The sequence below is a fragment of the Deltaproteobacteria bacterium genome (assembly GCA_019308925.1).
Taxonomy (GTDB): domain Bacteria; phylum Desulfobacterota; class B13-G15; order B13-G15; family RBG-16-54-18; genus JAFDHG01.
In genome coordinates, this window is record JAFDHG010000005.1 from 1 (window position 1) to 52,237 (window position 52,237).

General features: G+C 51.0%; 47 protein-coding genes. 26 read left to right on the plus strand and 21 right to left on the minus strand.

The window, feature by feature from the left end; genetic code table 11:
• Positions 1–241: 241 nt before the first annotated feature.
• Both JRI46_01250 and JRI46_01255 read right to left on the minus strand, forming a co-directional pair.
• Entirely contained in the window at positions 242–406 is a 165-nt protein-coding gene (locus JRI46_01250; GenBank protein MBW2038217.1) for a hypothetical protein, read from the minus strand.
• A 55-nt stretch (positions 407–461) separates the two neighbouring features.
• Positions 462–1,691, minus strand: coding sequence for a hypothetical protein (locus tag JRI46_01255; protein MBW2038218.1), 1,230 nt, complete (start codon positions 1,689–1,691; stop codon positions 462–464).
• 268 nt (positions 1,692–1,959) lie between these two features.
• On the opposite strand from JRI46_01255, the gene JRI46_01260 reads away from it, so the two are divergent.
• The 3 genes from JRI46_01260 to JRI46_01270 are packed head-to-tail and all read left to right on the plus strand — an operon-like array spanning position 1,960 to position 4,998.
• Positions 1,960–2,826: an NAD(+)/NADH kinase gene (locus tag JRI46_01260; GenBank protein MBW2038219.1), complete on the plus strand. Its 867-nt coding sequence runs from the start codon at positions 1,960–1,962 to the stop codon at positions 2,824–2,826.
• A 13-nt stretch (positions 2,827–2,839) separates the two neighbouring features.
• Positions 2,840–4,549, plus strand: coding sequence for a DNA repair protein RecN (recN, locus tag JRI46_01265; GenBank protein ID MBW2038220.1), 1,710 nt, complete (start codon positions 2,840–2,842; stop codon positions 4,547–4,549).
• Positions 4,546–4,998: an N-acetyltransferase gene (locus tag JRI46_01270; GenBank protein MBW2038221.1), complete on the plus strand. Its 453-nt coding sequence runs from the start codon at positions 4,546–4,548 to the stop codon at positions 4,996–4,998. Before recN ends, JRI46_01270 begins: the two co-directional genes overlap by 4 nt.
• Here the strand turns inward: JRI46_01270 and acsA are convergent.
• The 5 genes from acsA to JRI46_01295 all read right to left on the minus strand — a co-directional run bounded on the left by acsA (position 4,995) and on the right by JRI46_01295 (position 11,775).
• Positions 4,995–6,692 carry an acetate--CoA ligase gene (gene acsA / locus JRI46_01275; GenBank protein MBW2038222.1) on the minus strand — a complete coding sequence of 566 codons (1,698 nt, stop codon included), beginning with the start codon at positions 6,690–6,692 and terminating at the stop codon, positions 4,995–4,997. The genes JRI46_01270 and acsA overlap by 4 nt on opposite strands.
• Before the next feature lie 14 nt (positions 6,693–6,706).
• A complete protein-coding gene (locus JRI46_01280; protein MBW2038223.1) occupies positions 6,707–7,006 on the minus strand; it encodes a hypothetical protein in 300 nt (99 codons plus the stop codon).
• Positions 7,007–7,023: 17 nt separating this feature from the next.
• A complete protein-coding gene (locus JRI46_01285; GenBank protein ID MBW2038224.1) occupies positions 7,024–8,073 on the minus strand; it encodes a histone deacetylase in 1,050 nt (349 codons plus the stop codon).
• Between the two features lie 346 nt (positions 8,074–8,419).
• Entirely contained in the window at positions 8,420–10,396 is a 1,977-nt protein-coding gene (acs, locus tag JRI46_01290) for an acetate--CoA ligase (GenBank protein MBW2038225.1), read from the minus strand.
• A 107-nt stretch (positions 10,397–10,503) separates the two neighbouring features.
• Complete coding sequence (locus tag JRI46_01295) at positions 10,504–11,775, minus strand: OFA family MFS transporter (protein MBW2038226.1); 1,272 nt, start codon at positions 11,773–11,775, stop codon at positions 10,504–10,506.
• Between the two features lie 313 nt (positions 11,776–12,088).
• On the opposite strand from JRI46_01295, the gene JRI46_01300 reads away from it, so the two are divergent.
• Both JRI46_01300 and JRI46_01305 read left to right on the plus strand, forming a co-directional pair.
• The gene (locus JRI46_01300) at positions 12,089–13,387 is read left to right on the plus strand and encodes an insulinase family protein (protein ID MBW2038227.1); all 1,299 of its coding nucleotides are present in this window, start codon (positions 12,089–12,091) and stop codon (positions 13,385–13,387) included.
• A gap of 231 nt (positions 13,388–13,618) precedes the next feature.
• Positions 13,619–15,016, plus strand: coding sequence for an insulinase family protein (locus JRI46_01305; protein MBW2038228.1), 1,398 nt, complete (start codon positions 13,619–13,621; stop codon positions 15,014–15,016).
• On the opposite strand, the gene JRI46_01310 is transcribed toward JRI46_01305, so the two are convergent.
• Positions 14,916–18,266 (minus strand): PAS domain S-box protein, encoded by a 3,351-nt coding sequence (locus JRI46_01310; protein MBW2038229.1) that lies wholly within the window; start codon positions 18,264–18,266, stop codon positions 14,916–14,918. The genes JRI46_01305 and JRI46_01310 overlap by 101 nt on opposite strands.
• Positions 18,267–18,312: 46 nt before the next feature.
• Complete coding sequence (locus JRI46_01315) at positions 18,313–19,518, minus strand: diguanylate cyclase (GenBank protein MBW2038230.1); 1,206 nt, start codon at positions 19,516–19,518, stop codon at positions 18,313–18,315.
• 331 nt (positions 19,519–19,849) lie between these two features.
• On the opposite strand from JRI46_01315, the gene JRI46_01320 reads away from it, so the two are divergent.
• On the plus strand, positions 19,850–21,112 hold the full coding sequence (locus JRI46_01320; protein ID MBW2038231.1) for a histidine--tRNA ligase: 1,263 nt from the start codon (positions 19,850–19,852) through the stop codon (positions 21,110–21,112).
• Here JRI46_01320 and rpoD read toward each other — a convergent pair.
• From rpoD to JRI46_01340, 4 genes are all read right to left on the minus strand, one after another.
• A complete protein-coding gene (gene rpoD, locus JRI46_01325) occupies positions 21,109–22,821 on the minus strand; it encodes an RNA polymerase sigma factor RpoD (protein MBW2038232.1) in 1,713 nt (570 codons plus the stop codon). The two genes, JRI46_01320 and rpoD, sit on opposite strands and share 4 nt — an antisense overlap.
• A 32-nt stretch (positions 22,822–22,853) precedes the next feature.
• Complete coding sequence (locus JRI46_01330; protein MBW2038233.1) at positions 22,854–24,617, minus strand: DNA primase; 1,764 nt, start codon at positions 24,615–24,617, stop codon at positions 22,854–22,856.
• 4 nt (positions 24,618–24,621) lie between these two features.
• Positions 24,622–26,973, minus strand: coding sequence for an endonuclease MutS2 (locus tag JRI46_01335; protein MBW2038234.1), 2,352 nt, complete (start codon positions 26,971–26,973; stop codon positions 24,622–24,624).
• Positions 26,974–27,101: 128 nt separating this feature from the next.
• The gene (locus JRI46_01340) at positions 27,102–27,548 is read right to left on the minus strand and encodes a GatB/YqeY domain-containing protein (protein ID MBW2038235.1); all 447 of its coding nucleotides are present in this window, start codon (positions 27,546–27,548) and stop codon (positions 27,102–27,104) included.
• Positions 27,549–27,827: 279 nt separating this feature from the next.
• On the opposite strand from JRI46_01340, the gene JRI46_01345 reads away from it, so the two are divergent.
• The 14 genes from JRI46_01345 to JRI46_01410 all read left to right on the plus strand — a co-directional run bounded on the left by JRI46_01345 (position 27,828) and on the right by JRI46_01410 (position 38,023).
• A complete protein-coding gene (locus JRI46_01345; GenBank protein MBW2038236.1) occupies positions 27,828–28,298 on the plus strand; it encodes an ATPase P in 471 nt (156 codons plus the stop codon).
• Between the two features lie 69 nt (positions 28,299–28,367).
• A complete protein-coding gene (gene lysA, locus JRI46_01350; GenBank protein MBW2038237.1) occupies positions 28,368–29,624 on the plus strand; it encodes a diaminopimelate decarboxylase in 1,257 nt (418 codons plus the stop codon).
• Positions 29,625–29,683: 59 nt separating this feature from the next.
• A complete protein-coding gene (gene cysK / locus JRI46_01355; protein MBW2038238.1) occupies positions 29,684–30,583 on the plus strand; it encodes a cysteine synthase A in 900 nt (299 codons plus the stop codon).
• A 75-nt stretch (positions 30,584–30,658) separates the two neighbouring features.
• The gene (gene dapB, locus JRI46_01360; protein MBW2038239.1) at positions 30,659–31,474 is read left to right on the plus strand and encodes a 4-hydroxy-tetrahydrodipicolinate reductase; all 816 of its coding nucleotides are present in this window, start codon (positions 30,659–30,661) and stop codon (positions 31,472–31,474) included.
• A gap of 191 nt (positions 31,475–31,665) precedes the next feature.
• Entirely contained in the window at positions 31,666–32,187 is a 522-nt protein-coding gene (locus JRI46_01365) for a hypothetical protein (protein MBW2038240.1), read from the plus strand.
• A gap of 297 nt (positions 32,188–32,484) precedes the next feature.
• Positions 32,485–33,540: a hypothetical protein gene (locus tag JRI46_01370; GenBank protein ID MBW2038241.1), complete on the plus strand. Its 1,056-nt coding sequence runs from the start codon at positions 32,485–32,487 to the stop codon at positions 33,538–33,540.
• 40 nt (positions 33,541–33,580) lie between these two features.
• Entirely contained in the window at positions 33,581–34,750 is a 1,170-nt protein-coding gene (locus tag JRI46_01375; GenBank protein ID MBW2038242.1) for a hypothetical protein, read from the plus strand.
• Between the two features lie 224 nt (positions 34,751–34,974).
• On the plus strand, positions 34,975–35,238 hold the full coding sequence (locus JRI46_01380) for an AbrB/MazE/SpoVT family DNA-binding domain-containing protein (protein ID MBW2038243.1): 264 nt from the start codon (positions 34,975–34,977) through the stop codon (positions 35,236–35,238).
• On the plus strand, positions 35,235–35,654 hold the full coding sequence (locus JRI46_01385; GenBank protein ID MBW2038244.1) for a putative toxin-antitoxin system toxin component, PIN family: 420 nt from the start codon (positions 35,235–35,237) through the stop codon (positions 35,652–35,654). Before JRI46_01380 ends, JRI46_01385 begins: the two co-directional genes overlap by 4 nt.
• 62 nt (positions 35,655–35,716) lie before the next feature.
• The gene (locus tag JRI46_01390; protein MBW2038245.1) at positions 35,717–36,094 is read left to right on the plus strand and encodes a hypothetical protein; all 378 of its coding nucleotides are present in this window, start codon (positions 35,717–35,719) and stop codon (positions 36,092–36,094) included.
• Positions 36,095–36,218: 124 nt separating this feature from the next.
• On the plus strand, positions 36,219–36,500 hold the full coding sequence (locus JRI46_01395; GenBank protein MBW2038246.1) for a type II toxin-antitoxin system RelE/ParE family toxin: 282 nt from the start codon (positions 36,219–36,221) through the stop codon (positions 36,498–36,500).
• Positions 36,501–36,511: 11 nt separating this feature from the next.
• A complete protein-coding gene (locus tag JRI46_01400; protein MBW2038247.1) occupies positions 36,512–36,835 on the plus strand; it encodes a HigA family addiction module antidote protein in 324 nt (107 codons plus the stop codon).
• A 438-nt stretch (positions 36,836–37,273) separates the two neighbouring features.
• On the plus strand, positions 37,274–37,723 hold the full coding sequence (locus tag JRI46_01405) for a hypothetical protein (protein ID MBW2038248.1): 450 nt from the start codon (positions 37,274–37,276) through the stop codon (positions 37,721–37,723).
• 99 nt (positions 37,724–37,822) lie between these two features.
• Positions 37,823–38,023 carry a type II toxin-antitoxin system HicB family antitoxin gene (locus JRI46_01410; GenBank protein MBW2038249.1) on the plus strand — a complete coding sequence of 67 codons (201 nt, stop codon included), beginning with the start codon at positions 37,823–37,825 and terminating at the stop codon, positions 38,021–38,023.
• Positions 38,024–38,060: 37 nt separating this feature from the next.
• On the opposite strand, the gene JRI46_01415 is transcribed toward JRI46_01410, so the two are convergent.
• Both JRI46_01415 and alaC read right to left on the minus strand, forming a co-directional pair.
• Positions 38,061–39,368, minus strand: a complete 1,308-nt coding sequence (locus tag JRI46_01415; GenBank protein ID MBW2038250.1) for a homoserine dehydrogenase — start codon at positions 39,366–39,368, stop codon at positions 38,061–38,063.
• Positions 39,365–40,537 (minus strand): alanine transaminase, encoded by a 1,173-nt coding sequence (gene alaC, locus JRI46_01420; GenBank protein ID MBW2038251.1) that lies wholly within the window; start codon positions 40,535–40,537, stop codon positions 39,365–39,367. The genes JRI46_01415 and alaC overlap by 4 nt, the downstream gene beginning before the upstream one ends.
• A 101-nt stretch (positions 40,538–40,638) precedes the next feature.
• Here alaC and JRI46_01425 point away from each other — a divergent pair, with 101 nt between their 5' ends.
• From JRI46_01425 to JRI46_01450, 6 genes are all read left to right on the plus strand, one after another.
• Positions 40,639–41,022, plus strand: coding sequence for a YbgC/FadM family acyl-CoA thioesterase (locus JRI46_01425; protein ID MBW2038252.1), 384 nt, complete (start codon positions 40,639–40,641; stop codon positions 41,020–41,022).
• A 127-nt stretch (positions 41,023–41,149) separates the two neighbouring features.
• The gene (locus tag JRI46_01430; protein MBW2038253.1) at positions 41,150–41,404 is read left to right on the plus strand and encodes a type II toxin-antitoxin system HicA family toxin; all 255 of its coding nucleotides are present in this window, start codon (positions 41,150–41,152) and stop codon (positions 41,402–41,404) included.
• 2 nt (positions 41,405–41,406) lie between these two features.
• A complete protein-coding gene (locus JRI46_01435; protein ID MBW2038254.1) occupies positions 41,407–41,619 on the plus strand; it encodes a type II toxin-antitoxin system HicB family antitoxin in 213 nt (70 codons plus the stop codon).
• Between the two features lie 337 nt (positions 41,620–41,956).
• Positions 41,957–42,277: a nucleotidyltransferase domain-containing protein gene (locus JRI46_01440; GenBank protein MBW2038255.1), complete on the plus strand. Its 321-nt coding sequence runs from the start codon at positions 41,957–41,959 to the stop codon at positions 42,275–42,277.
• Entirely contained in the window at positions 42,274–42,678 is a 405-nt protein-coding gene (locus tag JRI46_01445) for a HEPN domain-containing protein (protein ID MBW2038256.1), read from the plus strand. The genes JRI46_01440 and JRI46_01445 overlap by 4 nt, the downstream gene beginning before the upstream one ends.
• A gap of 403 nt (positions 42,679–43,081) precedes the next feature.
• Positions 43,082–44,353, plus strand: a complete 1,272-nt coding sequence (locus JRI46_01450) for a hypothetical protein (protein ID MBW2038257.1) — start codon at positions 43,082–43,084, stop codon at positions 44,351–44,353.
• A 293-nt stretch (positions 44,354–44,646) separates the two neighbouring features.
• Here JRI46_01450 and gatA read toward each other — a convergent pair whose 3' ends face one another.
• The 6 genes from gatA to JRI46_01480 form a co-directional block, all read right to left on the minus strand.
• Entirely contained in the window at positions 44,647–46,110 is a 1,464-nt protein-coding gene (gene gatA / locus JRI46_01455) for an Asp-tRNA(Asn)/Glu-tRNA(Gln) amidotransferase subunit GatA (protein MBW2038258.1), read from the minus strand.
• A gap of 245 nt (positions 46,111–46,355) precedes the next feature.
• Complete coding sequence (gatC, locus tag JRI46_01460; GenBank protein MBW2038259.1) at positions 46,356–46,640, minus strand: Asp-tRNA(Asn)/Glu-tRNA(Gln) amidotransferase subunit GatC; 285 nt, start codon at positions 46,638–46,640, stop codon at positions 46,356–46,358.
• A gap of 8 nt (positions 46,641–46,648) precedes the next feature.
• Positions 46,649–47,059: a CBS domain-containing protein gene (locus tag JRI46_01465; GenBank protein ID MBW2038260.1), complete on the minus strand. Its 411-nt coding sequence runs from the start codon at positions 47,057–47,059 to the stop codon at positions 46,649–46,651.
• Positions 47,056–48,348: a hypothetical protein gene (locus JRI46_01470; protein ID MBW2038261.1), complete on the minus strand. Its 1,293-nt coding sequence runs from the start codon at positions 48,346–48,348 to the stop codon at positions 47,056–47,058. Before JRI46_01470 ends, JRI46_01465 begins: the two co-directional genes overlap by 4 nt.
• Positions 48,349–48,358: 10 nt before the next feature.
• The gene (locus JRI46_01475; GenBank protein ID MBW2038262.1) at positions 48,359–51,022 is read right to left on the minus strand and encodes a valine--tRNA ligase; all 2,664 of its coding nucleotides are present in this window, start codon (positions 51,020–51,022) and stop codon (positions 48,359–48,361) included.
• Positions 51,023–51,046: 24 nt separating this feature from the next.
• The gene (locus JRI46_01480) at positions 51,047–52,099 is read right to left on the minus strand and encodes a response regulator (GenBank protein ID MBW2038263.1); all 1,053 of its coding nucleotides are present in this window, start codon (positions 52,097–52,099) and stop codon (positions 51,047–51,049) included.
• Between the last annotated feature and the right edge of the window lie 138 nt (positions 52,100–52,237).

A 52,237-nucleotide genomic window follows, 5' to 3' on the forward strand; every position in this document is an offset into this window, starting at 1 on the left:
TCGTAATACCCTCTTCATCAGCGGCCCCTCCTTTCAAAAGTTTTTAACAAAATAAAATTGTTACCATTTTAGGGGCCGCTACCCTAAATTTCAACTAACTTTGACACACCCTCTAGTATTTCGAAAGGGCTTAAACACTATAATTCAGTTATGCCTTGCTTTAATCAATCTTCGGATACACCACTCCCCTTTAATTATCAATCATCTTTTACCAAGCCTTTTAAGGGCGGAATAGCAACTGTTAAGCTGCCTTACTAAAAGGCAGACACCTGATCAATAGCCCCCTGAAGTTCCACATCAGGACGCCAATGATGCCCAAAGAGGCGAAGATTTGGGGCATCACTCGGCAAATGCCAGTACAGCCGCCAGTCGCTCCTCCTGTTGTTACGCTAATCGGTGCACACATCTTCCTCCACCTCCTTTCTTATTGAGGCCCTTCAACAGCCTCTTTTTTTACTGTCCTAAGGCCTTGGCATAATGCCAAGCTCGACCAGAGGATTTACTCCAGCAGCCTTGAGTTTTTCAATTTCAGCAGGGCTCTTAACCTCAAACTTTTTTATAGTTGAAACCAAAGCCTCTGGTCTATCCAGGTAGTCCATCATCCACACATCCATCTTTAGCCTCATCCACCACCATCTATAGGTGTCAAATGCCCTTAAGTCCGTCCTCTTTGTTCCGCTTCCTTTGAATGCCTTATCCCAGTCAAATGCCACGACCAATCCCTCCCCCTTTTTCGCTCCTCTCTTCCATCTAATGACAATATTGGCCACATTCTTTGCCTCTTTGGGAAGTCTCTTCTTTTGCTCCTTGGTTAGCCATTTTACAAACAGCCTCTTATGCCCAACATTGGTCTCAAAGATTTGTATCAGGGCATCGTCCTTGCACCAGGGAGGAATTGCAATGACGGTATATTCATGCCTGGGAGCTGAGGAGGGAAGGTTCTTTTTCAGGTATTCGGCTATTAGATAGCCGCTTGTCAGTCCGGGGCAGATATGGTCGTGAAGCTCAGCTACCTTGAGAAAGTCATTCGGCAAACCCATAACCCAGAGATTGGCTATGGTAAATAGGCTGAATTCGTTTCCACCAAATACCCTGGCAATCATCTTCTTCTGCCATGATTCTGGGCTGCTGAGCAGCCTATCGGCATCGATATTCTCTTTGGCAATTTTGGCGAAGATTTCCTTGTCCTTTAGTTTCATGAAATCCCTTAAAGCGGCAACTCTTCCCCTCTTCTCCCTGTCCAGATAAATTTTGAGGACATCGCTTTTGGCTTCAAGGTAGATACAATCTTTGCTTGTTTTGTGGAAAAAGGCGAACCATAACGGGACATTATATGGTTTATGCACATTTACTAGATTTCCTTTGCCCCGAGAAGTGCCAGTAGTCATCATCACTCCATCAAGGGCTTTTTCCGTGGTATATTTACCAATTTTGGCTATATACCCAGCATCTGTGAAGACCAGAACGTTAGGATCACCTTTACTAAAAGGTAATTTTTTCATCGCCACGGCTGAGGCTTTAAACCCCAGTAGATGCAGCACCGATAAATTCTTTTCCCCAACGAAGTCGACAACAGGCTTTAAGTCTGGATAATCATTAACTATCGATTTCTGTGCCAGGGCAACCATAGCGAAAACAGTGCTTAACAGCATTACCAAACCCAGCATAATTGCGATTCTTTTTCTTTTCATAGCTACCTCCTTATCAGAATCAGTTAAGACCCTTAAACAAAAAGACCACTTTGGCCCCCTGCTTCTGCAGGTTCTAAGGCCTTCGTGGCCTTTATTTTTATTGAAAAACTGCTCCTAAAATCTAGTTATAGATCCTTCATGGACCCTGGTTTTCATTTTCGCTTATACAACACCACCTCCTTTTTGTCAACCCCCTTCTTAGCATGCCAGGTTTATCAAATGGGCTCCGGACATTGACAAAGGACAGGGGGCGTGATATCTAAAGGTCATGGAGCGGATAGGAATTATAGCCAAAAGAAACAAACCTGAGGCCTTTAAGGTAGTCAAAGACCTGATCGAATGGTCAAAAGACAAGCGGGTAGAGTGCTTCATCGATCCTGAGATGGCGAAATTCATCCGCCACCCCTCGCTGGACAAAGAACAGATGCCCCTATCCGTGGACATGGTGGTGGTCTTGGGAGGGGATGGAACCCTGCTGGCTGCAGCCCGCACGATCCAGAAGAGGCGAGTTCCCATCCTCGGGGTAAACCTCGGGGGATTGGGGTTTTTAACCGCGATCACCTTGGACGAACTCTACCCCATGTTGGACAACATTCTGCGGGGTGATTATAAAAGCGATGAACGTATGCTCCTAAAGGCCCGCATCTGGCGCAAAGAGAAGGTGATTGATGAGTTCACCGTCCTTAACGATGTAGTCATCAATAAGGGGGCCTTGGCCCGAATCATAGAATTGGAGACCAGTGTAGATCACGAATATCTTACCACCTTCCGAGCCGATGGCCTGATCATCTCTACACCCACCGGTTCTACCGGGCATTCGCTGTCAGCCGGCGGCCCCATCGTCTACCCCTCCCTCCAATGCATCATCATCACCCCTATTTGCCCTCACACCCTGACCAACAGGCCCATCATCGTCCCGGAGGAGGCCACCATCAGGGTAACCCTCTGCTCCAAGGGAGAGGAGGTCTTCCTCACCCTGGATGGTCAGGTGGGGTTCAAGATGGAGGTAAATGACAGGGTGGAGGTAAAGAAGGAGGAGGAGTTCATCACCCTCATCAAGTCCCCTTCCAAGGGCTATTTCGAAGTCCTGCGGACCAAGTTGATGTGGGGAGGGGATATCGTATCCAATCGTTAAGGGAGGCGGTGAGATGTTGGTGGAGCTGCACATCGAAAATCTCGCCATCATCGATCAGCTGCGCATCGACTTCAAGGAAGGCCTGAACATCCTCACCGGGGAGACCGGAGCGGGCAAGTCCATCATCCTCAATGCCCTCAACCTCATCTTGGGGGATAGGGTCAAGGATGACGTCATCAGATCTCACGAACAAGAAGGCCTGGTGGAGGCCCTCTTTGACATCTCCGTCAACCCTAAGATCCGTCAATGGCTGCGGGAGAAAGGTATAGAGGCGGAGGACAACCTCGTGATAAAGAGGATGCTGTTCAAGAAGGACAAAAGCAAAATTTATATCAACGGCCAACTCGCCACCCTGCAGATGGCCTCTCTTATCGGTGAGGAGCTCCTGAACATCTACGGCCAGCATCAACACCAGGTCCTGAGAAGGGTGGAAAACCACCTGGATATCTTGGATGAGTTCGGGGGGCTCCTTGTGCTGCGGTCCGAATTCCAGAGGGCGTACAGGGAGATCAAAGGGCTGGATAAACGCCTTCGGGAGCTGAGGGCACAGCAAGAAAGGGGGGAAAGGGAGAGGGAATTGTGGGCCTTTCAAGCCAAGGAGATCGAGGGCGCCACCTTAAGGCCAGGGGAAGAGGAGGAATTGAAAAGGGAGCGGCACCTCCTGAAAAACGCCCAAAGGTTGATTCAGCTGGCAGAGGCGTGTGAGCGAATATTGTACTCCGATGAGGAGTCTGTTGTAGAAAGATTGGGCAAGGTCGAAAAAGATCTGGAGACCCTCACTGAGCTAGACCCCTCCCTCTCTCCCCTCAAAGGGATCATCTCCTCTGCCCTGCTACAACTGGAGGAGGCGTCAGGGGAGCTCAAAGGGTATATTAGTAAGATCGATCTGGACCCGAACCGCCTGGAGGAGACAGAATTGAGGTTCGAGCAGATTCAAAGCCTGAAGAGGAAGTATAAAGCCTCCTCGGTGGAGGAAATCCTCTCCTATAAGGATCAGATCGAACGAGGATTGCAGGGAACCGCCGATCTGGAAGCGGAGATAGCGCAACTGGAGAGAAAGAAGAAGGAAGGCGAGGGGGAGGCCCGGGAATTGGCCCAAAAGCTGTCTGTGGGGCGCAAGGAAGCGGCGCGCCAGTTAAAGAAGGAGATTGAGGCTGAGCTGGCCACCTTGGAGATGAAGAGGACGACCTTTGAGGTGGAGATGAAGGAGGTGTCCTCGGTGGGAGATTCTTTAGTGATGGAAGGGGCGGTCATCGGACCTAGGGGAGGGGAGGAAATAGAGTTTCTCATCTCCCCCAATATAGGGGAGGAACCCCGGCCCTTGTCTAAGATCGCCTCAGGTGGAGAACTGTCTCGTATCATGTTGGCCATAAAGAAGATATTGACCAAGGAGGGAGAGGACCAGACCTTGGTCTTCGATGAGGTGGATGCAGGGATAGGGGGGGAGACTGCGGAGGTGGTGGGTAGCAAGTTGCGGGAGCTGGCCCGCTATCATCAGATCCTCTGTGTGACCCATCTGCCCCAGATCGCCTCCTTCGGCCAGGTCCATTACCGGGTGATCAAAAGGGAGATAGAGGGGAGGACAATTACCTCTGTGGAGAGGCTCCAGGGTGAGATGGTGGTGGAGGAGGTCGCCAGGATGTTAGGCGGGAAGGGAATCACCTCTACTACACGGTCCCATGCACATGAGATGTTGCAAAAGGCGAGGAGGGAGGAAAGTTGATCCGCAAGGCCAAGATCTCTGATGCCGAAGAGGTCCAAAGGTTGATAAATCACTTCGCCAAGGAGGGAAAGCTTCTCCCTCGCTCTCTGAGTGAGATCTATGATAACCTGCGCGACTTCTACATCTTTGAGGGGGAAGACCATCACATAGGGGGTGTGTGCGCCTTGCATATCTGCTGGGAGGACCTGGCGGAGATTCGCTCTCTTGCCGTGGCGGAGGAGGCGAGGGAAAGGGGTATAGGGGGAAAATTGGTCAAGGCATGTCTCGAGGAGGCGAGGCAACTTGGTGTCTCACGGGTCTTTCTCCTCACCTATATCCCCCCTTATTTCGAACGGGCCGGCTTCCAGGTGGTGGACAAATCCACCCTGCCTCATAAGATCTGGGCTGATTGTATCAGGTGTGTCAAGTTCCCCAACTGCGACGAGATCGCAATGATCCTCAATCTTTAGGCAGGAAGCCCCAACTCCCATGCCTTCAGCACCCTCCTGATCACCGTCCCTTCCTCTGATCTGGGGATCTCGGGGCGAAACTCTATCTCCTTGGGAACTATACGAGGGGAGAAGTACTTCTTCATGAACTCTATTATCTCCTCCTTTAGTCCTTCGGAGGGAGAAAAACCTGGGTTCAGTGAGATAAAGGCCTTGATCACACTCCCCTTTAAAGGGTCGGGTTTGCCGATGACCCCGGCATCGGCCACCGCCGGGTGCCCCTGCAGGGCTTCCTCCACCTCGGGGGGGCCCACCATCACTCCGGCCACCTTGATCAGGTCATCGTCCCTCCCCTGAAAGTAGAAATAACCGTCCTCATCCACATAGGCAGTATCCCCAGAGATATACCAGAGTTCAAAGGGGAAATATTCCCGATACCTCTTCTCGTCCCGCCAGATCCCCCTCATCATGGCCGGCCACCCCTCCTTTATGGCCAGCTCCCCTAAAGTCAGGGGGGGGGCTTCCTTTCCCTGAGGATTGATCACGCTTGCCGCAATACCGGGCAAGGGCTTCCCGATGGAACCTGGCTTAACCGGCATACTGGGGTAGTTGGCGATCATGATCATTCCCGTCTCGGTCATCCACCAGGTGTCATGAATAGGGATTCCAAAGACCCTCCTGGCCCAATAGACGACATCCGGGGGCAAGGGTTCCCCCACACTGAGGATATGCCGCAGGCTGCGTAGATTACACCTATTTATTATTTCCTTTTCCTTCTTCATCAGCCTCCGGAAGACGGTGGGGGCGGTGTACAAGACCGTTACCCGATGGGACTCAATCGAACGGCACCAAGCTTCTAGCTCAAACCTCCCCCCCCGGACAAAGTTGTCCACACCACAGAGCCAGGGGGCAAAGGCCCCATATACCGTCCCTGTAATCCAACCTGGTTCCGCAGTGGTCCAAAGGACATCGTCATCCCTGAGATCCAGCACCCATCGGGCCGTGATCAGGTACCCGACCATGTCTTTATGGACGTGGAGGACCCCCTTGGGATTCCCGGTGGAGCCGGAGGTGTAGATCAGGTAGAGGGGGTCTTCCAGGTCCACCCATTCTATATCGAAGTCATAGGGGGCGCAGGACATCTCCTCCTCCCAACTCACCTCACCAGGCCTAAGCACGATGTTCCCTGCCCCCACCAGGATGATGTGTTGAAGGTCTGGTAGTTCGCTGAAGGGTACCCGGGCAGCCATTTTGGGGGTGGTCACCAGTACCTTGGCCCCGCTGTCCCTCAATCTCTCCCTGACTGCCACCTCCATTAAGGCCTCAAATAGGGGTCCGAAGATGGCACCGACCTTGGCACAACCGACCATGGCGATGTAATACTCGGGACAGCGAGGGAGAAATATGAAGACCCTGTCCCCCTTCTCCACCCCCAGCTTATTGAGGACGTTGGCGAATTTATTGGAGAGGTCCCTCATCTGATGGTATGTTATCCTCTCCCTCCTGTTCTTATCCTCATAGATCAGACAGAACCTGTGACTGCGGGCTGGATCATCCGCATGTCGATCGATGGCCTCATAGGCGATATTTACCTTTTTAGTACGGTGCCAACTGAACTCCTGCTCCACCTCCTTCCAGTCGAAGGATTGATATACCTCGCTGTAATCCTGTAGATTGGCCTCCGGGTTAGCAGGGGGGAGAATGTTTTCCATCATCAACCTCCTAGAAATTAAATGGGGCCATGCATGGGATCAAAGTATCCCTCTCCCGTCTCCACCTTTTCTCCCTCTTCGACCTCATAGATGGGGTATACCTCGTACTTGGACAAGCCTGAGAGCTCCGCCATCAACTTCGCCACCTCCTCGGCCTCCTCGGCCTCGATGATGGTGAAAGTAAGATCCCCGCTCAGGGTGACATATTGATGTAGTACCCGTACGCCCAGGGGCGGATGGCTGAATACCCTCCCCGCCTTCTCCTTGATCTCCTTCCAACTCCGCATCTCATGTTCCCCAAGGATCAATAAAAGCATCTCTCCACCCTCCTGGCCTAAAGATTCCAATAACGACTTTGAACCCCCTTGACCCGCTGAATGGCCTCGGCTATCTCCTCGTATTGGGCCTCTTCCACCTGCTGCATCTCCCCCTTATTGATCATTGAACTGTCGGTCAGTTCCCAAAGGACCATCTCCACCGAGTCCCGCAGGGCCTGGGGGTTGTATCCCCCCTCCAAAATGATGACCAGCCTCCCCTCACAAAGGTCAGCGGCCATCTCCATCAGAAGGGCGGTCATCCTGGCAAAACCTTCTGTGGTGACATTCATCGATCTAATAGGATCGCTATAATGAATGTCGAACCCAGCGGCCACTAATAGTAACTCCGGTCTATACTGTCGGGCAATGGGCGAAAGGAGGTGGCGGAAGACATTGCCGTAACACGCGTCAGAACAACCGGCCTCCAGGGGGATATTTACAGTGTAACCCTCACCTTCCCCCTCTCCCACCTCTTGTACCCCTCCACCCCAGGGATAAAACGGGTGGCGGTGAACGGAAAAATAGAGGACATGGGGATCCTCATAGAAGATGTGCTGGATGCCATTGCCGTGGTGGAGGTCCCAGTCGACGATCAACACCTTCTCCAATCCGTGAGCCTTCAAGGCATACTTCGCTGCGATGGCCTCGTTGTTAAATATACAGAACCCCATGGCCCGATCCCTCTCAGCGTGATGGCCTGGGGGCCTGATAAGGGCAAAGGCATTGCGTACTTCTCCCGTCAAAACACCTCTGACAGCCTCCATCACCCCCCCTGCTGCTAACCAGGCAGCCTTGTATGTCTTGGGTGAGGTTACCGTGTCAGGGTCAAACCTGACCTGGGCCTTCTCCGCACTGTCCAATATACGGTCCACATAACGGGAGTCGTGGACCCAGAGGAGTTCCTCCAATGTCGCATATCGGGGCTCAATATTCACCAGTGTATCACCAAAGTCCTTATTATCTAACATATTATAAATAGACTGAAGCCGCTGCGGACTCTCTGGGTGCAAGATCCCCGTTCTGTGCTCCAGATAAAGACGATGCCTCACGATCCCTGTCTTTTCCACGATTGAGATAAATCACCACAAAAAATATGACATTTCTTGTTTATATTTTAATCTTTCTGCGATGCTTTGTCAACTGAAAGAAAGACCCTGTACCTGGGACACGGCAAGAACTCACTTTGGGATTGGGATGAGGGGATGACACCTTAATGAGAAGCTAGAGTCCTTAAGTATCTTCGGGTTTCCCTGTTTTTCTCTTAGAGACCGCCTTTGGAGAAACAGGATCAGTTATGCCCTGTTTGGCTAGAGGAGGTGGCAAAGGTTTCTTTGCCACGTGTCAAGAAAGATTCTATGATTTAAAAGGAGGAAGAAGGAGGGGGTTGAAACCCCCTCCACGGTTATTGCATTCTTACTTCCTTCCTGCGACGAGGTTATCGACCACTGAGGGGTCAGCCAGGGTAGAGGTATCGCCCAGCTCATCAATGGCGCCCTCGGCAATCTTGCGCAGGATTCGCCTCATGATCTTTCCGCTCCGTGTCTTGGGCAGACCGTCGGCAAACTGAAGCTTGTCGGGTGTGGCTATCGGTCCAATGATCGTCCTCACATGGGTACGGAGTTCCTTGAGGAGGTCATCGCTCTTCTGAACACCGGTTTTCAACGTCACAAAGGCGTAGATACCCTGCCCCTTAATCTCATGCGGATAGCCGATGACTGCCGCTTCAGCAACTTTATCATGGGCAACCAGGGCACTCTCGACCTCAGCAGTGCCGATTCTATGCCCTGAGACATTGATGACGTCGTCGATCCGGCCCAGGAGCCAGTGGTAGCCGTCGACATCGCGCCTGCAACCATCACCGGAGAAGTAGTAGCCCTTGAACATGCTGAAGTAGGTCTCTCTGAAGCGCTGCTTGTCAGGATCATTCCAGAAACCACGCAGCATCCCCGGCCACGGCCTTGCTATGCACAGGGAACCACCCTCATCGGCTTCACACTCGGAGCCATCTTCTCTGAGGATTTTCGTCTCTACACCGAAGAACGGGAAGGTAGCTGATCCGGGCTTCAGCGGTGTTACGGGCAACGGAGTGATAAGGAATCCACCGGTCTCGGTCTGCCACCAGGTATCGATGATCGGGCACTTTTCCTTTCCTACATTTTTGTAGTACCAGATCCATGCCTCGGGGTTGATGGGCTCGCCCACGGAGCCGAGGATCTTGAGAGAGGACATATCTCTCTTTTTCGTCCATTCCTCCCCCTCTCTCATCAGGGCCCGTATGGCGGTAGGTGCGGTGTAGAACTGGGTGACCTTCCACCGCTCAACGATTTCCCAGAACCTGTCGGGTTCGGGGTAGGTCGGAACACTCTCGAATTCCAGGCTGGTCGTACCCAAGGCGAGCGGTCCATAGACGATGTAGCTGTGCCCGGTGACCCATCCGATGTCAGCGGTACAGTACCATACGTCTTCTTCCTTGATGTCGAAACAATACTTAAGGGTTGACACGCAGTAAAGAAGATATCCTGCTGTCGTGTGGACGACCCCTTTCGGCTTGCCCGTGCTTCCACTGGTGTACAGAATAAAAAGCACATCCTCAGCATCCATCTGCTCGGGTTCGCAGACAGGAGTGATGTCATCTTTTGCCATTTCCTCGTGCCACCACACATCTCTGCCTTCCTTCATGGGCACATCGATCCCCATCCGGTTGACAACTATTGCCGTCTCCACCATGGGGCATTCTTCCATGGCCTTATCGGCGCTGGCCTTGCTGTTGACGGTCTTACCACTTCTCCAGTAGCCGTCACATGTAATGAGGACCCGTGATTCGCAATCCTGCACCCGGTCCCTCAGGGCCTCGGCACTGAACCCTCCAAACACTACGCTGTGGATAGCGCCGATGCGTGCACAGGCCAGCATTGCAATGGGGAGCTCCGGAATCATCGGCAGATAGATGGAGACCCGATCTCCCTTCTTGACCCCATCCTTCTTGAGGACGTTGGCGAATTTGCAGACCTCTTCGTAGAGTTCCTTGTAGGTATAGGTCTTGCTGTCATCCAAGGGTTCACCCTGAAAAATGAGAGCGACTTTGTCACCACGCTTCTCGAGGTGTCGATCGAGACAGTTATAGGCAATGTTGAGTTTCCCTCCCTTGAACCACTGAATGTCCAACGTATCGAAACTCCATTCCCAGACCTTATCCCACTTCTTGTACCAGTCGAGCATTTCCGCCTGCTCCGCCCAGAACCCCTCCGGATCGTCAAGGGACCGTTGGTACATCTTTTTGTACTCATCCATGCTCTTGATATACGCCCGGTCAACAATCCCTTTAGGCGGAGGAAATACACGTGTTTCCTCCAACATCGTTTTCATTCCTTTGCTCTTTTCTTCCGCCATTACCAAAACCTCCTTTACTGTTCTAACATATTGTTTTTGTGAAAGATATTGCTTTTGCTCTTGCTTGTCAATGCTTGACCTCGTTGAGACATAACCTCTATGGCCCCCTACTTTTTAGTTTTAGCCGCAGACATTCTGGCTCCCAATATCAAGGCAAGGGCAGCCCCAACAAGGAGCATTATACCGGCTGTTATGAAAGAGGAGTTAAAACTGCCGGTACTGGCCTTTAGCATCTGGGATAAACGACCCATAACAAACCCACCAACACCCCAGGCGGTAAAAACTATTCCATAGTTGATGCCAAAGTTTTTTAGTCCCCAGAGATCCTTTGTGGCTGAGGGGAAGAGGGACAGATTTGTTCCATAATTGAAACCGATAAAGGTAGTCAGCAAAATGAGCATGACGACAGCTGATTTCTCAACACCCATGCCCATAATAGGTATGGCAGCAAACATCAATACGGCTTGAAAAGTGAGCATAATGAAAAGGGTAAGAGTACGACCGATTTTATCCGAGAGAATTCCAGCTATAACACGCCCACCGGCGTTTCCAATTGCCAAAATGGCAACAACCAGAAACGCCAACTCCCCCATGCTCTTTTTCGCCATCCCGGCAACACTTGCAATTACCATCAGCCCGGCACCTGCCCCAATAAAATAGGCAAACCACAACATATAAAATGTAGGGGTCGTCATCATCTGTAAAGGGGTGTACTCGTTCTGAACCGAAACCTTTTTTGCTACTTTGCCGCTACTTGGGTTTGCGCCTTTCGGCACATAGCCTGGAGGGGGATTGATGAGAATCATTGAGAGTCCACCCACGACAATAAGGAAGGCAATTCCAAAAAACATCATCGTATTTTGTAGCCCCCAAACTCCAAGGAGGTAATTTGACAGGGGTGCAATGTAGACGGATGCAAGACCAAAACCAGCAACGACCAATCCGGCAATCAGGCCTGTTTTCTCTGGGGGAAACCACTTAAGGGCAGGTGGGGTAGCGGAGGCGTAAGCGAAAGCTATACCGGTGCCCACTAGAAGACCAAACCCAAGGATCCAGATGATATAGCTTGTAGACTGAGATATCAAGATAAAGCCCAGGCCGACCATAATGCCACCCATCAATGCTGTTGTCCTGGGGCCAATTTTATCCTGGATCTTTCCACCAAGAATCATCAGAAAGGCGAATACAAGGCAGCATACAGCGTAGGGGTCATTAAGGGATGCAATATCCCACTGGAAGCCCCCTTCTGCACCTGAATCGATGGACTCTTTGATTGCACCTTTAAAAATACTCCAGGTATAGAGGATCCCCAAGGCAAGGTTAATTCCTGTACCGGCAAAGGTGACAGACCAACCACGATTTTTTACTTGTTCAGCCATTTTCCTCCTCCTCTCTATCTTATGAAAACTACAACTACTAGATATCGTGTTTGCTTGTCGGTAGTTTGTTACTAATTTCACAATCTATAACATACCCATATATTGTTGTCAAGTACTTACAGGACCTTCCCCATTTTTCCCAAAAAGGGGAGTTTGGGAGGGGCTACACTGTTTGGATGAAATAATGCCTATTTTAGAGTTCATAAAAATGCACCCTCCATCCTCATCACCGACAAGGGGGCATTCGGCTAAAAATCTCCAAACCCAGGATCCGTTGACACAGCAAGGGGTTAATGATACTTTTGAGGACGTTATGCGAGATCTCAGCTTGGACTTTCAGCTGGACCATCTGGCGAACGGTTTGAAGATCTTGACCCTGGAGGATCCATCTCATCCGATCGTATCCTACCAAATACACTTTGCCACAGGTTCCAGGAACGAGAAGACCGGGATCACCGGCATCTCCCATCTCTTTGAACACATGATGTTCAGAGGCTCCAAGGAGTTAGGTCCCGAAGAGTTCGCGCGCATCATTCAGGCCAATGGTGGGACCCTCAATGCCTTCACCACTGTGGATAACACCACCTATTTCGAAAACCTCCCCGCCGATAAATTGGAGCTGGCCATCAAGTTGGAGGCCGAGAGGCTTGAAAACCTCCGCCTAACCCAAGAAAACCTGGATGCTGAGAGGGAGGTAGTCAGAAGTGAGCGAAAGTTGCGGAGCGTCAACTCCCCCTTTGGTCTCCTAATAGAGCAACTCTTCGCCATCGCCTTTGACCTACACCCCTATCAATGGCCGGTGATCGGCTGGGATCACGACCTTAGGCGATTGACCTTGGATGACTGCCTGCAATATTACCGAAGGGGGTATGCCCCCAATAACGCAGTGGTGGTCATCATCGGTGATTTTCTAAGAGAAGAGGCCTTGACCTTGGTCGATAAGTACTACGGCCATCTCAAACCCCAAGCCCCTTTGGAGCAAGTCCCAGCTCAGGAGAGGCCCCAGAGGGGGGAGAGGCGCTCCATATACAAAAAGGTATCTCAGCTGGAGGCCTTTTTCGCCGGGTTTCACGTCCCTGGGATCAAAGACCCCGACATCTTCCCCTTGCTCGCCCTCAGTAATATCCTCTCCTATGGGAGATCTTCCCGTTTTTATCTGCGCTTTGTCAAGACCGGCAAGGCCGTGGAGGCCAAGGTGGAGGCAGAGCCCCCACCCTTTTGGCCCATGGATCCGGGACTGCTGCAGGTATATGCCATAGCGGCGCCTGGAGTGGAGATAGAGGCCTTGGAGAAAGAGATATGGGGGGCCATCGAAGAGATAAAAAATGGGGAATTTGAGGAAGAGGAGCTCGCCAAGGCCAAAAGGGGGCTGGAGGCCTCTTTCATCATGGGGCTGCAGTCCATCTTTTTCAGGGGTTTGGCAGGGGGGCTCTATGAGATAAAGGCAGGGGGCTGGGGGATGGTCAACAACTTGCTAAAAGAGTATAAAGGAGTAACTAAGGAAGATGTCCAGAGGGTGGCCCAGAGATATCTGAAGGAGGATAACAGGACGGTTGTCACATTGGAACCCATTACCCCGGAGGAGAACGAACTCTTAGGGGCGGTGGAATAGAGGATGTTGCTCTTCTCCAATTTAGTTGGTGGTATTGAAAGGATTCAAGGGATCAAGGATTCAAGGGGTCAAGGATTCCAGTGGTCAAGTGAAATATACTCGAATCGCTCGGCTGTCTTCGACCCTGAGACTTCGGCGTGAGCTCAGTCGAACGCTCAGACCGAAGGGAGTTCGCCGCAAGCCCTTGAATCCTGGAATCCTAGAACCCTTCATTTTGAATAGGAACGAAAAGTGTTTCCTTTGCAAGAATCGAACATAAAAAAGTTGCGTCTCCCCAATGGCCTAACGGTGATGAGCTTGGAATATCGCAGGTTACCTTTGGTCCATATCACATTGATGATAAAGAGGGGGGCTGAGAGGGATCCCGAGGGAAAAGAGGGTCTGGCTGACCTTACCGCCGAGATGTTGACCCTCGGCACAAAGGGGAGGGACAGCCAGGGGCTGGCCCTGGAGATGGAAAGGTTGGGGGCGAGGTATTCCGCCAGTTCTGGTTGGGACGCCTCTTTTTTGGAGACCTTGGGGCTATCAGGGGATTTTACTACTTTGATGGACTTGTTGGGCGATATGCTCCTGAGGCCCGCCTTTTCGCAGCAGGAGATGGGGCAATCCCAGCAGAGGAGGATCTCCCGCTTGATCCAACAGCGGGACCAGACAGAGGTCATCGCCGACGAAATGATCATCCAGCACCTCCTAGTAGGGACCCCTTATGCACATCCCACCTACGGTACCATCCCCTCCCTCCAGGGTTTGGAGGAAGGAGACCCCAGGTCTTTTTATCTCCGTCGTTATTCCCCTGGAGATACTGTACTGCTGGTGGTCGGCGATATCAGCCCAGAGGAGATATCAAAGGAGGCCGAGGGCCTCTTTGGGGGGTGGAAGGCCGAGGGGGGGGTTGACGATCAGATACCAACACCTGCAAGACCCCAGGGGAGGAGGATAATCGTGGTGGACCGTCCTGACCTTACCCAGAGTCAGATAAGGCTGGGCCTGCTGGGGATCAATAGAAAAGATGAAGATTATATCCCTTTCAAGGTGATGAACTATATCTTCGGTGGGGGGGGATTCTCCTCCCGGCTAATGCAGCGGATAAGGGCCGAGAAGGGATACACCTATGGTGTCACAAGCTCATTTAAGGCCGGCCGCATAGATGGGCCCTTTATCATCTCCACCTTTACCCCGACAGCCAATACCCTGTCAGTAATAGAGGAGATCCTAAAGATGATGGGGGAGTTTATCAAGGAGGGGACAAGGGCCCAGGAGCTTGAGGAAGCGAAGAACTATTTCATGGGGAGCTTCCCCTTGAAGTTGGAGACCCCTGGGCAGATGGCCAAGGAGATCCTGGAACTGGAGCTTTACGATATCCCCTTCGATTATCTCTCCTGTTACCAGGAGGCCATCAAGCAGGTCACCCTAGAGGAGGTCAACAAGCTGGCCTGCACCTATCTCCATCCAGAAGACCTCATCATTGTAGTAGTGGGCAGGGCCGAGGACTTCCTGGAGCCACTGCGAAATTTTGGCGAGGTAGAGCTCATCGAATACTCTGAGGTGACAGGGGTTGGCCTTTCTCCAATACCTTCAAACAGACATCTACCACTTGCGGGTCGTATAGCCTTCCCCTCCCCTGGCTGAGTTCCTCCATGGTCTCTTCCAGGCTAAAGGCAGGACGGTAGGGACGATGGTGGGTCATCGCATCCACTACATCGGCCACTGCCATGATACGGGCCTCAAGGGTGATCTCCTCCCCTTTCAAACCCTGCGGATAGCCCGAGCCATCCATCCGCTCATGGTGTTGGAGGGTGATCTGGGACACTGGCCAGGGGAAATCGATCTCCTTGAGGATATCGTAACCCTCTTGAGGGTGCATCCGTATCATGGTCATCTCCAGTTCAGTGAGCCTCCCGGGCTTGACCAAGATCTCCACTGGTACGGCCATTTTGCCGATATCATGGAGGATGCCAGATATATAGATCCCCGTGACCTCCTCTTCGGGAAACCCCATCATGCGGGCCATGGCCGTCGCGAGTCTTGCCACCCCGGCCGAATGACCGCTGGTATAGGGATCCCTATTCTCAATGACCTTTGATAAGGCCTCAGCAGTGCCGAAGAAGCTCCTATTCAATGCCTCTTCATACTCCAATAAGGCCTTTTGAGTCTCTTTCTCCTGGGTCATATCTTGATAGATGCCGAAGGCCCCCTGAATAACATTATCCTTATTGCGGGAGGGGGTGCCGCTCACCAGCAAATAGTGTTTCTGGCCTGTCAAGTCCGTCAGCACGGTCTCATAGACGGTCCCCTTCCCCTTCCACCTCTGTTTAAGGTGTCGGGCCAAGATCTTTTGGTTCTCTTCATCATAAAATGCACTGATGGGTTTTCCCTCAGGATGTGGATCCGCGAGGATCTCCTTCATCCTATCGTTGACAAAGCGGATAACCCCATTCCGGTCCACATAGGTAAAGCCATCGCTGGCCCCCTGCAAGATGATGCGCAGACGCTCCTCTGTCTTCCGAAGGGCCTCCTCAGCCTCTTTCTCTTCGGTGATGTCCCGATAAATGTGGACTATATAATCGAGTTTGCCATCGGAAGCATATGAGGGATAGGCCGTGGCCCTTGCCCAGATGCCCAGAGAGGGAAATTCAAGCTCGCATGGGGTAAGGGCCTTTTTCATCTTAATTCTCCAGAGGTGACAACGTTCTGTTCCGGCATGACTACAAGAGAGGGCTTCCTGACAACTTTTCCCGATGAGGTCTCTCGGTTCGACTCCGATCTTTCTTGCCATGGCCCAATTGACCCTCTTGATCCGCTCCTCGGCATCGGTCAAAAAGATTATCTCCTCAATGGTGTCAAAGGTGGACTCCCACTCCCGCTTGGCCCGTACAATGGCCTCCTCGATCCGCTTGCGCTCGGTGATGTCCCGGATGATACCCTGGTATGTCAGAACGCTTCCATCATTGGCCCGCCGTACACCCACATTGAACAGGCAGTCCATCTCTGTCCCATCCTTCTTACGTAACTTTACCTCGTAGTCCCTAACAAATCCCTTTTGTTCTATCTCCTTCTGAAACCTGCGTCCGTCTTTAGGATCAAAATATATTTGTCGTGCGTTCAATCCTGTCATCTCTTCTCTGGTATAGCCAAACAGATCCAACATAGATTGGTTGGCGTCAATGAACTTGCCCTCTCGGGTGGTAATATAGATCGCGTCCCTGGACTGCTCGAAGAGGGTACGGTATCTCTCCTCACTCTCTTGCAGCGCTTCCTCGGCCCGCTTGCGCTCGGTGATGTCAATGTCTGCGCCTCTGTATCCAAGAAGGTTTCCTTTCTCATCGAGCATGGGAACTCCGCTCGTCGAGAGCCAGACTATTTTGCCGTCCTTGCGCACGTTCCGGTTCATGAATTCACGGAAAGGCTGCTTTTTGGCGAACACCTCAAAGGCCGCCTTCTTCAGTTCTTCCCGATCTTCAGGAGGGAATAGGTCATAAAAATGTTTTTTAAGTATTTCCTTAGGCTTATACCCTAGAATTTTCTCGACAACAGGACTCGCGTAAGTGTATTTTCCTTTAGTGTCGACCTCCCAAATCCACTCCAAAGCATTCTCTACGATATCTTTAAACCTTCTCTCACTCTTCTGCAGTTCGTGTTCAGCTTGTCTGCGCTCGGTAATATCCCTGATGGTGGCTATATAACCCCTTATCGATCCATCAGGTGATTTTATGGCCGATGTGACCGTCTCCACAGGAAAGATTGTGCCATCCTGACGGACAAACTCCCACTCTCCCCTGAAGGAACCAACCCTCTCAATTACTGGATAGGCACTGTCTCCAAAAGCACGGAAGCTTTTATCTGATCGATGGATGATCCTTATTGATTTACCTTCAATTTCTCTTTTCTTATAGCCAAATAGATGGAGGAAGGCCTGATTGCAGGTGAGTACATTCCTTTCCTTATCCATTATCAAGATGGCATCAGTAGAACTCTCCACTAGCGTCCGGTATCTTTCTTCAGACTCCTTAAGCGCCTCCTCGGCCCGCTTGCGGTCGGTGATGTCACGAGCAATGCCCTGAACACCTATCAATTCTCCATTTCTGTCATGAATCCCGGTGGCGGTTAATTCCAATGTAACTCTATGGCCATCTTTATGCACGATTTCAAAGTCAAACGGTTGTCTTAAAGACTTAACTGCGATTCTCTCCTTCATTTGTCCGAACACGAATCGTTGATATTCTGGCGCTATCAACTCACTCATATTCATTTTGAGTAATTTATCAAGAGGATAGCCCGTTATCCATTCAGCAGCTTTATTCCCAAAGATATAGTTCCCTTCCAAGTCCATATGGAAAATAATATCCTGCGTATTGTTAATTAGGTATTGAAGTTTCTCCTCAGATTCCCTAAGTTCCTCTTCTGCCTTCTTGCGCTCGGTGATGTCTCTCGTAATCGCAACAACTCCCACAACCTTTTCTCCTTTTTTAAAAAGAGAACCGTGAATTTCAAGGTTCAGCTTTTCACCATTTTTGGTATAAACTTCCACTTCAAAAGGGGGAACCTGTTGACCTGAAATTGTCTTGGCAAAAACAGAGAGCATCTTTGCAATGCTTGGGGGAGTGAACATCTTTAAAAGTTTAAGTCGTTTTCCAACAATCTCTTCTTCGGTATACCCTCCGACCTCTACTACCCTTTTGTTAATTTTGATGACCTTACCCGTAATATCAAGTAAAGCTATGCCGTCTTTGACACCGTCAAAAATCGCTTTTAACTCTTCTTCGGCATTCAACAATGCATCATCAGCCCGCTTGCCTGCCTGTTCGGCAGACAGGCGTTCGGAGATGTCCCCTATGGTGCCTTGCCTACGTTTGTTTATCTTTTTGGCAGCAACTTTCATTCTTTTTTCCCTAAACCCTAATGAGGGCCTAAATAACCATTACCACTCAATTCAAGGCCTCAGCGTTCATAGCCGGAGTGTAGCGTTGGTAGTTGTCACGGCCCTGTTCCTTGGCACGGTACATGGCGATATCGGCATTCTTCATTAAGATATCACCATCTTCACCATCATTGGGAAAGATGGCAACCCCAATGCTGGTGGTAATACGGAGTCCGTGGCCATTAAACACAAAGGGTTCATGAAAGGCTTCCAGAACCTTGCGAGCAACCTTAGACGAATCTTCCATCCGGGCTATTTCTGGTAACAACAGCAAAAATTCGTCGCCCCCCATGCGGGCAACAGTATCGCTCTTGCGCAGAAGGCTTTTTAGTCGATCGCCAACAGCTTGCAGCAGCTTGTCCCCTACGTTGTGCCCCAGCTTATCATTGATGTCCTTGAATCGATCCAGGTCGAGAAACATCACGACCAGCTTTTGTCGGTTACGCTGTGCTTGAGCGAGCGCCAGCGTGAGACGGTCATTGAACAGTATTCGGTTGGGCAGGCCGGTCAGCGGATCGTGGGTGGCCATAAAGGCGAGTTGTTGCTCCGCCTTTTTGCGCTCGGTGATGTCTTTTGAAATCACAGTTACGGCCGTTGTCCTTCCATCAGGTTCTTTAACAGGGCTTAACGTCCTGAGGAAATATCTACCGTCTCTGAGGCTTCTATGTTCATACTGGAGGGACTTGCCAGTTTCGAATACCTCTTCGACCTTCTTAGCAAACTCCTTCTCTTCTTCCGGCGAATGGAACTCACCGTATTTTCTACCTATGACTTTATCTATCGGCAGGCGAAGTCTTGATAGACATTTTTCGTTCATGAACAGATACCGGCAATTCCTGTCTACTAGATATACGGAATCTTCGGTAAACTCCACCAATGAGCGATACTTCTCCTCCGATTCCCGAAGCGCCTTCTCTGAGCGTTTGATGAAGAGAAAAAGGGGAGCAATCCAAGCCACTCCGGTCACCATGAGTACCGATGTGGCAAGCGCAACCAATTCGGCTGATAAGTCAGGTATGTGGGACAAGTCACCAGAGATCAACCGGAATAATGGGATGCAGCGCCGGACGGCCATAAAGGAAAGGGCGATCGCAATTAATGCCCACGCTCTGCGTCTCCCGGTGATCCAGATCAACCTCAAAGCAAAAAACGCTGCTGCAAATTGAAGCAGAATAGAAATTACTAGAGCAATTAGAACAAATGTTACATCCATGCATTCGTCCTCCTAGCGCTGGCAGCAACTCCCATCCCTTCCCCTTAAAAAACTAAAGATTTTAACTCATTAAATGTTAAAGAAAAAACAAAGGCTTCCTTAGATTTTCTGCACTTTTTATGCCAAATTTGAGGATTTTTCTCCAAAGTAAAAATCTTTTAGAAATTAATAGGTTATAAAATTAAGAGAAAAATAGCTTTATTATTATTCATCGGGGGGACATTTTTTGTCACCTGACAATTTTGTGTTCACAATCTGGAGAATAGTGAGGTTTGACTTTTCCCATTATTTGGTATAAAAGGCTTAGAGATATTTGTAGAGGGGAGATTAGTTGGAGCTAAAGGCCATCAAGGGGTTCAGCGATATCCTTCCTCCTGAGACCGGGCGGTGGAGGGTGCTGGAGGAACGCGCCCGGGAGGTCCTGGAGGGGTTCGGCTTCTCCGAGATAAGGGTGCCCGTCCTGGAGGTGACAGAGCTCTTCTCACGGAGCATCGGTGAGGAGACGGATATCGTGGAGAAGGAGATGTATACCTTTACTGACCGCAGCGGAGATCTTATCACGCTGCGCCCTGAGGCCACTGCCTCCATGGCCAGGGCCTATATAGAGCACAAGATGTATGCCTTTGACCCGATGGCCAAGCTCTACTCTATCGGCCCCATGTTCAGGCATGAGAAGCCACAAATGGGGAGATATCGCCAGTTTCACCAGATAAATGTGGAGGTCTTCGGGATCTCCCACCCCATGATAGATGCCGAGGTCATGGCCATATTGATGCACTATTTGTCCATCTTGGGGGTCAAGGGTTGCGAATTGCAGATCACCTCCCTTGGCTGTCCCCGCTGCCGCCTCCCCTACAAGGAGGACTTACGGGCCTTCCTCAGAGATCATCTCTCCCAGCTCTGTTCAGATTGCCAGAGGAGGATGGAGATAAACCCCCTGCGGTCATTCGACTGCAAGGTCCAGGGGTGCCAAGAGGTGATGTCAGAGGCCCCCCTCGTAGGGAGTTATCTTTGCCAGGAATGCGCCGAGCATTTCGCCGGGGTAAAGACATATATGGAGGCCCTAGATGTCCCCTATAGGGTAAACCCCAGGATGGTGCGGGGGTTGGACTATTACACCAAGACCGCCTTTGAGGTAGTGGCAGAGGGCCTGGGGGCACAAAACGCCGTCGCCGGCGGGGGAAGATATGACCACCTCATAGAGGAGTTGGGAGGGCCGAATATCCCCGGTATCGGCTTCTCCATCGGGATGGAGCGTCTTCTGCTTATCCTGCCTGAGAAGCCTTCCCCTTATGGCCCACCATTGTTCATCGCCGCCTTAGGAGAGGGGGCTCAAAGGGAAGCCTTCAGCTTGAGTTACAGGCTTAACTTGGCCGGGGTGAGGGCAATGATCGACTACGAAGGGCGAAGCCTCAAGGCGCAGATGCGCAGGGCGAATAAATTCGGCGCTTGCTATGTGCTGATTATCGGGGAGGACGAACTGCGCAGGGGGAAGGCGATCCTCAGGGACATGAAAGAAAGTAGCCAACAGGAGATCCCCCTCCCATCCGTCTTCGAGGAGGTGATCAGCCGAGTGGGAAGGGGATCTCTTTAATGATCCGTAAAGCTCTTCAACTTTTTGCTCCTGCTGGGATGTCGCAGTTTGCGCAGGGCCTTGGCCTCAATCTGGCGGATCCTTTCCCTGGTGACGGAGAAATCCTGTCCCACCTCTTCTAAGGTGTGATCGTATTTCTCCCCAATGCCAAATCTCATTCTCAAGACCTTTTCCTCCCTAGGGGTGAGGGTGGTCAGGACATTCTTGACCTGATCAAGCAAGTTTTTGGTGACGGTGGCCTCACCAGGGGAGATGGCCTTTTTATCTTCGATGAAATCCCCTAGGTGGCTGTCTTCATCCTCCCCTATCGGGGTCTCCAAAGAGATAGGTTCTTTAGCTATCTTGAGGATCTTGCGCACCTTGTCCACGGGCATCTCCATCCTCTCGGCGATCTCTTCTGGGTTGGGCTCCTGCCCCAGTTCCTGAACGAGATAACGGGATGTCCTGATCAACTTGTTGATGGTTTCGATCATATGCACGGGGATCCTGATGGTCCTGGCTTGGTCGGCGATCGCCCTAGTGATTGCCTGCCGGATCCACCACGTGGCATAGGTGCTGAATTTGTAACCCCGGGTATACTCAAATTTGTCCACGGCCTTCATCAGACCGATGTTGCCCTCCTGGATGAGATCGAGAAATTGAAGACCTCGGTTGGTGTATTTTTTAGCGATGCTCACCACCAACCTCAGGTTGGCCTTGGCCAATTCATTCTTTGCCTCCTTGGCCATGGCCTCTCCGTGACGGATATCTCTAACAGCCTTTTGCAGATCCGCTGCAGAGAGGGCAGCCTCCTGTTCAATCCGCTGGATCTTCCGATAGGTATTCTTCACCCCCTTTTCCAGTTCCACGAACTCCTTTTCGTTTAGCCTCTTTTTCTTGAAGAGTGACTTTTTCCTCCCGGGGTTCCTCTTCAGCTCTCGCAGAAAAGATCTCAACTTCTGTGGGGGCACCCCCAACCTTCTGCCCATCGTGGCCAGTTCTTCCTCTGCCTTCTCGATCCTGCGCACCAACCCCCTCAATTTATCTATGATGGCCTCTACCTGGCGCTCCTTGAGGTTTATCTGGGTGAGGAGCGTGACCATCTCCTCCCGTTTCCTCTGCAGTTCTTCCTCAGCAGCCTCCCCCCTTGTCTTCAACCTCTGAATTTCCTCATCGAGGAGGCTTACCTGATCCATGATCCTCAGAATCTTCTCTCTGTAAAGCTCCTCCTCGACGTAACCTTCGTCATCCTCGACGTCATTGGTGACGTCCTTGATGGCTATCCTCCCCTGACGGAGCCACTCGCCCATGTTCAATACCTCCTTCACCGTCACAGGGCAATTAAGGATGACCCTGATTACCTCCTTCTTACCCTCCTCTATCCTCTTGGCAATGGCCACTTCCCCTTCTCTGGTCAAGAGCGGCACCCGCCCCATTTCCCGGAGGTATAACCTCACAGGATCACTGGTCCTGCCGATGAGATCAAAGTCCTCAACCTCCTTTCCTCCCTTCTCCTCTTCGATGAACTCCTCCTCCACCTTCTCCACGCCCACTTCCTTCTCATCGTCGATGACTTCGATATCCACCTCATTGAACACCGCCAACATATCTTCCAATTGTTCAGAGGAGACATTATCCGAGGTCGTGATCTCATCAACCCCATAAAAATCGAGAAGCCCTTTATCCTTCAAGGTCATGATCTTTTTCTCCTTTTTTAATCTTTTCTTCATATTTTACCATAATTTTTAATTAAAATTTGCAATTAAGATCTATCTAACCCCTTTTCCTGAAGTTTTAGGGTTTGTTTGCGCAACAACAAAGAGTCCAACAGGGCCTCATCCCCCTTTGCCTGTGCCTCTTCGATCCTTTTAGTGAGTCCCTCTAGCTCTTTTTTAAGCACCTTCGCCTTGATTTTGTGAAGGCAGTCCACAACGATCCTTTCTGCCATTCCTTCCTCCATCTCCTCTTCCTGAAAGGCCAGATTGAAGGCCATTTCACTCACCCCCTTCTCCTCCAATTGAGGAGATAATCTGTCCAGGGATAGGTCGCTGTGGAGTTGGAAATCATGGATCACCAAGTCGGCTATGGCCCGGAGATTTTGGTCCTCTAGCCCATCCACTACCCCCTCTTGGGCCACCATGGGGATAAACTCCGGGTGTTGGATCATCATCTGCACCAACTTTTTCCCCGTCGATATGTGTATCCTGGTGATCAACCCCTTATCTGTGTCCTCTTTCCTCCCTTTGTGCATTTTGAGGGCAGCATCTCGAATTTCCCTCTCCTCCACCCTCACCACCTTGGCCAGGCGCTTGAGATAGAGGTCCCTGCGCACCCCATCCTTGATCTGGAGGAGAAAAGGGAGGGTGGCCTCTACTGCCTTGGCCCTGCCTTCTACTTCGCCCAGGTCATACCCCTCCATCAAGGCCTCCATGGCGTATTCCACCCCCGGAACTGCCCTTTCCCATAGGGCCTGGGGGGAAAGCCCTTTTTGAAAATAGCCATCTGGGTCCAGTCCATCAGGTAAAGGGATAACCGTTGGAAATGCATCCTCCTGGATGAAAATCTCCAAGGCCCTGAGGGTTGCCTTTCTGCCGGCTTCATCGGGGTCGAAGAGGAGGGAAAACTCCTTCCCAAATCTTCGCAACAACCTTACCTGCCTAGGGGTGAGGGCAGTCCCCAAGGTAGCCACCACGTTCTTTACACCTCTCTGCGACATACTGAGCAGGTCAAAATATCCCTCCACGATGAAGACCCTTTCTCCCTCTTTCTGGACGTACTTTCTGGCGATATTCAGTCCGTAATAGTTTTCCCCCTTCTTATAGAGGGACGATTCCGGGGAGTTAAGGTATTTAGGTTCCCCTTTTTCATCCAGGACCCGGCCCCCGAACCCGATCACCCTGTCCCGCAGGTCAAAGATGGGAAAGATGATCCTCCCGCGAAACCTATCATACCACCCCTCTTTCTTGGGGATGATGAGACCTAGGGTCTCTGCCTCTTTTAAATTCACCCCTTTCCCCTTGAGATGGGTCACGAGGGCATCCCATCGGGAGGGTGCATATCCGATTACGTACTCCTTCCGGACACCTCTATCTATCCCTCTGCGCTCCAGATAGTCTCTGGCGATTTTGCCCTCCCTCCCCTCCATTATTTGGTGGACGTAAAACTCCAAGGCCAAGGCGTTGATCTTAAATAGATTCTCCCTCCTCTCATCCCTTGCCGTCATCCTGCCCTCGGGTATTTTTACCCCATACCTTTGGGCCAGGGCCTTGGCCGCCTCCGCAAAGGAGATCTGCTCGTACTTCATGAGGAAAGTGAAGACATTCCCTCCGACTCCACACCCGAAACAATGGAATAGCTGTTTCTCTTCATTCACCATAAAAGAAGGGGTCTTTTCCTGGTGAAAGGGACAAAGCCCTTTATGGTTCCTTCCTGCCTTTTTTAGAGCCACATAATCGGAGATCACCTCCACGATATTCGCCCGCTCCCTGATCACCTCCAGGACCTCATCGGGGATTAACCCACCCATCCCCTTACCTCAACTCTACTACGGTGACCCCCACGCCACCTTCTCTCAATTCCGCTGCCCTGAACCCCTTCACCCACCTATGCCCCTTCAGATGCCCTTGTATCGCCTCCCTCAATCTCCCTGATCCAATTCCATGGATGATATGGACCCTTTGCCATCCCTTTAAGAGGGCGTCATCCAAAAATTTGTCCACCTTGGGGAGGGTTTCATCCACCCTCAAACCGATCACGTTCAACTCCCCATAGGGAGGGAGATCCAAGGACTCCAGGGCGAGTTGATAACCTACCTCCTGCTGCCTTGCCTCCTCCCCCCGGGAGACGAACCTCAGCTCCTCTAGGGGGGCCTTGACCCGTATCCCGCCAATCGATACTTCTGCCCGGGAGGGATCATGGGAAAGCTCCACCACCACCCCCTCCTTGCACAGGTATATGACCTCCACCCGGTCCCCCTCTCTGATCTCTTCACCCCCTCCCCTTCGCCTCCTCTTGGGGAAGTGGCCCATGAAGTCCTCTTTTATACGCTTAGCCCGCCCCTTTAACTCCGGTACCCTCTCCTTCCTCTCCTCGGCCTTCTTTAAGACCTCCCTGAGACGCGCCTCCAGTGAACTAATGATCCTCTTTCCCTCTTCCTTGGTTTTATTGATGATCTTCTTTCTCCTCTCCTGGATCTCCTCTGCCGCCCGGCGCAACCGCTCTCGTTCCTGCATAGCCTCCTCTCTGGCTCGGGTCGCCTCTGCCCTCTCCCTCTCCAGGCCCCGGTGCAGGTGTTCCAGCTCCCCCATGAGATGTTCCAGATCGCCTTGTACCCCTTCCTGATAACCTCTTGCCCTATCCAAGACCTCTCCCTTTAGACCCAGCCTCTCTGCTATGAGGAAGGTCTGACTCGTCCCTGGTCTCCCGTATAGAAGACGATAGGTGGGTTTGAGGGTATCCTGATCAAACTCTACGGCCACGTTCGCCACATCCCCATGGCGATAGGCATAGGCCTTCAGGGGGTTGAAGTGACTGGTGACCACGGCATATCCACCTTTCTGCCGGATGTAATCCAATAGTCCCATGGCCAGGGCCGCCCCCTGGGAGTACTCTGTCCCGACCCCGATTTCATCTATGAACAGTAAGGAGCTGTCATCTATACTATCCAAGACTCGATTCAACCACAGGATAAAGGAGGAAAAGGTACTGAGATGTTCTTGTAGATTCTGTTCATCCCCAATATAGGCGAATATGTCTTGGAATAGATTCACCTCACTGTCTGGGGCAGCGGGGATGTGCAACCCCGCTTGGACCATAAGGGACAGAAGGCCTAAGGTCTTCAGGGCCACGGTCTTCCCCCCCGTATTGGCCCCACTGATCACCAGGATCCTCTGACCTTGGTCCAGGTGCAGATCTATGGGGACTACCTGGCCCCCCTCCTGCTGGGCCTGGATCAACAAGGGGTGCCTCGCGGCCATCAGTTTCACCCGTCCCTCTGTGTTTAAGGCGGGCTGGGTACCATGGAGATAGATGCTAAATCTGGCCTTGGCATAGATAGCATCCACCCTCCCCTGCATGGCCAGATCGTGGAGGAGCTCCTCCCTGTGCTCTCGGGCCAAAGCGGTCAGCCTCCTGAGGACCTTTTCCTCCTCTTCTTCCTCCTCTCTTTGCAGGACGTTTAACTCGTTGTTGAACTCCACCACCCCCATAGGCTCCACGTAGAGGCTCATCCTGGAGTGGGAGTAGTCGTGCACGATCCCCTTCACCCTCCCCTTGAAATCGGCCCTTATCAGGATCAAATAGCGGCCGTTCCGTTGGGTGATTACCTCATCCTGAAGGGCCCCCTTTAACTCCTTGCGTCGTAAAAGGAGCTCCAACCTCTCCTGAATGACCCCACGGACCCTTTTTATCCTCCCCCTGACCTCTTTCAGATGGGGGCTGGCCTCATCATATATCTCACCCCCTGGGCCAATGGCCCCCTCTATCTCTTGGGCCAGTTGCCCAGGGGCAAAGAACTCCTCCCCTATGCCCTTCAACCTAGCAAAGCGCTCCCCTAGATGTCGGAGAAATCCCTTCAGAGAGTTGGACGTCTTAACTGAAGCGGCTACCTTCCAGAGCTCTTGGGTTGTGAGAATTGCCCCCTCAACTCGGGTGCGCTGGAGGATGGGTTCGATGTCTTCCATTCCGTGCAGGGGAAGATCCGCCCCTCCTTCTAGGACTTCTTTGAGCTCCGTTACCTCCGTAAGTAGCCCCTCTACCTGCTGGGGATTATAGAGGGGACAGATCCCCTCGCACTCCCTCCTGCCCAGCTCAGAGGAGGCAAAACCTTTTAGGATACTCACTATCTCGTAAAACTCCAGAGAGAATAGAGTGTGGGCGTCCATCTCTTGGATACTTTCCAAGGGGACAATGAGGTACCACCCCCCTTGGGAAAATAGGTTTTAATTACCCTCCTTGAGTTTTTTTGGGTCACCTGATCGGATTAAATAAGCAAGAAATTGGGGTCTCCTGATTACCCCGAAAGCCTCTTTCGAACCAACTCGTTGACTACCCTTCCCTCAGCCCTGCCGGCAATCCGGGACATCAAGATCTTCATAACCTTCCCCAGGTCCTTAGTTGTAGAGGCCCCTGTCTCCTCCAATGCCTTGGAGATCTCCACATCCAGTTCTTCAGGAGTGAGTTGTTTGGGTAAAAAGGACTGGAGGATTTCTATTTCCTTCTCTTCTTTGGTCACCAGGTCGTCCCTTTGCCCAGCTTTAAACTGCTCTATGGACTCCCTGCCCTTCTTTACCAATCCGGATATTACCTGTATTATCTCCTCCTCGGATAGTTCCCTAAGGAACTCCTTCTCCTTGTTCTGCAAGGCCGCTAGGGCCAACCTGATAATCGAGAGTCTCGATTTGTTCTTTTCTTTGAGGGTCCTTTTCATATCTTCCATCAATCTTTCTTTAATCCCCATACAGACCCCTTTAGAAAATTTTATTTATTTAAACTATTAATTATAACATCATAAACAAAAAAGTCAAGATTTTGACATATAAAAATTTTGTGCATTTTTTAAGGTTTTAATAGGCTATTCCATAATATTGTTGTTTTTGTATTATAGATAATATTATATTGTTCAATGTCAAGGCTGGTTTTTTAAGGGGATTCCGGAGATGTGCCATAGGTACATCTTTCTGGGGGCGTTGGCCCCCAGACCCCCAATAAGGAAAATACCTTATCGACGGAGGAAAGTATGCTGCATATGGAGATACCGGGCAGGGGGGAGTATGAGATAGAGTTTTTGGTCTTGGATTTGAACGGGACCATCTCCATCGACGGGAGAATCTCCGCCAAGGTCAAAGACAAGATCAACCTCCTGGCCAAGAGGCTGAGGGTATATATCCTCAGCGCCGATACACGGGGAGATGCCCAGGAAAGATTGGGTCGCACCAAGGCAGAACTGGTGAGGCTTGATAAAGGCCAAGAGGCCTCTCAGAAGGGGAGGTTTATAAGGGAGATAGGGGCACAAAGGACCATCGCCGTTGGAAACGGATATAACGACCACCTAATGGTGAAGGAAGCGGCCCTGGGCATAGCCGTCATTGGCAGGGAGGGGGCGGCCAAGGAGACTATCTCCAACGCCGATGCGGTGGTCAATGATGTCTTGGACGCCTTGGACCTCATATTGAAGCCACTCAGGCAGCGGGCGACTCTCAGGGGATAGAAGGGGAAAGTTTGATTTTGACCCTTTATATGTTATCATGAAAAGATAATTCTAAAGGTGATGTAGCAAATGCACTTTTTTCAACACAAAGACGGTCTCCTCTACTGCGAAGAGGTATCAGTGGAAGAGATAGCCCATGAGGTAAGGACCCCCTTCTATCTCTACAGTTACCGGACCCTGGTCCGCCACTTCCGGGCCTTTGACTCGGCCTTCAGAGAACTTCCCCACCTGATCTGCTACTCGGCCAAGGCCAATTCCAATTTGGCCGTGCTCAAAACCTTTATCAACTTGGGAGGTGGGGTGGATGTAGTCTCTGCTGGAGAGCTCTTCCGAGCCCTGCGTGCCGGGGCCGATCCTTCCAAGATCGTCTATTCCGGGGTGGGAAAACGGGAGGATGAGATCAGGTATGCCCTGCAGGAGGGGATCTTGATGCTCAATGTGGAGTCCTATCAGGAATTCCATCTCATCAACGGCATCGCATCCAAATTGGGGACCAAGGCCCCGATTTCCTTCCGAGTCAATCCCGAGATCGACCCTCAAACCCACCCCTACATCGCCACCGGTATAAAGCAGGCCAAGTTTGGGGTCTATATCGACCAGGCCCTGGAATGGTACAGGGAGGCCAATGAATTGCCTCACCTAGCGATAAAGGGGGTGAGTTGCCACATAGGCTCTCAGCTCACCGAGGTAGGACCTTTTGTAGAGGCCCTCAGGCGGGTAAAAGAGCTGGCCCTGAGACTGGGCCAAGAGGGAATAGAGGTGGAATACGTGGATCTGGGAGGGGGGTTAGGGATCACTTATCACCAAGAGGAACCACCACATCCGCAGGAATATGCCCAGGCCATCATTGGGGAGGGGAAAGATTTGCCCTGCACCTACATCTTTGAGCCCGGCAGGGTGATCGTGGGCAACGCCGGGATTCTGGTTACGCGTGTCCTCTATAACAAAGAGGGGGAGAAGAACTTTGTTGTTGTCGATGCGGCCATGAACGACCTCGTCCGACCTACCCTATATGGGGCCTATCAAGAGATCGTCTCGGTAAGGGAAAAAGCAGGGGATGAGATGGTGGCTGACATGGTAGGGCCTATCTGCGAATCGGGCGACTTTCTGGCCCAGGACAGATTGATGCCCCGTTTCGAGCCAGGGGACCTGGTGGCAGTGATGAGCGCTGGGGCCTATGGGTTCTCCATGTCCTCTAACTATAACTCCCGTCTCAGGGTGCCGGAGGTCTTGGTAAGGGATGGTGCATTCTATCTGATCAGGGAACGGGAGTCCTATGAAGATCTAATACAGGGGGAAAGGATCCCTCCTTTTTTGGAGGGGTGATTGGAGATGGGGGCAGTTAGAATGGTCTATCAAGGGTGGCTTTGGGAGGAAGGTATATCTTGAAGGTCTTAGATACTATCTTAGATGCTGTGGGTAATACCCCCATGGTGAGGCTGAAGAGGATGACGCAATACGATGTATTCGCCAAGGCGGAGTACCTCAGCCCGGGAGGCAGCATCAAGGAACGGGTGGCCAAATACCTCATTGAGGAGGCGGAGAAAGAGGGAAAACTGAGGAAAAGTTCCATCATCATGGAGCCGTCTTCGGGGAATACGGGCATCGGGATAACCTTGGTGGGGGTACAGAAGGGGTATCGGGTTATCATCGTTATGCCGGAGAACATGAGCGAGGAACGTAAGAAGATCATCCGGGCCTTCGGGGGGGAGCTGATCCTGACCCCTGCAGAAGCAGGGATCCAAGGGGCGGTGGAAAAGACCATGGAACTGGCTGCCAAAGATCCTGATATCTACGTCGCCCAGCAGTTCGAAAACCCCAAGAACCCGGAGATCCACTACCTCAGCACAGCTCCGGAGATATGGGAACAGATGGAGGGGAAGGTGGACTTCTTTGTTGCCGGAGTGGGAAGTGGCGGCACCCTAGGAGGAGTGGGTAAATTTCTCAAGGAGATGAACCGCCGGATTAAGATTATCGCTGTAGAGCCCCAGAACAGCGCCGCCCTGCTCGGCCATGAGCCAGGCCTTCATCAGATCCAGGGCATCGGCGACGGCTTCGTCCCTTCCGTCCTGGACACTTCACTTATTGATGGGGTAGTCACGGTAACCGATGAGGATGCCATTGAGACCACACGCCGGCTGGCCAGAGAGGAGGGGCTCCTGGTGGGGACCTCTTCCGGAGCCAATGTCTGGGCCGCGATAAGATTGGCTGAAAGGGGAGGGGGGAATATCGTCACCGTCCTGCCGGACAGGGCAGAGAGGTACTTCAGCACCAGCCTCATATAAAAGCTGAAAGCTGCTAGCAATCAGCTTTTAGCCAAAAATACGATTTTTTCCAAAAAAAACTTCTGAGGTGGGGAGATGATTAACGCAATCATAGTGGGGGCGGGCGGCCGCATGGGGCGTATGGTCGTGAACGCCATCCAAAACTCCGGAGGTATAACCTGCCAGGGGGCAGTGGAGGCCGCCGGGCACCCCTTTCTGGGACAGGATGTGGGAGTGGTGGCCGGTTCAGGCGAGCTGGGAGTGAGGATAGAGGATAACCTGAAATCGGTGATCCAGCATGGTGACGTCATCATAGACTTTACCTCTGCTGAGGCCTCCTTGGGGAACATGGAGGTCGCCGCCCAGTATCAAAAGCCCATGGTGGTGGGCAGTACTGGTTTCTCACCTGAACAAATGGAAGAGGTCCGGAGGCTTACGAAAGAGATGCCCTGCGTGCTCTCCCCCAATATGAGCGTGGGGGTAAATCTGATGTTCAGGATAGTGGAGGAGGTTGCCCGGGTCTTGGGACAAGACTACGATGTCGAGATCGTCGAGGCCCACCATCGCCTGAAAAAGGACGCCCCCAGCGGGACCGCCATGCGTTTGGGGGAGGTGATCGCCCGGGCCCTGGGAAGGGATTTAGAAAAGGTAGGGGTTTATGCCAGGAAGGGGATGATCGGGGAACGCACTAATGAGGAGATCGGGATTCAGACAATCAGGGCTGGGGATATTGTAGGGGAGCACACGGTGATCTTCGGGGGAATAGGGGAGAGGATGGAGGTAGTTCACCGTGCACATACCAGGGATACCTTTGCCAGGGGGGCGGTCCGCGCCGCCAAGTGGGTAGTAGGGCAGAAGCCCGGTCTCTATGATATGGGGGATGTCTTGGGGTTTAAAGGTGCTGGCAGCTGATAAACCTTGATAGGTGAACCCGTAGACAATTCTTAATTTCGCTTTCAGTATTTTCCGATTTGAATATATCGGCAACCCTTAAAATAGGTTACGCAATTTATTACATAATTCCAATCTGAATTTCATCATGCAGTAATATAAAGCTGCATATAGGCAGTATAATCTAAGGTTCACGCAAATTTGGGGACGACATGACGAAGAAAGAGTTTATAAACGCTGTAGCAAACGGAAAGACGGATGTCCTTCAAGTATTCCTTGACACAATATCCCAACTTGGTGCGGACTACTGTGTCATCGGTGGACTCGCCGTCAACGCATATGCCGAGCCTGTCGTCAGCTTGGACTTAGATATCGTAGTCGCCGCAGCTGACATTGAGGCGGTCTGCGCGGCTGTGACAAAGCATTTCAAAATTGAGCGTTTTGCCCACAGCGTAAATCTGAGCAGTAGCGAGTCTGATCTCCGGATACAATTGCAGACTGACTCCCGATATCAGGAGTTCATTCGCAACGCAACAATCATAAACGTATTGGGATATGAGATGAAGGTGGCAACGGTGGAGGATGTGCTCAAGGGTAAGATTTGGGCGTATTCTGATGAGCAGCGACGGATGAGCAAGAGACAGAAGGATTTGGCAGATATAGCGCGTTTGGTTGAAGTGTATCCGGACCTGGCCGATAAGGTCCCATCGGAGATACGTGACAGACTGAGATAGGGGAAAAAGTTGGGGACATAATACTAATTTTGGCCTTCGGCCAATTGTTTTAAAATTGGTATTATGTCCCCGGAACACTCCAAAGCATAATTTTAACCCTTCTGATGCAAGCTATGAGGAGAGATTACTAGTAAGGTAGCGAAATAGGTCATTAAAGCTGGCAAAAATTGTCACATGCACTGAAGGGTAACCTACCCGCTCCCCTCCAAACAAGAAATTCCATGGATTTTTTGGAACCGCTACTGTGGCACAAATTATGCTTAAAAACTATTAGAATGGGGAAAAAGGAGGAAAAAAATGAAAAAGGTTAGAATTTTATGCTTTTTGTTAGTTTTCCTTTTAATAGGGAGTTTGGTTTTTGCTAATAACTTCCCATTTAAACCTGGTTCAGAACCAAAAGGATTTAGAGGTATTAAATGGGGTGCTAATATATCTACTTTGAGTGGTATGGAGTATTTAGAAACTGAATATACTAAAGAGGGACAAGTAAAATGGTATTTGAGGCAAGGTGATGGGTTAAAGATAGGTGATGCTGAAGTTGAAAGTATTGAATATGGTTTTTGGGAAGGGAAATTGTTGGCGGTTACTATCACTACCAAAGGGTTGCATAATTTTATGAAAGTTAAAAATGCAGTCTTTGCGAAATTTGGAGTAGGTCATAAGACAAAGCCGCCTAAAGAAATTTATGCCTGGCTCGGTTTTGAAAGCAACATAATTCTAAAGTATGACAAAAATACAAAAACAGGAAAGCTATACATGATTTCCAAAAGCATGCGTATCCAAATGAAGAAACCAAAGAAACAACACGTCTACTCTGCTATGGTTGCTTCACCGCTTGGTTTTACTATTGGTAAAGCGACCGTAAATGAAGTTAGAGCTTTGCTTCGAAGTAAAAAAGTGCCTTACGATGAATATAAATCATCAGTTTCGCATGGCCCTGGAATTTATACTAAAACATATATGGGTCTTCCAGCAGATAATATTGATAGTTTAGGTATTAAAGGGCTTGAGAATATTGATTTTATTTTTGATGCCGAAGGAATTCTTATTTATGTTGAAATGAGATTGAGTATTATTTTTACTACCCGCAAAATAATTTTTGATCATCTAAGCAAAAAATATCACCTTGTAAAAAAGAAGCTTAACCTAATCGGAGACATAATCTATGCTGAGTTTAAAGCAGATAATGCAACTATAATAGCAGGTTATTTTCATGACAAAGACGGCACTGACAATGCTTGGTATTATGTTGAATACATGCACAAAAGGTATATAAAAATGAAGACCGCGGCAGAACGAGCTGAAGCTGAGCGGGAGAAAAAGCGGATTAAAAAGGAACGTCGTCAGTTTTAGCCATTAGGATTTGCATAACTATGGAGAAAAGAGGATAAGAATGGAAGAGCATCCAAAAAAGCAAGGGAAAGTGTTTGCTAAGACTGGTCGAAAAACTCATGAGGTTGAGAAAAAATCATATAAAAGCATATCGAAGAAAACAGAAGCTTTTATAAGATCTACTAGTGAAATGATTATATTTACTCCGAAAACAGCCTGGGATGCTCGGAAAATGATAGTTTCCTGGGGTAACCAACAAATTCCAGGATGGTATGCCTTATTGACCAAGGCGATAAAATCATCAAAATTAATAGGAACATCAACAGGCAAAGCAATTTTGGAATATGTCTCGTCTGCCCATGAATCCGCAGGAAGGGGTGGTAAGAAGGTAATAAACCACACCGCTATTTTCACTAATGCAATATTGGCATCAGATTTCTCCCGAAATATGGAGTCTTGGCTTGGTCACATGTTCAATGAAGGAATTCCATCTATTTATGATAAAGCTGCTGATGCAGTTTATATTGCTACCCACATTGGTGGAGGTCATCTTCATAGGCTTTTCGATAGCAGTCACACCCTTTGGGGAATGTGGGACAAGGTAAAGGATGCCTCACCTGACGATTCTTTTTTGCAAGAGATCGTGGGATATACAACTGCATTAGGAAAAGATTTGTCTTCTTCTGTAGGTATTCCTTTATTTGATTGGTCCAAGTCGTCCTATGATCAGGTGGCTAGTGCCTTGAACAGCACATTCCATATTCCAAAGTCTTGGTTTTCAGACCTTCTTCATGTCAATACAACCGAACTTATTGGTACTTCTATTGGCACTATCGCAGTTGCATTGAATTGGAACAAAAAGCAGGTCAGAGAATTTTCAAGTCTTGCCGGCAGCTTGGGAATTTCATCCATTGCGAGTGCAAACCCAGTCTTGGCCGTTGTCGCCCTTACCGCTTTGGCTAAATCTTTTGCTGATGCCAAACAAAAAGGAGATTATTCTGAATTTGTTAATGGCTTGGCTAAAGGGGGAGTGGGTACTGGTGCCTTTTTGGCTACAGCATCAGCAATTGGTGGACCGGTATGGGTTGGGCTTCTTGCAGGTACTTGTGTTGGAGCAGTTGTTCACAAAACAATGGGCACCGTTCAAGTATCTCAAATTAGTACCTTTATAGAAAATTCAATGAGAAGAGGAATAACAGAAAAATCTAGCATGTTGCTACAAACCTCATAGGAGGAAAAGGGGGCAGATTTATTTATTGATTTTGGCAAATATAAAGCAGGATTTTTGTCGCAAACTACCTAAATAAAAATCCACCATTTTTCCTAAGTCGAGAGTACAGCTTATCTCATGCCCCATTAACTTCCCAAGGAGTTGAATCCATTTTCCCCTTGCCAAAAGTTCACCAGTGTACTATATTCTTATTGGTAAGATCAAACAATTCTTAGGAGTGAAAAATGGCGGGATTAGCAACCACAAAGATGTCCTCCAGGGGTCAAGTGGTTATTCCGGAGAAGATCCGAAAGCGGCTCGGTTTGAAGCCCGGCTCCCAATTCGTTGTGGTGGGTGAGAAGGGTACAGTGATCCTCAAGGCAATTTCACCGCCTTCTATGGAGGAATTCGACGAGCTTATTGCTGAAGCCCGGAAACAGGCCAGACTGGCTGGTATGAAACGATCTGACATTGGAGCGGCAATTGCTAAGGCCCGAGAGGCTAAGTGAAGGTAATACTCGACACGAATGTCTTCATTTCCGGTGTTTTCTTCACTGGGCCTCCCTATCAGATCCTTAAAGCCTGGCGTGAGGGCGAGGTTAAATTGGTGGTCTCGCAGGAAATACTTGAGGAATATCTGCGGGTTGGTGAAACTTTGGCGGCCCAATTTTCAGGAGTCGAGTTAGCCCCAATCCTTGAGCTTCTCACTGTCGAGGCAGAACTGACTCTGGCTCCAAGCTTGCCTGAACCGGTTTGTGTCGACCCTGATGACGACAAGTTTTTGGCTTGTGCCCTGGCGAGCAAGACCAAGCTCATTATTAGTGGCGATAAGCAACTCTTAAAGGTATCCGGCTATCGCGGCATAGAGGTTGTAAGGCCTCGGAAGTTTGTCGACGATTATCTTGGGGAGAGAAGGGGAAGCTAACCACTCGCTCAACTCGGGATATTCCCCAGGGACACTTCCCATATTTCTAAGTTGAGAAGATTATGGAAAGACTTTTGTATGTAATAAGTGCGGGGGCTGTCGGAATATTTGTTCTTCTATTTTTATACCTTACGTTAAAGAAGCTTCAGAAATTAAATACTGAATACAAAAGCTATGGTGAAATAGATAGTTACATTACATACAAATGCCCAAGGTGTGGCAAGGTGATAGAGAATGGCTTTGTTATGGCTGGTAAAGGAATCTGTTATCGGGCCAATGAGGAGAAACCTCTGAGTCAATTCATAGGGCCTAAGACGTTACTGAAGAATACGATGAACATGACGATGTCAGCTAAGGAAAACTTGGCATGGAGATGCGAGGATTATAATTATATTCTCGTGGATCACAGTTATTTAATCGGAAAGAAAAAACCCACCTAACTCCTCGCTACGCCTGCTTTTCTCGCGCCCCGTTAGCCGAGGCAATAGCGGCGTAAGCGGTGAGGATAGATAAAGGTTGATAATAACGCTTGACAGTAATAGCGCGATGCGCTATTATTAATTTGTGATAAAGAGTTTTCGTGACAAAGAAACGGAGCGGCTCTTTTCACGACATTTCTCGCGGCGATTTCCCGCGAATCTACACCGCATAGCATGGCGAAAACTTGCGATACTGGATGCCGCAGAACGGTTAGACGATCTAAGTGTTCCTCCTGGGAACCGTCTTGAGAAGCTCTCTGGGGACCGTGAGGGAGAGTATAGTATTCGTATCAATGACCAGTGGCGTGTGTGTTTTCAGTGGAAGGAGGGAAACGCCTACGAGGTTGAGATTGCGGATTACCATTAGGAGGGCAGCGAATGGGCGAGAGTAAGTTTGAAGCAGTACATCCTGGAGAAATTTTACTTGAAGAGTTTCTAAAGCCAATGGGCATCAGCCAGTACAGGTTGGCCAAGGATATTAGTGTGTATCCACGCCGTATCAACGAAATTATTCAAGGGAAACGTTCAATCACGGCCGATACGGCCCTTAGATTGTCGCGGTATTTCGGTATGTCAGAGCGTTTTTGGCTGAATCTTCAGGCACGTTATGATCTTGAAGTGGAGAAGGACCGGCTTGAAGGACGGCTTGAAAATGAGGTGAAGGTGTTGGCAGTAAGCCCAACGGCTCAAATCCGCGGCTAACACTCGCTACAGCCGACGCCTACCGTCGCATGTTCGGGTCGTTCTGAGGAGACGATATACAGACGAGGGACACTTCCCATATTTCTTCCCTACGCCACATCTCCTTCCACCCTGATCAGGGTAGTCTTTGCCTGGATGATCTCAAGCCTGTTTATCTCCTGAAGGGCTTGACGCATATTTTTCTCCTTGGCCTCATGGGTCATTTAAGAAAAAGGGCTCTTCCTACAGATTTGCTCGGCAAGCTTACGCACGATTAGTTCCTTCCAATAGTTTTTGAAGTGTGATAAGATATTGATATGAAACATGTCCGAACAATCCGCATCTCGAGTTTAGCTGACCAGGGCAAAGAGCTAGACCTCCGTGATACTACGCCTTCGGAGCGCCTCGGGATGATGTGGCAGCTCTCGCTCGATGCATGGGCTTTTAAGGGAGAACCTCTTGCTGAACCCCGACTTCCGAGACATATTGTCACTATTTATCGAGGAAGACGTTGAGTTTCTCGTTGTTGGTGCTTATGCCTTGGCTGCCCATGGCTACCCACGGGCCACCGGCGACATAGACCTTTGGGTTCGCTGTTCCGATGAAAACGCTCAGTGCGTTTGGAGATCTCTTGCAAAGTTTGGTGCACCACTGCAAGACCTGAAGGTGGAAGATCTGGCAAAGCCTGATATCGTCTTTCAGATCGGGGTTGCCCCTAGAAGGATCGACATTATGACTATACTTGATGGGGTTGGCTTTGACGAAGCCTGGCCTCATCGTAAAGAAGTCGAAGTAGAAGGTCTAAAACTCCCCATCATAAGCAAAGCCCATCTTCTTCAAAATAAAAAAGCTTCCGGTCGGCCGAGGGATTTAGCCGATGTTGCATGGCTGGAAGAAAATGATAATTGAAACAAAAAGTCGGAGACATAATACTAATTTTAAATTGCTTTACTCAAAAGATTGGTATTATGTCCCTGGAGTATTGTCCAGGTAATGGAGATATGACCGATGATTGTAGAGGTTGAACTTGAGGAAGACGGCCGTTGGATTGCCGAGGTGCCAGATTTGCCCGGTGTCATGACGTATGGTCAAAGCCGTGAGGAAGCCATTTCAAAGGTCAAGGCCTTGGCTCTGCGTGTTTTGGCTGATCGGTTAGAACATGGCGAGGAAATACCAGAACTACGTGAAGTTTTTGCGGTATCTGCATGAGTCAGGGATGATGAGGGACACTTCCCGCATTTCTTTCCTACGCCACATCTCCTTCCACCCTGATCAAGGTAGTCTTTGCCTGGATGATGTCAAGCCTGTTTATCTCCCGGAGGGCTTGACGTATATTTTTCTCCTTGGCCTCATGGGTCATCATGACGATGGGTACTGCCCCCTTTACCCTCCTGCCCTTCTGTATCACTGAGGCGATGCTGATCTCATGCTCCCCCAGAATGCCCGAGATCTTGGAGAGGACCCCGGGGCGGTCCAGGGCGGTAAATCGGAGATAGTAAGGGGTTACCACCTCCTCCATATCCTTAATCTCGCCACCCTGAGACGACCAAAAGGGGGTAACCATCGGCCCCTGTTCCTTGACGCCTTTGATTATATCTTGGCAAAGATCCACCAGGTCGCTCACCACCGCGCTCCCGGTGGGCAGCGCCCCTGCCCCCTGCCCGTAAAACATGGTGGGCCCTACGGCGTCCCCGGAGACATAGATGGCGTTGAAAACACCCTCCACTGTGGACAGCAGGTGATGGGCCGGTAGCATGGTGGGATGGACCCTGAGTTCCACCCTCTCCCCATCCCACTTCCCTATGGCCAGGAGTTTCACCCGATAGCCGAACTCCAGGCTGTACTGGATATCCAGTGGGGTGATGCGTGATATCCCCTCCGCAAAGATATCTTGAAAGTTCACCCTGATGCCAAAGGCCATAGAGGCAAGAATGGAGAGCTTATGGGCGGCATCTGTCCCCTCCACATCGAGGGTGGGGTCTGCCTCGGCATAGCCCAATCGCTGCGCCTCTCTCAAGGTCTCGCGGAACCCCTTTTCCTCCTGGGTCATTCTGGTCAAGATGTAATTGGAGGTGCCGTTGAGGATTCCAAAGATGGAGATGATCCGATTGGCCACCAGCCCCTCCCTGAGGGAGCGGATGATGGGGATACCCCCTCCCACACTCGCCTCAAAGCAGATCCTCACCCCATATCTTTGGGCGGTGGCAAATATCTCCCCCCCATGGAGGGCCAGCAAGGCCTTGTTGGCCGTGACCACATGTTTGCCCGCCTCCATGGCCTTCAGGATAAAGGTGCGTGCCGGCTCAATCCCCCCCATTAACTCCATGATGATGGCTATCTCCGGGTCCTTGATCACCTCCTGGGCGTCTGATGTCAGCACCTCTCTCGAAACCTCTACCCCCCGGTCCCTATCTAGGTCTATGTCGGCGATCTTGTGCAGGCAGATCCTCCCCCCCAGGCGCCCCTCTATCAAGGAGGCATTCTCCTGAAATATCTTCACCACCCCTGTGCCCACAGTGCCGAAGCCGATGAGCCCTATCTTGATCTCCTTCACCCCTGCAGCGCCCTCCTTATCCCGCGGATGGCCTGTCTTATGCGATGCTCGTTCTCCACTAGGGCAAACCGCACGTAGCCCTCTCCAAATTCACCAAAGCCGATCCCTGGAGACACAGCCACCTTTGCCTCCCTCAGGAGGAACTTGGAGAACTCCAGGGAGCCCATCCTCTGAAAGGCCTGCGGGATCTCGGCCCAGACAAACATAGTGGCCTTAGGTTTGGTTACCCGCCATCCAGCCCTGTTCAACCCCTCTACCAAGATGTCCCTGCGCGACCTGTAGGTCTCGGCGATTTCTTGCACGCAGTCTTGCTCGGAGTTGAGGGCGATGATGGCCGCTATTTGGATGGGTTGAAACATCCCGTAGTCGAAATAGCTCTTGAGCCTGGCTAGGGCGTTGACCATCCTCCTGTTACCTATAGCAAAGCCCACCCGCCAACCAGGCATGCTATAGCTCTTGGACAGGGTGAAGAACTCCACTGCCAGGTCCTTTGCCCCGGGGATCTGAAGGATGCTGGGGGCCCGATACCCATCAAAGACCAGATTGGCGTAGGCCAGGTCATGGACCACAAGAAGGTGATGCTCTTTGGCGAACTGGACAATCTTCTCGAAGAAGGAGCGATCCACCACCATGGTGGTGGGGTTGTGGGGGAAATTGATGATTAGCATCTTGGGCTTAGGCCATGTGAGTTTGGTGGCGGCCTGCAGGCGCTCAAAGAAGTCCTCATCATTGCTCAAGGGGATGCTGCGGAGATCTCCCCCGGCAATGACCACACAATAGCTGTGGATGGGGTAGGTGGGGTTAGGGACGAAGACCACGTCTCCGGGACCCAGGGTGGCCAGGGCGAGATGGGCAATGCCATCCTTAGAGCCAATGGTGGCGATAGCCTCGGTATCAGGATCGAGGTCTACATCGTAGTGGCGTTGATACCAATCGGTGATGGCTAGCCGCAGCTTATAGATCCCCTTGGAGGCGGAATACCTATAGTTGCGGGGGTTGCGGACCGCCTCCATCAACTTATCCACGATATGTTTGGGGGTGGGGATATCCGGATTCCCCATCCCGAGGTCGATGATGTCCTCCCCCCTCCTGCGGGCGGCGATCTTCAGCTCATCCACCTGGGCGAAGACATAAGGTGGCAACCTCTGTATCCGATGGAACTCCTCCATCCCTCCTCCGGTTGACAAGTTTTGCTACTTTTTATTAGAGTAGCTAGGTCTTTTATTATAAAAAACTATCACAAAGCGATTGATGGGGTCAAGGAGGAAGTATGTGGGAGACCAGGATCTATTATGGCGATACCGATGCTGGGGGAGTGGTATATTACGCCAACTACCTTCAGTATTTTGAGAAGTCGTGGTTCGAGTATTTGGCTACCAGGGGGCTCTCCCTGGCGGATTGGGAAAAGGAGGGGATCTACTTCATCGTCAAGAGGGTGGAGATAGATTATTACTCCTCGGCCAGGTACGGGGAGGTTATACAGATACAGACAGAGGTCTCCGAGCTGACCAAGGCCTCCTTTACCTTCCACCATCGGGTGATCGTAAAAGATACCGTGAGGCTCATCGCCGAGGGAAAGAACCAGATGGTCTGTATTACTGCGGAGGGTAAGCCGAGGAGGCTGCCTGACGAGTTTATCCAGGGGTTGCGATAGTTCGGGGAAGAGGGAAGCAGGGCTTGAACTATGAGTTTTTGTGGGATGCTATTTGTTATGGCCAGGCACGTAATGATGGAACGGTCTGGCTATTGGCATGTGAGCTTTATTATGCTATTCTTATGTTGTGGGGAAATACGAGAGGCTTTACCAGCACATCCTATTGCGCCGTTCAGACGCGAATGTCCCCTTCTCGGAGCTCTGTCAACTGATGAAACAGCTCGGCTTTAGGGAAAGGATAAAGGGTGACCATCACATTTTCACGAAGGAGGGAGTGGAAGAAATTCTCAACCTTCAACCCAAAGGCGCAAATGCAAAGCCTTATCAGGTCAAGCAGGTCAGAAATATCATTCTCAAGTATGAGTTAACTTTAGGTAATTAACAATGGACAGCAAGTATGAGATCATCATTTTTTGGAGCGAGGAAGACAATGCCTTCGTAGCGGAGGTCCCTGAACTGCCAGGCTGCATGGCCGATGGTAAGACATATCAAGAGGCCCTTGAGAATGCAGAACAAATCATTGACGAATGGATCGAAACCGCTCAGGAAGAAGGCAGACCGATTCCCCAGCCTAAGGGCCGCCTGATGTACGCGTGACGCATCTCAGAGACTCAGCCTAACCCCGCCGCCTGCTGTATAAGAAGGGTTGCGCTTGACACACCCTTTGGATTTACTTGTTGGCGATTCTGTGCTATAAACCCCATAACGTGTCTCGATGCAAAGGGCGGATAAGAAAAAAGAGCTATCGACAACGCGCATTTAATACCTTCACGGCCTTGAGGGGGTCACGAGGTATGGCGCAGCAAGGAAGGGGAGGAAAAGAGAAGTAGAAAGGTTTTAAGGGGCTTCAAAGGCCCTTTTTTGTTTGGAGCGAATAAAGCAGTAAAGGGAGTAAGTGACAAATGAAGATGTGGCCCCTAAAGGAGGTGACACTTTGATATCTCAGGGAGATAGAAACATCTTAAATGAATTCAGTTCACGAATACGTAAGCATTTCCCGGAAGCAAGGATTTGGGCCTTTGGTTCCCGGGTCCGCGGGGTTGCAACATGGGAGTCGGATCTTGATATCTGTATTGTCCTTGACCGCGTCGATAACGAGATCGACCGCCGAATTCGGGATATTGCCTGGGAGGTAGGATTTGAAAACGATCGCGTGATTACGACCATAGTATTCGATTCCGACCAGTTCGAGAAGGGACCCATGTCTGAAAGCACCCTCATTGACAATATCCTTCAGGAAGGTGTGGCCGCATGACGACTACCAATGTAAAGGTTTTGGTCTCCTATCGTCTTGAGCAGGCTCGGGAGTCTCTTGATGCTGCACAGGTGTTGCTGGATCAGGGACTCACTAGGCCATCTGTAAATCGGTCCTATTACGCCATGTTCTATTCTGTTCTCGCCCTTCTGGCAACCAGAAAACAGGAGACCTCAAAGCATAGTGGCGCCATATCACTCTTTGATAAAGAGTTTGTTAAAACAGGGGCGTTCAAGAAGGAGCTGTCGCGGCGGCTCCACAATGCCTTCGATTTGAGGCAACGCTCCGACTATGCAGCGCAAATTCAGGTGAGCGATAGAGAAGCAGGTCAGGTTCTGGAAGAGGCGCAGAAATTCGTCGATGAGGTGAAGGCACACCTCGTAGAACATGGATTCCTGTAATCGGACATCGTTTGCTCTATCAGAAGCAAAGAGACAAGGCAGAGGCAGGAACGAATCAATACGAGGACATGAGTTTGTCCGAAATCTCCGTGCAAGAAAACAGACCCGGCCCCATCGACGAGCGCACAGCCTTGAGGGGGGCACGAGACATGACGCAGCAGGGAAGGGGTGGAAAAGAAAGGTAGAAAGGTTTCAAGGGGCTTATAACAGGAGTTTCCCCAAAAATCCTCTATCAAATTGAAATAGGCTATTGATATTAATAGCTTAGGAAGGATCGCATGTGGAAAGGTATGTTCTTGATGAAAAAATGGGGAAACTTTTTTCTTAAAAAATAGCCTCCTTTTGGTATGATGCAGGGTGTGGATTTATCAGTAAAATCCACAACATACCACAGGAGGCCGTTATGAATATAACACAGGTATGTGCCAAATTGCGAGCTCAGATGGTGCTTTTTTCGGGGAAACTTTCTGATGGATTGCCTAAGGTGATGCGGCGGTTTGTGGCCGAGGCGGTGTATGGGATTGCTGCCAGGGGTTCTGTGCGTCTGAGTGAGATTGCCCGGGCGCTGCAGGAGGAGATATCTCTGAAGAAGACCATAGATCGTCTGTGTGTCCGATTGGCTTATCCTGGGCTGCGCAGCCATTTGACTGAGGCCATAATCAGGGATGCCTCTTCAAGGGTCGGGGAGGATACCCTTTTGATCATAGACACATCCGAGGTAGTTAAAAAGTATGCGAAAAAGATGGAGTATCTGTGTCGGGTGCGAGATGGCAGTGAGGGGGTATTGGCCGATGGTTATTGGACATGTGATATGGTGGGGGTTGAGGTGGGCGAGGCTGAGATAGTTCCGTTGTATCATGAGCTTTACTCTCCGCTTGCTCCTGGTTTCAGGAGTGAGAATGATGAGATCCTTAAGGCCGTTGGTGTGGTCTGCAGGCATATAGGTAGCCGTGGCATCTGGGTATTGGATCGGGGAGGGGATAGGCGTAGCTTGTTTTATCCCTTTTTGGAGGAGGGGAGGCGTTTTTTGGTTCGGCTTGTGGGTGATCGGAATCTGCTGTATCGGGGCAGGGTTATGAGGGCGAGTGTGTTGGCCCAGGGTTGTCCGTTGCCGTATGAAGAGGTGGTAGTGAGGCAGGATGGTGCTCGGGAGCGGTTGTATCGGGTGTCGTACCCGCCTGCCGGACGGGCAGGTGGGGTTCGGAGGGTGCGGTTACCAGGCAGGGCTGAGGAGTTATTTGTTGTAGTGGTGAAGGGGTTTGGGGCTGAGCCGATGATGTTACTCACCAATGTTCAGATAGGAAAGGGGCGGGAGGGACTTTGGTGGGTGGTGGATGCCTATGTGACTCGCTGGAAGGTGGAGGAGACGATTCGTTTTATCAAGCAGAGTTATGACTTAGAGGACATCCGGGTGCTTACCTATGAGAGGTTGAGGAATTTGGCAGCTTTGGTGTTGGTGGTGGCATATTTCACTGCGGTGCATTTGGGGCTAAGGGCGAGGCTTGAGATCTTGGCCCGTTATGCCTTGAGGGCTGCCAGGAGGATCTTTGGGATACCTGATTTTCGCTACTATGCCTTAGCCGATGGGATCAGAGAAATACTTTGCAGGGTGGGTAAAGGCCTTTGGGTCAGAAACACCAAAGATCCGCCCCTTCCCCAACTCTCCCTTTTCTGAAAAATGGGGAAAGTCCTGATATCCTTATATCTTGACAATTCATGGCAATTTATGTTCAACTTGATGCTATATCCATTTAATTTGTCAAAGAGCATGGCCTGATGGCCTGAAAATAGAAAATCTATATATAAGGTTTCTGCAGTAGACTCAAGATTAAAAAGACTCTACGTGAAAAGGCCTCCCCCCGACATGTTCCAGCTAAGATCATAGAAACCCCGGATATCCCTTATACCCTGAATATGAAGAAGGTTGAAAGCGCGGTCACGAATAACATCTCATCCTTCAGGAGAAGCCTAATTTGACGGCGGCAAGGAGGGTCTCCTTCTACGATGCCCGGTATTCTGCTCAAAGGTGTAGGCGACCTGGATTATTTTATCCTCCTCAAAGGGCCTTCCGATGATCTGGAGCCCTATGGGGAGTCCCCTACTGCTGAAGCCGCAGGGTATAGATATGGCTGGCACCCCGGCCAGGTTCACAGAGATAGTGAAGATGTCCGAGAGGTACATCTGTAGAGGGTCCTGCGCCTTCTCCCCTATAAGAAAGGCGGGGGTGGGGGATGTGGGGGTGATGATTGCATCACACTCACCAAAGACCTCCTCGAAGTCCCCCTTGATGAGGGTCCTCACCTGGGAGGCCTTTCGGTAGTAGGCATCATAATATCCTGAGGACAGGACATAGGTCCCCAACATGATCCTCCTCTTCACCTCGGGTCCGAAACCCTGGGAGCGGGTCTCCAGGTACATCTCCATGAGGTCCCTGGATCCCGGTGCCCGGAGACCGTATTTCACCCCGTCATATCTGGCAAGGTTGGAGCTGGCCTCAGCAGTACAGATGATGTAGTATGCCGCCACAGCGTAAGGGGTATGGGGGAGGGATATCTCCTTTGCCACCGCCCCTAGATCCTCCAAGACCTTGATTCCCTCCCACACCCTCTCTTCCACCTCTGGATCCATGCCCTCCACAAAGAACTCCTTAGGGACCCCCAAGACCCATCCCCTTATATCCTTCACAAGGGCCCTTCTGTAATCAGGGGTGGGGAGATCGGCCGATGTGGAATCGAGGGGATCGTACCCGGCGATGGCGTTCAGCAAGATGGCACAGTCCTCCACGTCCTTGGTGATGGGGCCTATCTGGTCCAAGGACGAGGCGAAGGCCACCAGACCATAGCGGGAGACCCTTCCGTAGGTCGGCTTCATCCCCACTACCCCACAACAGGCGGCAGGTTGCCGGATAGAGCCCCCGGTGTCGGATCCCAGGGAGGCGATACACTCATCGGCGGCCACCGCAGCGGCCGAGCCGCCGCTCGATCCCCCGGGGATGGCATCCAGGTTCCATGGATTGCGGGTGATGGTAAAACTGGAGTTCTCTGTGGAGGACCCCATGGCGAACTCGTCCATATTTACCTTACCGAGGATGACCCCCCCCTCACCTTTAAGCCTCTTGACGACCGTGGCGTCATAGGGCGGCACGAAGTCCTCCAATATCTTCGAGGCACAGGTGGTCTTGATCCCCTGGGTGCACATGTTGTCCTTTATCGCCAGGGGGACACCTGTCAGTGGGGAGATCTTTCCTGCGGCTATCCTCCGATCGGCCTCTTGAGCCCCCCTCATCGCCTCCTGTTGTGCTACCGTGAGGTAGGCCTTTATCTGTGGATTGATCTCACGAATCCTCTCCAAGAGGACAGCGGTGACCTCCTGGGAGGAAACCTCTCCCTTGCTCAATCTCTCATAGAGCTCATGGATGGTAAGACTGTACAACCTCTCCCCTCCCAAACCCTTACGAGGGTTTGCCCTCACCTCCGCTGATGAAAATACCTCGGTCTTTCCTTCGGCCTCCCGTTGAGGGGTTACTCCCCTCAAACTCCCCAAAAAGGAAATTCCTTATTGGGGTTTCAGGGGGCATAGCCCCCTGGCGTAGTGTTGAAAAAATCTAAAGGTTCGAGGTGACCTTTGACTCCAAAATTTACCGTGAAGTATTTTCACGGTAAAGATCCCCCTGACCTTTAGATGATCTTGGGTACTCTGAAGCAGCCCTTGGTCCTGTCCGGTGCATTCTCCAGGGAGGCCTCCTGAGGGTAAGACTCCCCCACCTCATCCTCCTGCATGGCGTTACGGTGAGATACCACGTGAAAGGTGGGTTCTATTGCCCTGGTGTCCATCTCATTGAGCTTTTCCATATAGTCCAAGATGGCGTTCAACTGGACTGTGAAGAGCTCCTTTTCTTCCTCGGAGAGCTTCAACCTTGCCAGACGCGCCACATACTCAACCTCTCCTATCTCTATCTTCATCTGCTACCTCACATACACTCCTCAGCCAGGGCCTTGACAATATCCCCCCGGGTCAAGATCCCGACGACCTGATCTTCTTGGATCACCGGAAGCATATTTATATCATGCTCCACCATCACCTTCGCCGCCTCTTCTACAGTGAAGGAAGGATCCACGGTAATCACCTCCTTGATCATGATTTCTTCGGTGTAGGTGTTGTACTTTATCAACAACTCCTTTTTGTCTATCTTCTCCACCTCCATCCCCATGCTCAGATAATTGAGGATGTCTGTCCGGGAAATCAGTCCCATCAGTCTCCCCTTTAAGACCACCGGCATGCCGCTTATATTTAAGAGTTTTAATTTGTTCAGGATGGCCGATACCTTCTCCTCAGGATGACAAGTAATCACCTTTTTGTTCATCACCTCGTTCACCTTCATCCCATAACCCCTCCCGCAAGAAAGATGTTGTGGGCCCGCTTCTGCAGGGCCTCTACCCTTCGCAAGGAATCCTTGAGTTCTGCCTGTTCCTCGTCCGACAGACTGTAGGGGTCTATATAGTTATCGTTCCCCATCCCCTCGCGGATCAGCTCCACCTGATGGAGGATGCGGTGTTTTACCAATACGTAATAGGCCTCCTGTAGTTCTGCGGCAAACTTTGCGGTGAAGACATCCAGCTCCCTCAGCTCCTTTATCCTCTGCATGGTGTTAGTAGGGGACAACCTGTGTCTCCTGGCCAGGATCCTCACGATGAGGACTAGCGGTGCCCATCCCCCCAACTTCAAGTTTAGCTTCCCTTTATGCTCCCCTGAGCGCTCCGTGATGAACCGATTGAAAAGCCCCAGGGGGATGGGCATGAAGATGGCAGAACGAACCATCTCATTCAAGAGGGCCTGGTTCTCCTCTATATGTTCGTTTACGGAGGAGATCAACTCCTCAGCCAACCCTTGGTCCCCCCCCACATACCTTAAGTCCATGAGGATGATGAGGTCCAAGGTAGTGAGGATCCCGGTGTCATAGTTGACCTTCCCCTCCACCCTCTCCTTCCAATCCATAAGGCTTCCCCGCCACTTCTCATTGCTGGGCATAACTCCTCCCTTACACTTCTCGATTCCGATCTCATCCAGCCGCTGCACCATCTTTCGGGAGAAGATCTCATAATATCCATTCAGGATGTCCCTCTTCTTCGGCGGGGTGGGGGTCTCCCCTATATCTATCTTGACTAATTTCCCCCTTATTCCCTCCTCTAATTTCCAGAGCTGCTCAACCCCTCTTTCCTCATATCTATAGACCAGGAGATCGTCCTGGTCGGTGAAGAGGACTTGTTCCCTCCTGCCGTTGCTCCCCATGGTCAACCACGCATAGGGGGTAGGTAGGGGGCCGAACCCCTCTTGCACCATCTCCTCCTGTACCAGCACCAACAACCTCTCCGTGATCTTGTCCCTGTATGCGGAGCAGAGTTCATGGGTTCCCCTTACCGAGTAACTCTCCAGAAAGCCCTTCAGGGTCAACTGATTGAGGTCCTGGTGTAGCTCCTTTAACTCCCCCACGGTCCCGGCGGAGGCGACCGTGGCCAATCTATCGTGATACTTTGTTTGAAACTCTTCGATCCGCCCGATCTCCTCAGACACCCTTTGCTGGAGCCCCTGCAGGAGATCGAGCCTCTCCTCCCAGGTGAGATAGCGGGGGCAATACTCTTCACTGAATTTCCCAATTATCTTCTGGCCCATACCTGCGGTCTCAACCGCCCCCTGCCAGCTCCTTGAAGATATTCAATCTCCCCTTCAGCTTCTCCTTGAGGGAGGAAAACTCCTGAAGCCTCTCCCGCTCCTTATTCACCACCTCAGGAGGGGCCTTTGTGAGGAAGGATTCGTTGGCCAGTTTCCTCTGGGTGAGTTCTAGCTCGTCTAGGAGTCTGCGCAGCTCCTTGGTAAGCCTCCTCTGCTCCCTCTGTGGGTCTTCGACCACCCCCTGAAGGGGGACAAACACCTCCACCCCATCCGCTAGGGCAGTGGCAGCTGCCCGGGGACGCTCACCCCTTGTCAGGATCATCACCTCCCTGACCCTGGCCAGATCCTTGACAAAGTCCAGGTACTTCCCAAGGCTAAAGGCGATCTCCTCATCTTCAGTGACCAGGATCACATCCACGAAGGTGAGGGGGGGTATGCCCATCTCCCCCCGGATATTTCGCACCCCAGTGATCACCCCCATAATGCGTTCCATTTCCTTCACCGCCCCTTCATCAACCAACTCTGGCTTCACCTCAGGGTAATCGGCCACCATGATGCTTTCGCCGTCATGGGGCAACCTCTGCCAGATCTCCTCCGTGATAAAGGGCATATAGGGATGGAGCAATGTGAGGGTCTTATCCAGAACATAGACCAAGGTCTTCTGAGTGATGGTCTTCCGGCTTCCATCGCTCCCCTGATAGAGATAGGGCTTGATCAGCTCCAGGTACCAGTCACACAGCTCATGCCAGACGAAGTGGTAGAGGACCTGGGCCCCTTCGTTAAATCGATATTCCTCCAGGGCCCGGGTGGCCTCGGCGATGGCCTGGTTGAGCTTGGCCAAGATCCATTTATCAGGGGTGCTACAAACTGCAAGGTCCATCCCTTCATGGTCATCTTGGTAGTCCCTCAGATTCATCGAGGAGAATCTCGCCGCATTCCAGATCTTATTGGCGAAGTTTCTATACCCCTCAATCCTCTCCTCGGAGAGGCGGATATCCCTCCCCTGGGCTGCGAAGGCGGCGAGGCTGAAGCGGAAGGCATCGGTGCCATATTTTTCGATCATCACCAGGGGATCGATGACGTTCCCCCTGGTCTTGCTCATCTTTTGCCCCTCAATGTCCCTCACCAAGGCATGGATATATATATCTCGGAAGGGGACATTTCCCATAAATTTGAGCCCCATCATCATCATCCGCGCCACCCAGAAGAAGAGGATGTCAAAACCGGTGACCAAGACTGAGGTGGGATAAAAGAGCTTCAATTCCACTGTCTCGTCCGGCCATCCCATAGTGGAGAAGGGCCACAGGGCTGAGCTGAACCAGGTGTCCAGGACATCGGTCTCCTGCCTGAGCCTAGGGGAGCCGCAGTGGGAACATATCTCGGGCTCATCCCTGGCCACCGTGGCCTGGCCACAATCCTCACAATACCAGGCGGGGATTCGGTGTCCCCACCATATCTGTCGGGAGATACACCAGTCGCGGATGTTGCGCATCCAATCAAAATAGGTCCGCTCCCACATGGGGGGGATGATCCTGGTCTGTTTCTCCTCCACGGCCTTGAGGGCAGGTTCGGCCAAGGGCTTGGTACGGACAAACCACTGTTTGGAGAGGAAGGGTTCCACCATGGTCTTGCAGCGGTAACAGTGCCCCACACTGTGATGGTAGTCCTCTATCTTCAAGAGGGTCCCATCCCTCTGGAAGTCTTCGACGATCCTCTCCCGGCACTGGAACCTATCCAGGCCTTTGTAGGGGCCGGACTCAGCGGTCATCATCCCTTCATCGTCGATGACCTTTACTGCCTCCAGGTTGTGTCTTTGCCCAATCTCAAAATCGTAGGGGTCATGGGCTGGGGTGATCTTCAAGGCCCCGGAGCCAAATTCAGAATCGACATAGTCATCGGCAATGATGGGGATCTTCCTGTTCAGCACTGGCAAGATCACATACTTGCCGATGAGGTCTTTATAGCGTTCATCCTGGGGGTTAACGGCCACCGCCGTATCCCCCATCATGGTCTCGGGACGGGTGGTGACCACCACGATATATCCCCCTTCCTCCAGGGGGTAGCGCAGGTGATAGAGGTGGGCGGGAACCTCATGATGATCCACCTCCAGATCGGAGAGGGCGGTGCGACACCTCGGGCACCAATTGATGATATAGTCCCCTTGATAGATGAGTCCCTCTTCATAGAGGCGCACAAAGACCTCCCTGACTGCCCGGGAGAGGCCCTCATCCATGGTAAAGCGCTCCCTGCTCCAGTCACAGGAAGAGCCCAATTTCTTCAATTGGTTAATGATCACCCCGCCATATTTCTTTTTCCATTTCCAGACCTGTCTGATGAACTCCTCCCTGCCCAGCTGGTAACGGTCCAACCCCTCTTTGGCCAATTCCCTCTCCACCACATTTTGGGTGGCGATCCCCGCATGGTCTGTACCGGGCATCCAGAGACAACTATAGCCCTTCATCCTCTTATAACGCACAAGGATGTCCTGCAAGGTGTTGTTGAGGGCATGCCCCATATGGAGGGAACCGGTGATGTTCGGTGGCGGAATGACAATGGAAAAGGGTTCCTTCGGGGAGTCCACCTCCGCCCGAAAGTACCCCTTCTCCAACCAAAATCTATACCACTTCTCTTCTACCTTTTTCGGATCATAGATCTTCTCCGATATATCGGCCATGATGATAGCCTTCCATCCTCCTCCTTACCCTTTTCTCGATCTCTCTATCTCCTGGCGCACCAATTTGGGGACCGTCTCCTTGAGTACCTCTTTCACGGTCTCCCTCAACTCTTGGCCCAGCGCCGCTGCCAATTTCTCCGCTAGTCCTCCCATGGCCTCCTTCAGGACCTCTTCCAGACCCTTTTCAGGGACGCCGACCTTTTTGAGACCCTCTTCCTTTGCCTCGAAGACGGGCTCAAAGGCCTCCGCGAACCTCTCCTCGAACTCCTCCTTTTCTTCCTTCGGGGCAAGACCTTCAATCCTCTCCAGTTCTGTGGCGCTCTCACCGAGGATGGTCTCCAGCCTCTCGGCCTTGGTCTCCTTTTCTGCCTCTTCTACCCCTAAATCACCGAACAGACTTGGCCCCTCCGCACCCTCTACTATAGGCTCGGACTCCATCGCATCTAAGGGGAGGTCCAAACTCAAGGGTTCTTCCTTTTCCTCCTCTTCCTCCCCAGGAAACTCCTGTTGTAACTCTGCCTCCAGCTCCTTCAGGGGGGTCTCCAGGATAACCCCCTCCTCTGGTTTCTCTTGAGGAGGTGGTGCTGCGGCAGCAGCAGGCTCCTCCACTACCTCTTCTAGCTCCAACACCTCTTCTTCCTTCCCTACCACTACCTCTTCCAGAGGGAGGGCTTCTTCCACTGCCTCTTCCAAGGGGGGAGCTTCTGCCCTTTTGGTTAGGGCCTCCTGCACTTTAGTGATGGCAGCATTGGCCTCAAAGGGCTTTACGATAAAGCCATCCGCTCCCACTCGGTGGCTCTCATCCTCATCAAAATCATCTAAGATTCCGATCAACAACAGCACAGGGGTGCCCTTCAGGAGGGGATCCTTCTTCACTTCCTCACATACCTCAAATCCGTTCTTCAAGGGCATATTGATGTCAGCAATGACCAGGTCTGGTTTATCTTTTCTCGCCTTGTCCAAGGCCTCCTCGCCGTTGTTGGCAAAGGTGAGGGCAAACTCCTCGGGAGGAAAGGTCCTCTCGAAGACCTTTTGAATGGTGGTGCTATCATCCGCAATAAGGAGTCTCGTTGGCATTTTTTTGCTCCTTCTTTCTGTTTATTTGTTTTTCTTTTTATCTAATATATAGAAAATTTAAACATAAATAATTAGTAGTGTCAAGTATTTATCTTACTGGAGTTTCCTGAGTTTTTCATGATTATAGGAGTTTCTATA

What these genes read in the sequence shown, in the direction of transcription:
- JRI46_01250 (MBW2038217.1), bottom strand. Translation starts at nt 406, where the DNA reads ATGTGTGCACCGATTAGCGTAACAACAGGAGGAGCGACTGGCGGCTGT.
- JRI46_01255 (MBW2038218.1), bottom strand. Translation starts at nt 1,691, where the DNA reads ATGAAAAGAAAAAGAATCGCAATTATGCTGGGTTTGGTAATGCTGTTA.
- JRI46_01260 (MBW2038219.1), top strand. Translation starts at nt 1,960, where the DNA reads ATGGAGCGGATAGGAATTATAGCCAAAAGAAACAAACCTGAGGCCTTT.
- recN (MBW2038220.1), top strand. Translation starts at nt 2,840, where the DNA reads ATGTTGGTGGAGCTGCACATCGAAAATCTCGCCATCATCGATCAGCTG.
- acsA (MBW2038222.1), bottom strand. Translation starts at nt 6,692, where the DNA reads ATGATGGAAAACATTCTCCCCCCTGCTAACCCGGAGGCCAATCTACAG.
- JRI46_01280 (MBW2038223.1), bottom strand. Translation starts at nt 7,006, where the DNA reads ATGCTTTTATTGATCCTTGGGGAACATGAGATGCGGAGTTGGAAGGAG.
- acs (MBW2038225.1), bottom strand. Translation starts at nt 10,396, where the DNA reads ATGGCGGAAGAAAAGAGCAAAGGAATGAAAACGATGTTGGAGGAAACA.
- JRI46_01295 (MBW2038226.1), bottom strand. Translation starts at nt 11,775, where the DNA reads ATGGCTGAACAAGTAAAAAATCGTGGTTGGTCTGTCACCTTTGCCGGT.
- JRI46_01300 (MBW2038227.1), top strand. Translation starts at nt 12,089, where the DNA reads ATGCGAGATCTCAGCTTGGACTTTCAGCTGGACCATCTGGCGAACGGT.
- JRI46_01310 (MBW2038229.1), bottom strand. Translation starts at nt 18,266, where the DNA reads ATGAAAGTTGCTGCCAAAAAGATAAACAAACGTAGGCAAGGCACCATA.
- JRI46_01315 (MBW2038230.1), bottom strand. Translation starts at nt 19,518, where the DNA reads ATGGATGTAACATTTGTTCTAATTGCTCTAGTAATTTCTATTCTGCTT.
- rpoD (MBW2038232.1), bottom strand. Translation starts at nt 22,821, where the DNA reads ATGAAGAAAAGATTAAAAAAGGAGAAAAAGATCATGACCTTGAAGGAT.
- JRI46_01330 (MBW2038233.1), bottom strand. Translation starts at nt 24,617, where the DNA reads ATGGGTGGGTTAATCCCCGATGAGGTCCTGGAGGTGATCAGGGAGCGG.
- JRI46_01335 (MBW2038234.1), bottom strand. Translation starts at nt 26,973, where the DNA reads ATGGACGCCCACACTCTATTCTCTCTGGAGTTTTACGAGATAGTGAGT.
- JRI46_01340 (MBW2038235.1), bottom strand. Translation starts at nt 27,548, where the DNA reads ATGGGGATTAAAGAAAGATTGATGGAAGATATGAAAAGGACCCTCAAA.
- JRI46_01345 (MBW2038236.1), top strand. Translation starts at nt 27,828, where the DNA reads ATGCTGCATATGGAGATACCGGGCAGGGGGGAGTATGAGATAGAGTTT.
- lysA (MBW2038237.1), top strand. Translation starts at nt 28,368, where the DNA reads ATGCACTTTTTTCAACACAAAGACGGTCTCCTCTACTGCGAAGAGGTA.
- dapB (MBW2038239.1), top strand. Translation starts at nt 30,659, where the DNA reads ATGATTAACGCAATCATAGTGGGGGCGGGCGGCCGCATGGGGCGTATG.
- JRI46_01365 (MBW2038240.1), top strand. Translation starts at nt 31,666, where the DNA reads ATGACGAAGAAAGAGTTTATAAACGCTGTAGCAAACGGAAAGACGGAT.
- JRI46_01370 (MBW2038241.1), top strand. Translation starts at nt 32,485, where the DNA reads ATGAAAAAGGTTAGAATTTTATGCTTTTTGTTAGTTTTCCTTTTAATA.
- JRI46_01375 (MBW2038242.1), top strand. Translation starts at nt 33,581, where the DNA reads ATGGAAGAGCATCCAAAAAAGCAAGGGAAAGTGTTTGCTAAGACTGGT.
- JRI46_01380 (MBW2038243.1), top strand. Translation starts at nt 34,975, where the DNA reads ATGGCGGGATTAGCAACCACAAAGATGTCCTCCAGGGGTCAAGTGGTT.
- JRI46_01390 (MBW2038245.1), top strand. Translation starts at nt 35,717, where the DNA reads ATGGAAAGACTTTTGTATGTAATAAGTGCGGGGGCTGTCGGAATATTT.
- JRI46_01400 (MBW2038247.1), top strand. Translation starts at nt 36,512, where the DNA reads ATGGGCGAGAGTAAGTTTGAAGCAGTACATCCTGGAGAAATTTTACTT.
- JRI46_01410 (MBW2038249.1), top strand. Translation starts at nt 37,823, where the DNA reads ATGATTGTAGAGGTTGAACTTGAGGAAGACGGCCGTTGGATTGCCGAG.
- alaC (MBW2038251.1), bottom strand. Translation starts at nt 40,537, where the DNA reads ATGGAGGAGTTCCATCGGATACAGAGGTTGCCACCTTATGTCTTCGCC.
- JRI46_01425 (MBW2038252.1), top strand. Translation starts at nt 40,639, where the DNA reads ATGTGGGAGACCAGGATCTATTATGGCGATACCGATGCTGGGGGAGTG.
- JRI46_01435 (MBW2038254.1), top strand. Translation starts at nt 41,407, where the DNA reads ATGGACAGCAAGTATGAGATCATCATTTTTTGGAGCGAGGAAGACAAT.
- JRI46_01445 (MBW2038256.1), top strand. Translation starts at nt 42,274, where the DNA reads ATGACGACTACCAATGTAAAGGTTTTGGTCTCCTATCGTCTTGAGCAG.
- JRI46_01450 (MBW2038257.1), top strand. Translation starts at nt 43,082, where the DNA reads ATGAATATAACACAGGTATGTGCCAAATTGCGAGCTCAGATGGTGCTT.
- gatC (MBW2038259.1), bottom strand. Translation starts at nt 46,640, where the DNA reads ATGAAGATAGAGATAGGAGAGGTTGAGTATGTGGCGCGTCTGGCAAGG.
- JRI46_01465 (MBW2038260.1), bottom strand. Translation starts at nt 47,059, where the DNA reads ATGAAGGTGAACGAGGTGATGAACAAAAAGGTGATTACTTGTCATCCT.
- JRI46_01470 (MBW2038261.1), bottom strand. Translation starts at nt 48,348, where the DNA reads ATGGGCCAGAAGATAATTGGGAAATTCAGTGAAGAGTATTGCCCCCGC.
- JRI46_01475 (MBW2038262.1), bottom strand. Translation starts at nt 51,022, where the DNA reads ATGGCCGATATATCGGAGAAGATCTATGATCCGAAAAAGGTAGAAGAG.
- JRI46_01480 (MBW2038263.1), bottom strand. Translation starts at nt 52,099, where the DNA reads ATGCCAACGAGACTCCTTATTGCGGATGATAGCACCACCATTCAAAAG.